This window comes from Enterobacter sp. PL1 (assembly GCF_945957325.1).
In the GTDB taxonomy this organism is placed as follows: Bacteria; Pseudomonadota; Gammaproteobacteria; order Enterobacterales; family Enterobacteriaceae; genus Enterobacter; species Enterobacter roggenkampii.
This window is the reverse complement of the sequence record NZ_CAMFKT010000021.1, coordinates 1-57,671: the sequence shown is the minus strand read 5'-3', so window position 1 is coordinate 57,671 and position 57,671 is coordinate 1. Positions and strand designations below refer to the sequence as shown.

The 57,671-nt window shown below is 56.5% G+C and carries 49 protein-coding genes and 1 tRNA gene (1 of these 50 running past the window's edge); 22 read left to right on the top strand and 28 right to left on the bottom strand.

Going from position 1 to position 57,671, the window contains the following annotated elements:
* Positions 1-1,136, top strand: partial view of a glutamine synthetase family protein gene (locus N6P30_RS18060; RefSeq protein ID WP_032663190.1) — the 3' portion only. It extends 253 nt beyond the left edge of the window; only the last 1,136 of its 1,389 coding nucleotides appear in the window; its start codon lies beyond the left edge, outside the window; it ends in the stop codon at positions 1,134-1,136.
* Between the two features lie 49 nt (positions 1,137-1,185).
* On the opposite strand, the gene mglC is transcribed toward N6P30_RS18060, so the two are convergent.
* From mglC to N6P30_RS18025, 7 genes are all read right to left on the bottom strand, one after another.
* Complete coding sequence (gene mglC / locus N6P30_RS18055; protein WP_008500921.1) at positions 1,186-2,196, bottom strand: galactose/methyl galactoside ABC transporter permease MglC; 1,011 nt, start codon at positions 2,194-2,196, stop codon at positions 1,186-1,188.
* Positions 2,197-2,211: 15 nt separating this feature from the next.
* Positions 2,212-3,732: a galactose/methyl galactoside ABC transporter ATP-binding protein MglA gene (mglA, locus tag N6P30_RS18050; RefSeq protein WP_008500922.1), complete on the bottom strand. Its 1,521-nt coding sequence runs from the start codon at positions 3,730-3,732 to the stop codon at positions 2,212-2,214.
* A gap of 79 nt (positions 3,733-3,811) precedes the next feature.
* Positions 3,812-4,810, bottom strand: coding sequence for a galactose/glucose ABC transporter substrate-binding protein MglB (gene mglB, locus N6P30_RS18045; RefSeq protein ID WP_008500923.1), 999 nt, complete (start codon positions 4,808-4,810; stop codon positions 3,812-3,814).
* 295 nt (positions 4,811-5,105) lie between these two features.
* Positions 5,106-6,128, bottom strand: coding sequence for an HTH-type transcriptional regulator GalS (gene galS, locus N6P30_RS18040; protein WP_021241505.1), 1,023 nt, complete (start codon positions 6,126-6,128; stop codon positions 5,106-5,108).
* 155 nt (positions 6,129-6,283) lie between these two features.
* On the bottom strand, positions 6,284-7,441 hold the full coding sequence (gene yeiB / locus N6P30_RS18035) for a DUF418 domain-containing protein YeiB (protein ID WP_032663189.1): 1,158 nt from the start codon (positions 7,439-7,441) through the stop codon (positions 6,284-6,286).
* A 19-nt stretch (positions 7,442-7,460) separates the two neighbouring features.
* Positions 7,461-8,129 carry a GTP cyclohydrolase I FolE gene (gene folE / locus N6P30_RS18030; RefSeq protein ID WP_008500927.1) on the bottom strand — a complete coding sequence of 223 codons (669 nt, stop codon included), beginning with the start codon at positions 8,127-8,129 and terminating at the stop codon, positions 7,461-7,463.
* Positions 8,130-8,231: 102 nt separating this feature from the next.
* Positions 8,232-9,380 carry a YbfB/YjiJ family MFS transporter gene (locus N6P30_RS18025; RefSeq protein WP_032652753.1) on the bottom strand — a complete coding sequence of 383 codons (1,149 nt, stop codon included), beginning with the start codon at positions 9,378-9,380 and terminating at the stop codon, positions 8,232-8,234.
* A 138-nt stretch (positions 9,381-9,518) separates the two neighbouring features.
* Here N6P30_RS18025 and fghA point away from each other — a divergent pair, with 138 nt between their 5' ends.
* Positions 9,519-10,346 carry an S-formylglutathione hydrolase gene (gene fghA / locus N6P30_RS18020; RefSeq protein ID WP_021241508.1) on the top strand — a complete coding sequence of 276 codons (828 nt, stop codon included), beginning with the start codon at positions 9,519-9,521 and terminating at the stop codon, positions 10,344-10,346.
* Between the two features lie 104 nt (positions 10,347-10,450).
* Here the strand turns inward: fghA and cirA are convergent, their stop codons facing one another.
* The 3 genes from cirA to yieE form a co-directional block, all read right to left on the bottom strand.
* A complete protein-coding gene (gene cirA, locus N6P30_RS18015) occupies positions 10,451-12,421 on the bottom strand; it encodes a catecholate siderophore receptor CirA (protein WP_023344552.1) in 1,971 nt (656 codons plus the stop codon).
* Between the two features lie 224 nt (positions 12,422-12,645).
* On the bottom strand, positions 12,646-14,115 hold the full coding sequence (locus N6P30_RS18010) for an amino acid permease (protein ID WP_008500931.1): 1,470 nt from the start codon (positions 14,113-14,115) through the stop codon (positions 12,646-12,648).
* Between the two features lie 158 nt (positions 14,116-14,273).
* Positions 14,274-15,140 carry a DNA-binding transcriptional regulator YeiE gene (yieE, locus tag N6P30_RS18005; protein ID WP_008500932.1) on the bottom strand — a complete coding sequence of 289 codons (867 nt, stop codon included), beginning with the start codon at positions 15,138-15,140 and terminating at the stop codon, positions 14,274-14,276.
* 97 nt (positions 15,141-15,237) lie between these two features.
* Here yieE and N6P30_RS18000 point away from each other — a divergent pair, with 97 nt between their 5' ends.
* Positions 15,238-16,284: a YeiH family protein gene (locus tag N6P30_RS18000; RefSeq protein ID WP_023294037.1), complete on the top strand. Its 1,047-nt coding sequence runs from the start codon at positions 15,238-15,240 to the stop codon at positions 16,282-16,284.
* Positions 16,285-16,348: 64 nt separating this feature from the next.
* Complete coding sequence (gene nfo, locus N6P30_RS17995) at positions 16,349-17,206, top strand: deoxyribonuclease IV (protein WP_023294038.1); 858 nt, start codon at positions 16,349-16,351, stop codon at positions 17,204-17,206.
* Positions 17,207-17,252: 46 nt separating this feature from the next.
* On the opposite strand, the gene fruA is transcribed toward nfo, so the two are convergent.
* From fruA to fruB, 3 genes are read right to left on the bottom strand one after another with little or no spacing between them, the layout of a single operon-like run.
* Positions 17,253-18,938: a PTS fructose transporter subunit IIBC gene (gene fruA, locus N6P30_RS17990; RefSeq protein WP_008500935.1), complete on the bottom strand. Its 1,686-nt coding sequence runs from the start codon at positions 18,936-18,938 to the stop codon at positions 17,253-17,255.
* Between the two features lie 16 nt (positions 18,939-18,954).
* Entirely contained in the window at positions 18,955-19,893 is a 939-nt protein-coding gene (gene fruK, locus N6P30_RS17985) for a 1-phosphofructokinase (protein WP_008500936.1), read from the bottom strand.
* Complete coding sequence (fruB, locus tag N6P30_RS17980) at positions 19,893-21,023, bottom strand: fused PTS fructose transporter subunit IIA/HPr protein (protein ID WP_039025028.1); 1,131 nt, start codon at positions 21,021-21,023, stop codon at positions 19,893-19,895. Before fruB ends, fruK begins: the two co-directional genes overlap by 1 nt.
* Before the next feature lie 361 nt (positions 21,024-21,384).
* Between fruB and setB the strand changes: the two genes are divergently transcribed.
* A complete protein-coding gene (gene setB, locus N6P30_RS17975; RefSeq protein ID WP_032663187.1) occupies positions 21,385-22,566 on the top strand; it encodes a sugar efflux transporter SetB in 1,182 nt (393 codons plus the stop codon).
* On the opposite strand, the gene N6P30_RS17970 is transcribed toward setB, so the two are convergent.
* Positions 22,563-22,817 carry a YkgJ family cysteine cluster protein gene (locus tag N6P30_RS17970; protein ID WP_021241515.1) on the bottom strand — a complete coding sequence of 85 codons (255 nt, stop codon included), beginning with the start codon at positions 22,815-22,817 and terminating at the stop codon, positions 22,563-22,565. The genes setB and N6P30_RS17970 overlap by 4 nt on opposite strands.
* 164 nt (positions 22,818-22,981) lie before the next feature.
* Between N6P30_RS17970 and yeiP the strand changes: the two genes are divergently transcribed.
* Positions 22,982-23,554: an elongation factor P-like protein YeiP gene (gene yeiP, locus N6P30_RS17965; RefSeq protein ID WP_008500940.1), complete on the top strand. Its 573-nt coding sequence runs from the start codon at positions 22,982-22,984 to the stop codon at positions 23,552-23,554.
* Between the two features lie 117 nt (positions 23,555-23,671).
* Here yeiP and uxuA read toward each other — a convergent pair whose 3' ends face one another.
* Positions 23,672-24,862, bottom strand: coding sequence for a mannonate dehydratase (gene uxuA / locus N6P30_RS17960; RefSeq protein WP_044597895.1), 1,191 nt, complete (start codon positions 24,860-24,862; stop codon positions 23,672-23,674).
* 203 nt (positions 24,863-25,065) lie between these two features.
* Between uxuA and N6P30_RS17955 the strand changes: the two genes are divergently transcribed.
* From N6P30_RS17955 to yejF, 9 genes are all read left to right on the top strand, one after another.
* Complete coding sequence (locus tag N6P30_RS17955; RefSeq protein WP_047748457.1) at positions 25,066-26,532, top strand: mannitol dehydrogenase family protein; 1,467 nt, start codon at positions 25,066-25,068, stop codon at positions 26,530-26,532.
* A gap of 122 nt (positions 26,533-26,654) precedes the next feature.
* Complete coding sequence (locus N6P30_RS17950; RefSeq protein ID WP_008500943.1) at positions 26,655-27,641, top strand: CobW family GTP-binding protein; 987 nt, start codon at positions 26,655-26,657, stop codon at positions 27,639-27,641.
* 33 nt (positions 27,642-27,674) lie between these two features.
* Positions 27,675-28,388 carry a phosphatase PAP2 family protein gene (locus tag N6P30_RS17945; protein WP_023618663.1) on the top strand — a complete coding sequence of 238 codons (714 nt, stop codon included), beginning with the start codon at positions 27,675-27,677 and terminating at the stop codon, positions 28,386-28,388.
* 415 nt (positions 28,389-28,803) lie between these two features.
* A complete protein-coding gene (mepS, locus tag N6P30_RS17940; protein WP_008500946.1) occupies positions 28,804-29,373 on the top strand; it encodes a bifunctional murein DD-endopeptidase/murein LD-carboxypeptidase in 570 nt (189 codons plus the stop codon).
* A gap of 127 nt (positions 29,374-29,500) precedes the next feature.
* Positions 29,501-31,057 (top strand): cyclic di-GMP phosphodiesterase, encoded by a 1,557-nt coding sequence (locus N6P30_RS17935; protein ID WP_032663184.1) that lies wholly within the window; start codon positions 29,501-29,503, stop codon positions 31,055-31,057.
* A 73-nt stretch (positions 31,058-31,130) separates the two neighbouring features.
* Positions 31,131-32,936, top strand: a complete 1,806-nt coding sequence (locus N6P30_RS17930) for an extracellular solute-binding protein (protein WP_032663183.1) — start codon at positions 31,131-31,133, stop codon at positions 32,934-32,936.
* A 9-nt stretch (positions 32,937-32,945) separates the two neighbouring features.
* The gene (locus tag N6P30_RS17925; protein WP_032663182.1) at positions 32,946-34,040 is read left to right on the top strand and encodes a microcin C ABC transporter permease YejB; all 1,095 of its coding nucleotides are present in this window, start codon (positions 32,946-32,948) and stop codon (positions 34,038-34,040) included.
* Complete coding sequence (locus tag N6P30_RS17920) at positions 34,040-35,065, top strand: ABC transporter permease (RefSeq protein ID WP_032663181.1); 1,026 nt, start codon at positions 34,040-34,042, stop codon at positions 35,063-35,065. Before N6P30_RS17925 ends, N6P30_RS17920 begins: the two co-directional genes overlap by 1 nt.
* Position 35,066: 1 nt before the next feature.
* A complete protein-coding gene (gene yejF / locus N6P30_RS17915) occupies positions 35,067-36,656 on the top strand; it encodes a microcin C ABC transporter ATP-binding protein YejF (RefSeq protein ID WP_058673305.1) in 1,590 nt (529 codons plus the stop codon).
* A gap of 3 nt (positions 36,657-36,659) precedes the next feature.
* On the opposite strand, the gene N6P30_RS17910 is transcribed toward yejF, so the two are convergent.
* The 3 genes from N6P30_RS17910 to rsuA form a co-directional block, all read right to left on the bottom strand.
* Complete coding sequence (locus N6P30_RS17910) at positions 36,660-37,004, bottom strand: YejG family protein (protein ID WP_008500952.1); 345 nt, start codon at positions 37,002-37,004, stop codon at positions 36,660-36,662.
* Between the two features lie 279 nt (positions 37,005-37,283).
* On the bottom strand, positions 37,284-38,480 hold the full coding sequence (locus N6P30_RS17905; protein WP_032663179.1) for a Bcr/CflA family multidrug efflux MFS transporter: 1,197 nt from the start codon (positions 38,478-38,480) through the stop codon (positions 37,284-37,286).
* Between the two features lie 15 nt (positions 38,481-38,495).
* Complete coding sequence (rsuA, locus tag N6P30_RS17900) at positions 38,496-39,203, bottom strand: 16S rRNA pseudouridine(516) synthase RsuA (RefSeq protein WP_154827303.1); 708 nt, start codon at positions 39,201-39,203, stop codon at positions 38,496-38,498.
* Between the two features lie 152 nt (positions 39,204-39,355).
* Between rsuA and N6P30_RS17895 the strand changes: the two genes are divergently transcribed.
* On the top strand, positions 39,356-41,116 hold the full coding sequence (locus tag N6P30_RS17895) for a DEAD/DEAH box helicase (protein WP_032663178.1): 1,761 nt from the start codon (positions 39,356-39,358) through the stop codon (positions 41,114-41,116).
* Between the two features lie 125 nt (positions 41,117-41,241).
* Complete coding sequence (rplY, locus tag N6P30_RS17890; RefSeq protein WP_008500956.1) at positions 41,242-41,526, top strand: 50S ribosomal protein L25; 285 nt, start codon at positions 41,242-41,244, stop codon at positions 41,524-41,526.
* A gap of 50 nt (positions 41,527-41,576) precedes the next feature.
* Here the strand turns inward: rplY and yejK are convergent, their stop codons facing one another.
* Complete coding sequence (gene yejK / locus N6P30_RS17885) at positions 41,577-42,584, bottom strand: nucleoid-associated protein YejK (protein WP_008500957.1); 1,008 nt, start codon at positions 42,582-42,584, stop codon at positions 41,577-41,579.
* Positions 42,585-42,718: 134 nt separating this feature from the next.
* On the opposite strand from yejK, the gene N6P30_RS17880 reads away from it, so the two are divergent.
* From N6P30_RS17880 to N6P30_RS17870, 3 genes are all read left to right on the top strand, one after another.
* Positions 42,719-42,946 (top strand): YejL family protein, encoded by a 228-nt coding sequence (locus N6P30_RS17880; protein WP_008500958.1) that lies wholly within the window; start codon positions 42,719-42,721, stop codon positions 42,944-42,946.
* Positions 42,947-42,965: 19 nt separating this feature from the next.
* Positions 42,966-44,726 (top strand): LPS biosynthesis-modulating metalloenzyme YejM, encoded by a 1,761-nt coding sequence (gene yejM, locus N6P30_RS17875; protein ID WP_032663177.1) that lies wholly within the window; start codon positions 42,966-42,968, stop codon positions 44,724-44,726.
* 72 nt (positions 44,727-44,798) lie between these two features.
* A tRNA-Pro gene (locus N6P30_RS17870) sits at positions 44,799-44,875 on the top strand.
* Positions 44,876-44,912: 37 nt separating this feature from the next.
* Here N6P30_RS17870 and N6P30_RS17865 read toward each other — a convergent pair.
* Together N6P30_RS17865 and N6P30_RS17860 are read right to left on the bottom strand one after the other, a co-directional pair.
* Positions 44,913-46,100, bottom strand: a complete 1,188-nt coding sequence (locus N6P30_RS17865) for an MFS transporter (protein ID WP_023294093.1) — start codon at positions 46,098-46,100, stop codon at positions 44,913-44,915.
* A 124-nt stretch (positions 46,101-46,224) separates the two neighbouring features.
* A complete protein-coding gene (locus tag N6P30_RS17860) occupies positions 46,225-46,485 on the bottom strand; it encodes a DUF2534 family protein (protein WP_008500962.1) in 261 nt (86 codons plus the stop codon).
* A gap of 209 nt (positions 46,486-46,694) precedes the next feature.
* On the opposite strand from N6P30_RS17860, the gene eco reads away from it, so the two are divergent.
* A complete protein-coding gene (eco, locus tag N6P30_RS17855) occupies positions 46,695-47,198 on the top strand; it encodes a serine protease inhibitor ecotin (protein ID WP_032652775.1) in 504 nt (167 codons plus the stop codon).
* A gap of 93 nt (positions 47,199-47,291) precedes the next feature.
* On the opposite strand, the gene mqo is transcribed toward eco, so the two are convergent.
* Entirely contained in the window at positions 47,292-48,941 is a 1,650-nt protein-coding gene (gene mqo / locus N6P30_RS17850) for a malate dehydrogenase (quinone) (protein WP_023325740.1), read from the bottom strand.
* A gap of 187 nt (positions 48,942-49,128) precedes the next feature.
* On the opposite strand from mqo, the gene N6P30_RS17845 reads away from it, so the two are divergent.
* The gene (locus N6P30_RS17845) at positions 49,129-50,418 is read left to right on the top strand and encodes a SulP family inorganic anion transporter (RefSeq protein ID WP_050488731.1); all 1,290 of its coding nucleotides are present in this window, start codon (positions 49,129-49,131) and stop codon (positions 50,416-50,418) included.
* Here the strand turns inward: N6P30_RS17845 and mgtE are convergent.
* The 6 genes from mgtE to N6P30_RS17815 form a co-directional block, all read right to left on the bottom strand.
* Positions 50,381-51,817 carry a magnesium transporter gene (gene mgtE, locus N6P30_RS17840; RefSeq protein ID WP_021241530.1) on the bottom strand — a complete coding sequence of 479 codons (1,437 nt, stop codon included), beginning with the start codon at positions 51,815-51,817 and terminating at the stop codon, positions 50,381-50,383. The two genes, N6P30_RS17845 and mgtE, sit on opposite strands and share 38 nt — an antisense overlap.
* Before the next feature lie 191 nt (positions 51,818-52,008).
* On the bottom strand, positions 52,009-53,652 hold the full coding sequence (locus tag N6P30_RS17835) for a multidrug ABC transporter permease/ATP-binding protein (RefSeq protein ID WP_058673330.1): 1,644 nt from the start codon (positions 53,650-53,652) through the stop codon (positions 52,009-52,011).
* Positions 53,653-53,721: 69 nt separating this feature from the next.
* On the bottom strand, positions 53,722-54,378 hold the full coding sequence (gene alkB, locus N6P30_RS17830) for a DNA oxidative demethylase AlkB (protein WP_032663176.1): 657 nt from the start codon (positions 54,376-54,378) through the stop codon (positions 53,722-53,724).
* Positions 54,378-55,436, bottom strand: coding sequence for a bifunctional DNA-binding transcriptional regulator/O6-methylguanine-DNA methyltransferase Ada (gene ada, locus N6P30_RS17825; protein WP_032663175.1), 1,059 nt, complete (start codon positions 55,434-55,436; stop codon positions 54,378-54,380). Before ada ends, alkB begins: the two co-directional genes overlap by 1 nt.
* 72 nt (positions 55,437-55,508) lie before the next feature.
* Positions 55,509-56,564, bottom strand: coding sequence for an FAD:protein FMN transferase ApbE (gene apbE, locus N6P30_RS17820; protein WP_032663174.1), 1,056 nt, complete (start codon positions 56,562-56,564; stop codon positions 55,509-55,511).
* 117 nt (positions 56,565-56,681) lie between these two features.
* On the bottom strand, positions 56,682-57,671 hold a 990-nt coding region (locus tag N6P30_RS17815; RefSeq protein WP_260629962.1), incomplete at its 5' end, for a porin OmpC.

Here is a 57,671-nt window from a genome sequence, read left to right as displayed (position 1 = left end):
GCTGTTATTTTCCGCTTTCCGTCTACTCAATGGACCAGAAGGGAAACATCGCCGCCCCGCTTTATGATGAACCCGATCGGCTGTGCGTCCCGGTCGCCGGTTCTCTACGCCCCTGTCCGCAGGATCCAGAGCACACCGCGCAGATCCTGCTGACGATGAAGGACAGCGACGGTAACCCCTGCCCGCTTGAGCCGCGCGCGATACTGCAGAACGTCGTGGCCCGCTTCCACCAGCACGGCCTCTTCCCGGTTATTGCCCCGGAAATCGAGTTCTATCTGACGGGACAAGGCGATCGCGATCCGCAAAATCAGGGCTGTTTTCACATGGATACCTCGTCGGCGCATACGGCGCTGTTTGACGAGCTGGAACAGCTGGCGCACCTGCAGCGCATCCCGCTGTCAGGGGTGGTAGCGGAAGCCGAGTCCGGACAGTACGAATTAAACCTGAAGCACAGCCAGCGCGTCGTAGAGGTCTGTGATAACGTGCTGGCCCTCCGCCGCCTGACCCGCTATGTCGCTGAAAAGCACGGTCTTCAGGCCAACTTTATGGCTAAGCCGTTCAGCCAGCTCTCCGGCAGCGGTTTGCACATCCATTTCAGCCTGAACGATAGCCGTGGCGAGAACGTTTTTGCCTCGCCGGTGAACGCGCTGAGCAGCATGATGCGCTTGTGCATCGCGGGCCAGCTGGCGCTGATGCCCGCCTCCGTCGCCATTCTCGCGCCGGGGGTCAACGCGTTTCGTCGCCTGCGTAAAAACCTGACGGAACCCGTCTTTAACTCCTGGGGCTATAACACCCGCTCCGCCGCCTTGCGTATTCCCTGCTCGGATGAGAGCAACCGTCGCATTGAGTACCGGCTGGCCGGGGCCGATGCGAATCCGTATTTGGTCACAGCCACTATCCTGACAGGCATGCTGTACGGGCTGGAACATATCGACGAGGGGGATCTCCCTGAGCCGCAGCACGACCAACCCGAACTGCCGCTGTTCCAGCAGGAGGCGATTGAGGCCTTTGCCTGCTGTCAGTATCTCACCGACAGCCTGGGCGACGCCTTTTCCGAACAGTGGGTCGCCTGCAAGCTTTCTGAACTCGACTGGTTTGAGCGGATTGTGACGCAGGAGGAGTCCCATCTGGCATAGGGCATAAAAAAGCCCGCTCGGTGAGCGGGCCGGGTATGGCGAGAAACGATTACTTCTTACGGGCGTACTTCAGTGAATCCAGCGCAACCGCGAAGATAATGATGGCGCCCTTGATGATGTACTGCCAGTACGGGTTCACGCCGATGTAGGTCAACCCGTAGTTGATGACGGTGAAGATGATCACACCGGTCACCACGCCGAGTACGGTACCCACGCCGCCGCTGAAGGAGACGCCGCCCACCACGCAGGCTGCGATCGCATCCAGCTCGTACATGAAGCCAAGGTTGTTCGTTGCAGAGCCGATGCGGCCCGCTTCCAGCATCCCGCCGAAGGCGTAGAACACCCCGGACAGGGCATAGATGATGAGCAGGTTCAGGGCAACGTTTACGCCGGAGACTTTCGCCGCTTCCGGGTTACCGCCGATAGCGAAGATGTTTTTGCCAAAGCGCGTTTTGTTCCACAGGATCCAGACAAAGGCGACCGCAATCAGCGCATAGAAGGTGATATACGACAGGCGGAAGCTGCCCAGCGCGATAAACCCTTGCGTAAAGGTCGAGAAGCCGCTGTCAAAGCCCGAGATGGGCGAAGCACCGACGAAGTCGTAGTACAGGGAGTTGATACCGTAAACGATGATCATCGTGCCCAGGGTGGTGATGAATGGCGTCACGTTCAGGTAGGCGATGATAATACCGTTGATCAGACCAATCACCGCACCAATGGCGCAGACAATCAGGATCACCACGAAAATCGGCATGGTGGCCATTTCCGGGAAGACCTTGTTGGCGTTTTCCATCGACTGCAGCAGGGTTGCCGCGATAACCGCCGCCAGACCTACCTGGCGACCGGCAGAAAGGTCCGTCCCCTGGGTCACGATCAGGCCCGCCACGCCCAGCGCAATGATAATACGCACGGAGGACTGGGTCAGAATGTTACTCAGGTTCAGCAGGCTTAAGAACGTAGGGTCCTGGAAAATGATGATTGCCAGCAAGACTAAAAGAACAACGTAAATACCGCCTTCTTTCAGGTAAGTGAGAAAACTTTTTTTATTTAACGCACTCATGAGGAGCCCCTGATCTTAAAGGTGCAAAGACGCAAGACGCAAAATTTCGTTTTGCGTTGTCGTTTTGGTGTCAACAATACCGGCGACGAGACCATTGCTCATAACCAGAATACGGTCCGTGATCCCTAACAATTCCGGCATTTCGGAAGAAATAATAATGATCCCTTTATTCTTTTTCGCCAGCTCGGCAATCAGCTGATAAATTTCAAACTTCGCGCCGACGTCAATACCGCGGGTCGGTTCATCCAGCATCAGGATTTCGGGCTGCGTTAATAACCAGCGGCCGATAATGACTTTCTGCTGGTTACCGCCTGACAGCGAACCAATCTGGGTGCGGTGGCCTGGCGTTTTTACGCGCATGGAGTCAATCACCCATTGGGTATCGCTCTTCATGCGGGAGTTATCCAACAGCCCAACTTTGTTTTTGTAATTGCGAATGTTAGAAATTAACGAGTTAAAGTTAATATCCAGATAAGCATAAATACCGGTCGAACGACGCTCTTCCGTCACCAGCGCAAAACCATTATTAATGGCTTCGTTGGCGTTGTGGTTATTGATTTTCTTACCGTGCAGCGTAATGGTGCCTTCGGCTTTCTCACGAATGCCAAACAGGGTTTCCACGATATCGGTACGCTTTGCCCCCACCAGGCCGGCAATCCCCAGGATTTCACCCTTGTGCAGGTCGAAGGAGACATCGCGAATAGACGGCTGACGCAATGAGGTCAGATTGCGCACTTCCAGAATCACTTCACCCGGCTTGTTTTCTTTGTCCGGGAAGCGCTGGTTCAGGGAACGGCCGACCATCATGGCGATGATCTTGTCCATGTCCAGCCCTTCCAGCGGCTGCGTGGCAATCCACTGGCCGTCGCGCAGGATGGTGATCTCATCGCACAGCTGGAAGATCTCTTCCATTTTGTGGGAAATGTACACAATGCCGCAGCCGCGATCTTTCAGCTTACGAATAATGGTAAAAAGGTGGTTAACCTCTTTTTCCGTTAATGAGGATGTCGGTTCGTCCATGATGACAATTTTCGCATCATAGGAGAACGCTTTGGCAATTTCGATCATCTGCATCTGGGAGACGGATAATGTTCCCACGCGGGCGCGCGGATCGATATCAATATCCAGCTCGTCGAAAATCGCCTTGGTGTCGCGATACATTTTGTCCTGATCGACAAAAACACCTTTGGTGGGATAGCGCCCCAACCACATGTTATCCATGACTGAACGCTGCAGCACCAGGTTTAATTCCTGGTGAACCATCGAGATACCGTTTTCCAGTGCTTCTTTCGCTGAATGGAAATCGATCTCTTTCCCCTGAAAAAGAATGCTGCCAGAATCTTTTTGATAGATCCCAAAAAGACATTTTAATAATGTTGATTTACCCGCACCGTTCTCCCCCATTAAGGCATGAATAGAGTGAGGACGCACTTTTAAATTAACATTATCGAGTGCCTTAACGCCGGGAAATGACTTGTTGATACCGCTCATTTCCAACAGGTATTCACCGGATGACTGAGTTGTTGTGCTGACCATAATTATACCTTGTTGGCCTCGCATATCGCGTTATAAAAGGGCGCAACTCGTTGCGCCCAGTGAAGACAAGTTAACTCTTTTATTTACCGATAAACTCAGCCAGGTTGGACTGGTCTACGCCCACGTAAGGTACGCGAACGATTTTGTTGTCAATTTTCCAGTTGGTGCCATCTGCCGCACCTTTGCCATCGGCCAGGTTTTTCGCCAGGTCGAAGGTGGCTTTCGCCTGGTTGTTGGCATCGTTCAGCACGGTACCGGCCATCGCACCGGATTTAACCAGCGCCAGCGCTTCTGGCAGCGCATCTACGCCGAATACCGGGATAGAGGATTTGTTGTGTGCCTTCAGCGCTTCTACCGCACCCATTGCCATCGCATCGTTGTTGGCGATAACCACTTCGATTTTGTTGGCGTTAGGGCCGGACAGCCACGCGTCCATCTTATCTTTCGCCTGAGCGGTATCCCACATCGCGGTATCTAACGCCAGCTGCTGGGTTTTCAGGCCCTTGTCGTTCAGCTCTTTGATAACGTAGGTGGTACGCGCTTCAGCATCCGGGTGGCCAGGTTCGCCTTTCAGCAGCACGAACTGAATCTGACCGTCTTTGTTCAGGTCCCAGTTCGGGTTCGCCGCCCAGTGTTTCGCGATCAGATCGCCCTGAATAATACCGGACTCTTTGGAGTCGGTACCGACGTAATACGCTTTGTCGTAGCTATCCAGCGCCTTACGGGAAGGTTCTTTGTTGAAGAAGACGATCGGCACGTTCTGGCCGCGCGCTTTTTCAATAACCGTGCCTGCTGCAGCCGGGTCAACCAGGTTGATGGCCAGGGCTTTCACGCCTTTCGCCAGCAGAACGTCGATCTGGTCGTTCTGTTTGGACTGGTCATTCTGGGAGTCGTTCATCAGCAGCTGAACGTCTGGCGCTGCTTTCGCATCTTTCTCAATCGCTTTACGCACAACAGACATGAAGTTGTCGTCGTATTTATAGATGGTCACACCAATACGGGTATCCGCAGCGTGCGCTGCTGCACCAAAAAGCATGCTTGCCATTACAGCAGACAGGGTCAACACCTTCTTATTCATGGTATCTCCGGTTTTTTTTATGCAGGGTAGTTCTTGTGAATAACGAGCGGCGGGCAGATGTTAATAAAACGTTACTGACAGCCGAGGTTCACTTATAAAATTTCTCTCTTCCGTGTTCGGTAACGCTCCAGAAATGCGTTTTATTCGTTGTTTGCGGCACATTGGCTATAGTGAAAGTGAATAATCACTGTTACATAGCGTTTCAGCCCCTAAAACGCTGACATCATAGTCAGCGCCTTGTTAAGATACTGTGAATTTACTCACAGATTGAAAACGGTTACATCACCACATGTAATCAGTTAGTGATCGGAACCACAATTTGCCGGGCCGCGACGGAGTGGCGACGCACTAAAGTCGGCATGAAACAGTGTGTTGCCCCCGGATCCAGCACGCCTGCTGCCCCCTGTAACGCCAGCTCAGTCGCCAGTTTCGCCATAGAGGCAATCGGGTAACGCACGGTTGTCAGCTGCGGGTCGGTGTAACGGGCAATCGGGATATCATCGAAACCAATGAGTGATAAATGCTGTGGCACCGCAATGCCGTTATCCTTCAGCGCCGTCAGGGCGCCTGCCGCCATGCTGTCGTTATAGGCAAACACCGCAGACAATTGCAGATTGCGGCCCAGCAGCTCTACCATCGCCGCTTCACCGCCCTGCATGTCCGGCGTGCCGGTTCCCACCCAGCTCTCGGATGGCGTAATGCCATGCTCTTTCAGGGCGTTTTGCCACCCCTCGCGCCGCAGTTCGTCATCTTCAATCGCGTGGCTGGAGGCCAGATAACCGATCCGCTGATGCCCGTTATTGATGAGCATTTTCGTGGCCATCATGGCGCCGCTGACGTTATCCAGCCCGACGCAGCGGTGGGCATAGCCGGGGACGATGCGGTTGATCAGCACCATGCCCGGGATCTGCTCCATCAATCCGGTTAGCTCTTCATCGCTTAAGGCTTTTGAGTGGACAATCAAGGCGTTACAGCGCTGGCGGATCAGCACTTCAATGGCATGGCGTTCTTTTTCCGCCTCATGATAGCTATTGCCGATCAGGACATATTTCTCATGCTGCTGGGCGACCATATCGACCGCTTTCACCAGTGCGCCGAAAAAGGCATCCGAGACATCCATTACCACCACGCCGATGGTGTCGCTGACCTGCGTCGCAAGCGCCTGGGCATTGGCATTTGGCCGGTACCCGAGCTGGGTCACGGCTTTCATTACGGTTTCTCGGGTTTCAGGGCTGACCAGCGCGCTATTGTTCAGCACGCGTGAGACGGTAGCCACAGAAACGCCCGCCTGACGGGCGACGTCACGAATGGTGATCATATTCACCATCCTTCAAAGGATTGCAGCAACTCACAGACACCCCCTGTGTTTAGCAAGGTGGCTATTTTGGCAGCGAGAGAAAGGGGACTACGTGAAGAAGCTCACAGTCATGAAAACGCTTACATCCGTTTTGTTAATGATTGTGATCCAGATCGTTATCTGGATGTATTTTTCAATGATATCCCTGAAGCACGTGCGGTTAACTGACGCCATACCCACTCCAGCGGTCCCTGGCGGAAATAGCGTAGCCAGAGAACAGAAAACGCCAGGTTTACTGCCCAGACCGGAATAACAAACGCCAGCAGCGTAAGTCGGTCGAATTTCATAAACAGGCCAAAGCGATAGAAAAGCGTGGTGCAGATCAGCGTTTGCAGGAGGTAATTGCTTAACGCCATGCGTCCCACGCAGGCGATAGCGCTGACCATCCACAGACGAGAAAGCGAGGGCCAGAAGCCGTAGATCAGCGCCGCGTAGCCGATGGTCTGGAACGGTGCGCTCAGTTCACGCGGCACCTGGAGCAGGAACGCGCACCAGCGGTAATCCCAGTGGATATGCCACTGCGCTATCACCGCCGGGAGGTTAATCAGCACGCCGAGCAGCACCAGACCGGCGCCTGTGCGACGATAGTGACGCAGGCTGAATTCCCCTTTCAGCCAGCCGGTGCGCATCAGTGACGCGCCCATCAGCATCATGCCCGCCAGCTGCCAGCCGTATTGCGCGCCCAGCGCGAGGAGGTTATCCCCCAGCATATCCGCGCGGTTGCTTATCGCTTCCGTACCGCCCTTCAGCTTCCAGAACTGTTCGTACTGCAGGTTAGCGGCATCCGGGATCCAGGCACGATTCGTCGTCTCCCCGGAGATCATCCCCAGCAGCAGCAGTACCCCAAGCCCCATGACATAGAGCATCACGCCGGTGTTGAACAGGCTTTTAACGCTGTGCGCATCGCGAATGAGGCGCCAGCAGATGAGCCCGACTAACCCATACGCGAGAAGAATATCGCCGTCCCAGAAGAACAGGCCATGGATAAAACCGAGGATAACCATCAGCGTCAGGCGCGACTGGATCCAGCGCGTACCACGTTTGAGGAGAAGCTGCAGGCCTGCGCCAAACAGCAGGGCGAAGAGCGTAAGGAATTTGACCTGCGCAAAGAGATCGAGGATTGCCCAGGTCCAGGCATCACTGCGGGTAATGTCGCCATACCACGCGGGATTGAGATACGCCGCCTTCGGCAAACCGAAGGCGGTAATATTAAGCAGCAGGATACCGAGAATGGCGACGCCGCGAACAAAATCGAGCGTGACGTTTCGCTCCATGGTCCCTGCCCTGTCAGACTTAGTTGTGGTGACGTACGGCGCGCAGGAACTCCTGGCGGGTATTCTGGCTCGATTTAAACAGACCGCCCAGCGAGGTTGTGGTGGTCGCACTGGTTGCATCGCGCACGCCGCGCGCTTTCACGCAGTAGTGAACCGCGTCGATAGAGACGGCTACGTTATTGGTGCCCAGCAGCGTTTGCAGCGCGGTCAGGATCTGCTGGGTCAGGCGCTCCTGCACCTGCGGACGCTGAGCGAAGAACTGCACGATGCGGTTGATCTTCGACAGGCCAATCACCGTGTCTTTAGGGATATACGCCACGGTCGCTTTACCGTCGATGGTCACGAAATGGTGTTCGCAGGTGCTGGTCAGCGTGATATCGCGGACCGTTACCATCTCATCCACTTTCATCTTGTTTTCAATGACGGTGATTTTCGGGAAGTTGGCGTAATCCAGGCCGGAGAAAATTTCGTCGACGTACATTTTCGCGATGCGGTGCGGCGTCTCCATCAGACTGTCGTCACTCAGATCGAGATTCAGCAGCTCCATGATGTCGGTCATGTGACCGGCAATCAGACGCTTGCGGGTTTCATTGTCCAAATCCTGTACGGGCGGACGCAGTGGCGTTTCAAGACCGCGCGCAACCAGGGCTTCGTGGACCAGGGCAGCTTCTTTACTGAGTGATGACATTTTGTTCTCCTGCAGGTGTGGCGTCTTTCGCCCTCGTTGTGGCAAAAGTATGCGTTCATTGTGCGTGAGGCGGCGCACATAATCCAGTATTCACGACGATAATTATTGCGATTGCTGTTGCCTTTCAGCGTGACGATTCCAGACAAGCGCTCCTCCAACGAACAGCGCAATGCCCGCCAGCCCCAGCGCGGGCTCCAGCCGGTGGGTGAGCCAGGTTGATAACGCCGAGGTGACCGGACCAATCAACTGCCCAATCGCATACCCGGTGGTGAGCAGGCCTGCCATATAACGCGTGTGGTTTGGCGCCAGCTCGCGGCCGTATAAAAGAGAGAGCTGCACGGCACACAAAAAGCCGCCGCCCACCAGCAGCCCGCCCGTCAGCAAACCGCCAATCCCCGGCAGCAGCCAGGCCGCCAGCACGCCTGCGCCCTGTAACCACAGTACGATCGCCAGCCTGCGATTAGCCGTTGAGGTATGGCGTAACAGAATACTGAGCGCAATCCCCACCACGGCGGCGAGACCAAAAATCGGCCAGACAAACTGGGCAAACAGGCTGCCGGGAAAACGTACGGCCGCCATTTGCGACAGGAAGGTCGCCGGGAGGATATAGCCAAACCCGGCCAGGCTGTAGCTCCAGACCAGACGCGTTAAATCCGCCGTCAGCACCAGCGGCTCCGGCGCGGTGCCGGGTCGATGGAGCTGCCCGGATCGCGGCAGGTAGCGCGCCACCAGGGCAATCAGCACCAGCGCCAGCACGCCGTAGATTTGCCATGCCGCCCCGGCCGACAGGGACTTCGCCTGAATATAGACGGCGAGCAGGCCGCTCAGGGCGATACCTGCCCCGGGCCCGGCAAAGACAGCCGCACTGAGCCCCGGTTTACCCAGCTGTCCCAGCCGCTCGTTGGTCCAGGCAGCAATCAGCACCATTGACCAGCCGCTCATGCAGCCAATCACAAAGCGCAGCAGGCCGTGCACGACGGCGTTCTCCGCCGCCGCGGAGAGCAGCGTCAGCGCCACCGCGCCGGTGATGCCCAGCCAGAGGCGCGTTTCAACGAAGCGGTGCGCACGCATCGCATCCCACGCTCCCACCAGATAGCCCAGATAATTCATCGCCGCCACCAGACCCGCGCTGGTCAGCGTAAGCTGTCCGGCAGCAATCATTAGCGGTACCTGAGGCGTAAAGGCAAAGCGCCCTATCCCCATCGCCACCACCAGAACGACAAACCCACTGAGCGCAATACGCAGCGCCATGACCGCTCCAATTGTTAAAGAAAAGTAAATTTATGATGCAGCATCTCGCCGCCTGGCGAAAGTGAAAGTTACTCACAGGTCAATGAAAAGGCTGTATTATGGGTTTTATGAATACGCATTCTCATTAAGGAGCCCTGCATGGAACTGCTCGAAGAGCACCGTTGTTTTGAAGGTCGACAGCAGCGCTGGCGGCACGACTCCACCTCTCTGAACTGTGCAATGACGTTCAGCATTTTCCTGCCGCCGACGGAAAACCCGCCGGTTTTGTTCTGGCTTTCCGGCCTGACCTGTAACGACGAAAACTTCACCACCAAAGCGGGCGCGCAGCGTATTGCCGCCGAGCTGGGCATTGCGCTGGTGATGCCAGACACCAGCCCGCGTGGCGACGATGTGGCCGACGATGCCGGATACGACCTGGGCAAAGGCGCCGGATTTTATCTCAATGCGACCGAGCAGCCCTGGGCGCGCCACTACCGCATGTATGATTACCTTCGCGATGAACTTCCTGCGCTGGTGCAGTCGCAGTTTGCGGTTGGCGAGCGCTGCGCGATCAGCGGCCACTCAATGGGCGGACACGGGGCGCTCATCATGGCGCTGAAAAATCCGGGGAAATACGTCAGCGTGTCGGCATTTGCACCAATTGTGAACCCAACGCAGGTGCCGTGGGGGCAGAAAGCCTTCACACACTATCTGGGTGAGGATGCGGAAAAATGGCAGGCATGGGACAGCTGCGCGCTGATGCTGGCCAGCAAAGCTGAAGAAGCCATTCCCACCCTTATCGATCAGGGTGATGCGGACCAGTTCCTCGCCGGTCAGCTGCAACCTGCGGTGCTGGCAGAAGCGGCACGGCAGAAAGACTGGCCGCTGACGCTGCGCATTCAGCCGGGATACGATCACAGCTATTACTTCATCGCGTCATTTATTGAGGATCATCTCCGCTTCCATGCGGAGCATTTATTTGCATAAGCACCGCCTGTTTTGCCCGGTGGCGCTTCGCTTACCGGGCCTACGGGCCTGTGCCCTTATGTAGGCCGGGTAAGGCGCAGCCCGCCACCCGGCACATGGCTGAATCAGAACTTATAATCCACGCCGACAAAGTAGCGACGGCCATCTTCCGTGTAGCTGTAATCGTCGCGGCTCAGATCTTTGTCCAGCAGGTTCTGCACGCCCGCACGCAGCTTCACGCTTTTCGTCGCCTGCCACGCGGCGCCGGTATTCCAGATAACATAGCCACCCGGCGTTGGGTCGCTGCTGGTCAGCGCGCGTTTCTCACCGGTGTAGTTGCCCTGAACATAGAACGACCAGTCCTGCGTCGCCTTCCAGTCAACGGTCCCGTTGGCGGTGTGGAACGGCAGATCGGACAGCGGTTTGTTGCCGCCGTTGCTGATATCACGACCGTCGTTGTAGGTGTAGTTCAGCGTCACTTTCCAGTCGTCCGCCAGCGGGAATTTCAGCTCGGTCTCCACCCCGCGGATGCGCGCCTTGTTGACGTTGTAGTAGCGGAATATCGGCTCACCGTCCGCATTCAGGCCAACGTAGTTAGGGTAGCTCTGCGCCTGCTTCGCATTGGCCGTACGGCTGATGCTGATGCGGTCATCGACGTTATTCTGGAAGGTGGTCACGCTGGCCTGCACGCCCTCTAACCAGCCCTCTTCCCCGCTGTAGTACAGGCCGAATTCGAAGCTCTCGCTGGTTTCCGGCTTCAGATCCGGGTTACCGACAATCTCACAGGCACCGCGGCACGAGCCGGTGACCCAGTCCGGGCTCAACTGCAGCAGTGACGGCGCTTTAAACGCGGTCGCCCAGCCCCCTTTCACCGTGACGGTATCGGTCGCGTTGTAGACCAGATAGGCGCGCGGGCTCCAGTGGTCGCCGTAGGTATCATGGTCGTCCATACGGATGCCGGTGGTCAGCGCCAGAGGTTCAAAAATACGCCACTCGTCCTCCAGGAACAGGGCATACTGGCTTGTCGACGTACTGCTGCCGGAGCCGCCCGTCAGGTTGACCGGATCCTTCAGCTTATCGTGACGCCATTCGCCACCGAAGGTCATCAGCTGGTTGATGTCGCCCAGCGGCAGCACGTATTTCCCGTCCACCGCGTTGCTCTCGGAGGTGATCGGATTGCTGTTGCCCGGGTTTTTGTTATCCACCTTCTCGCCGTAAACCTTCAGCTCGCTGTTGCCGATGCCCCAGCGGCCGTTGTGGCTGAGAGAGTAGTTCTGACGCTCAAGGCGGTTTTTGTCGAGGGAATCCGAGTCACGATCCTGACGGTCGAAACCGTAGCCCGCCGTAAAGTCGTGATTTTCAGACGGCGTCCAGGCGAATTCCACATTCGCATCGCGGCTGGTGAAGCCTTCAATGCGCGGTGTTTCACCGCTCGCCGTGGTAGAGGACTTCTGCTGACCGTCTTTCTCACGCTTCGCGAGGCTACCGTAGGCTTTCAGCCCTAGCAGGCCGTCCACCAGCGGACCGCTGGTATAGAACTGGCCGTCGTACGTATCACCACGATCGCGATGTTCCTGAATTGTGGAATCGGCGCTCAGGGTGCCCGTCCATTTCTGGCCGATTTTTTTGGTGATAATGTTCACCACGCCGCCCAGCGCATCGGAGCCATAAAGCGAGGACATCGGCCCACGCACCACTTCAATTCGTTCGATGGCGTCAACCGGCACCCAGTTGAGGTCGAAATCATTATGGCGGAACACTGCGTTACGGGAATTGACGCGCTTGCCGTCGATCAGGATCAGCGTGTAGCTGCTGTCCAGCCCGCGAATACTTACCCCTTTACGGTTGTCCCCTTCGCTCGTGAGCTGCACGCCCGGCACATCCCGTAACACATCTTTCAGATTTTGAACGGGTTTGCGCTGCAAATCTTCCTGGGTAATCACGCTGATGCTTGCCGGTGCGTCTTTCAGGTTTTGCTCGGTCGCGGAAGCCGTGACAACCATTGTGTCGCCGGATTCCGCTGCGATAACAGGCAGGGCCAGGGACATTGCGGACGCGCAAAGTCCTCCCCTGACGAAGGGATTCAACCTAAACATTCCATATCTCCATGAGGTAAATACAACTCAATCAAATCATCATTGCTCACAGCGTCTTCCTTGCCGCCCACATCTCCGGTGGGTCGGTGACACGCTTATTTTTGATAACGATAAAGCAAACGATAATTATTATCAATTAAATTGTTAAGAAATATATCTTTGTTACAGGAGGAGGAAATAAAAAACCCGCTCAAACGAGCGGGCTAAAGAGAGAGGAAGTGCGATTATTGTTTAAATCGTTCCGGGAATTCCATTTCACTGTAGCGAACGAAGTGTGTTCCTTTCGTCAGCTTGTAGCCAAACCAGATGACGAGGAACAGCGGAATACCAATGTAGGTTGCCGTGACGGCGCCCCAGTCAATGGTGTCCGCCAGGAACGCTTCATAGTTCTGTCCCAGCGTAATAATCAGGCACAGAATGAAGGCGAAAATGGGACCCAGCGGGAAGAACCCTGAGCGATACGGCAGCTGGTTAACGTCATAACCCTGTTTAACGTAGCCACGGCGGAAACGATAGTGGCTAATGGCAATCCCCAGCCAGGCAATAAAGCCCGTCATCCCGGAGGTGTTAAGCAGCCACAGGTACACCGTCTGGTTGCCAAACATAGAGGTCAGGAAGCACAGGCCGGCAATCACCGTTGTGGCGTACAGCGCGTTGCGCGGTACGCCGCCACGGGACAGCTTCGCGAAAATACGCGGTGCTTTTCCGTCGCATGCCAGCGTGTAGAGCATACGGGTGGACGCGTACATCCCGGAGTTACCGGCAGAAAGTACGGCGGTCAGGATAACGGCGTTCATCACTGCCGCGGCAGAAAGCAGGCCGGCATGCTGGAAGACCAGCGTGAACGGGCTAACGCTAATGTCTTTCACGTCATTACGCAGCAGGCTTGGATCGGTGTACGGAATGATCAGGCTGATAATCAGGATCGCGAACACATAGAACAGCAGGATACGCCAGAAGACCTGACGAACCGCGCGCGGAATATTCTTCTCCGGGTTCTCTGACTCACCGGCAGCAATGCCAATCAGCTCGGTTCCCTGGAAGGAGAAGCCGACAATCATTGCCACGCCAATCATTGCCGACAGTCCACCGGCAAACGGCGCATCGCCTATTGTCCAGTTACTCCAGCCCGCAGGTTCAGCGCCTTTGAAAATACCAACGATCATCGCCACACCGACGACGATAAAGATGATGACGGTTGCCACTTTGATCAAAGAGAACCAGTATTCCGCTTCGCCGAAACCGCGCACGGAGATGTAGTTCAGCAGGAAGATGACGGCCAGGAACAGGGCGCTCCAGATCCAGCCCGGCGTATCCGGGAACCACCAGTTCATCACCAGCTGTGCGGCGACAAGGTCAACGGCGATGGTGACCGCCCAGTTGTACCAGTAGTTCCAGCCCAGCGCGAAGCCGAAGCCTTCTTCAACGTATTTTTGACCGTAGGTCGAGAACGAACCGGATACCGGCATGTACGCGGCCAGTTCGCCGAGACTGGTCATCAGGAAGTACACCATCAGGCCAATCAGGATATAAGAGAAAAGTGCCCCACCCGGGCCGGCTGCCGAAATCGTTGCGCCAGAGGCAACGAAAAGACCTGTACCGATGGAGCCGCCAATGGCGATCATCGTCAGGTGACGCGCCTTGAGTTCACGACGTAGCGTGGGCGCTTCTGTGGTTTTAATTTCTGAAACCATATGAAAATGCTGTCCATTTAATAAATGAGGCGCGATTGTAGCAGACGATCCGCGTTCCTTCCGGCAGAAATACTCAGTTATAAGAGAGCTTCATGACGCGGCCAGGATTATAAGTAAAGCATAATTTTTCCCTCTCCCCTTTGGGGTGAGGGACGCTGTCAGATTTCGCAATAGCGCAGAAAACGCTGCAGGGAGCTGGAAAGGTGTTTCTGGCGATGATGAATGCACCACAGCGTGCGCACCAGTTTCGGAAGCGGAACGGGAATCTCCACCAGCGATCCGGTTTCCAGCTGTTCGGCAATAACGCGCCGGGAAAGACAGCTGATACCCAATCCGTGGCGCACCGCGTGCTTAATCGCCTCTGAGTTCCCCAATTCCATCCCCAGCTGGAAATGCGGCAGATGGGACAGCAGCAGGTAATCGACAATTTCACGCGTGCCGGAGCCCTGCTCGCGCAGGATCCACTGCGCCTGCGCCAGCCGCTCCAGCGTCACCTCGCCCTGCAATAATGACGAGGCCGGGGACGCAAACACCACCAGCTCGTCTTCCAGCCAGGGCTCGGCAATGATATCGACGTTGTGGCAGGGCCCCTCGATGAGGCCGATATCCACGCGGAAGTCGATCACCGCGTTGATGACGTCCTGGCTATTGCCCACGCTCATCTCCAGCGGCAGGGTCGGGAAATCCCGACGATAGCGGGCGATCACCTCCGGCAGGATGTAATTGCCGATGGTGCTGCTGGCGTAGACGCGGATCGCGCCGTTATCTTCGCGGAACAGCTGTTCGATTTCGATAGCCTGCTCCAGCAGCGCCAGCGCGCGTGGATAAAGAAGACGACCGTGTTCGTTGACCACCAGACGCTTCCCTACCCTGTCGAAAAGCTGAACGCCCAGTTGTCCTTCAAGATCGGTCAACGCCGCGCTGACCGCAGACTGAGAGAGCGCCAGCATTTGTGACGCCTGGGTCGTCGAGCCGCTTTTCAGCACCTCGGCAAACACTTCCAGCTGACGCAAAGTAATGTGCATGGTTGCTTACCACTTATATAGATTGATTATAAGTATATAATCAATTTTATTTTTAAGCCAGACCGCCGTAACCTTTAGCCAGACAAAGGAGAAGGTTATGTCAGAAATCACCTTACAACATCATCGTACAGTGTGGCACTTCGTGCCGGGTCTTGCGCTCAGCGCCGCAGTGACCGCCGTCGCGCTATGGGGCGGCAGCATCCCGGCCATCGCAGGCGCAGGTTTCAGCGCGCTGACGCTCGCCATTTTGCTCGGCATGGTCGTGGGTAACACCGTTTATCCACATATCTGGAAATCCTGCGACGGCGGCGTGATCTTTGCCAAGCAGCATCTGCTGCGTCTTGGGATCATTCTTTATGGCTTTCGTCTCACCTTTTCGCAGATTGCGGATGTGGGTGCGAGCGGGATCGCCATCGACGTTCTGACCCTGACCAGCACCTTTTTACTGGCCTGCTTTATCGGTCAGAAAGTGTTTGGACTGGACAGGCAAACCAGCTGGCTGATCGGTGCCGGGAGCAGTATCTGTGGCGCAGCGGCGGTGCTGGCAACGGAGCCGGTCGTGAAAGCCGAAGCCAGCAAGGTAACGGTTGCCGTCGCGACGGTGGTGATCTTCGGGACGCTGGCGATTTTCCTCTACCCGGCCATGTATCCGCTGGTCGCCCACTGGTTTAGCCCGGAAACCTACGGCATCTATATCGGCTCGACCATGCACGAAGTGGCCCAGGTGGTCGCAGCAGGACATGCCATTAACCCGGACGCCGAAAACGCGGCGGTGATTGCCAAAATGCTGCGCGTGATGATGCTGGCGCCGTTCCTGATTTTCCTGGCCGCACGGGTTAAACAGCTGGCTCCGGCGGGCGGCAGCGAGAAGAGCAAAATCACCATTCCGTGGTTTGCGATCCTGTTCATCGTGGTCGCTATCTTTAACTCCTTCCACCTGCTGCCGAAAGCGGTGGTGGATATGCTGGTGACGCTGGATACCGTACTGCTGGCGATGGCCATGGCGGCGCTGGGGGTGACCACACACGTCAGCGCGCTGAAAAAAGCCGGTGCGAAACCGCTGCTGATGGCGCTGGTGCTCTTCATCTGGCTGATTGTCGGCGGTGGCGCAATTAACCTCGCGGTCCATAGCCTGATGGCATAAACCACTACATCCTTCTCCTGTTAACCCGCTATCATAGGCATTTCGGGTTAACAGGAGTCCCTTTATGAAATATGTTGGAGCGCACGTCAGCGCTGCAGGTGGCCTTGCGAATGCCGCCATTCGTGCCGCCGAAATTGAGGCGACCGCTTTCGCCCTGTTCACCAAAAATCAGCGCCAGTGGCGCGCCGCACCGCTCACCGCTGAGGTGATTGATGATTTCAAAGCCGCCTGTGAGAAATACCGCTACGGGCCCGGCCAGATCCTCCCCCACGACAGCTACCTGATCAACCTCGGTCACCCGGTTGAAGAAGCGCTGGAAAAATCCCGAGAGGCGTTTCTGGATGAAGTGCAACGCTGCGAACAGCTGGGGCTGACGCTGCTGAACTTCCATCCGGGCAGCCATCTGATGCAGATCGACGAAGATGCCTGCCTGGCGCGCATTGCAGAGTCCATTAACATCACGCTGGATAAAACCAAAGGCGTGACGGCGGTGATTGAGAACACCGCCGGTCAGGGCAGCAACCTCGGCTTTAAGTTCGAACATCTGGCGGCGATTATCGACGGCGTGGAGGACAAATCCCGCGTCGGCGTGTGCATTGATACCTGCCACGCCTTTGCCGCCGGTTATGACCTGCGCACCACCGAGGCAACAAAAAACACGTTTGATGAGTTCGAGCGCATTGTGGGCTTTAAATACCTGCGTGGAATGCACTTAAACGATGCGAAAAGCGCCTTTGGTAGCCGCGTTGACCGCCATCACAGCCTGGGCGAAGGCAACATTGGCCACGATGCGTTTCGCTTTATCATGCAGGACGCTCGCTTCGACGGTATTCCGATGGTGCTTGAAACCATCAATCCGGACATCTGGGCAGAAGAGATTGCCTGGCTGAAGGCACAGCAAACCGCTGAACAGGCGGCATAAAAAAAGCCGGGTTGCATTAGCACCCGGCTTTTTTATTGCTTACCGCTTACGCTGCTTTCGCCACAACTTCCGCTTCCGGACGTTTCAGCACCGCGTAAGAGAGGCCCGCCACCAGCGTACCGGCAACAATCGCCAGCAGGTAGCCCAGTACCGGGGTGATGGCGCCAGGGATCAGCAGCACGAACAGACCGCCGTGTGGTGCCATCAGTTTTGCGCCAATCGCCATGGAGATTGCACCCGTTACCGCACCACCTGCGATACAGCACGGCAGCACACGCATTGGGTCACGCGCCGCGAACGGAATCGCGCCTTCGGTGATGAAGCACAGACCCAGCACCAGCGCGGCTTTACCGCCTTCCTGCTGCGCTTTATCGAACTTACGACGGGCAATAATCGTCGCCAGGCCGAGCGCCAGCGGAGGCACCATGCCTGCCGCCATGATGGCTGCCATTGGCGCGTAGGTCTGGGTACTCAGCAGGCCCACACCAAAGGCGTACGCCGCTTTGTTCACCGGACCACCCATGTCGGTACACATCATGCCGCCGAGGATTGCCCCCAGCAGAACCGCGTTCGCGGTGCCCATGGTCTGCAGCCAGTGGGTCAGACCCGCCAGGATGCCCGCAACCGGCTTACCAATCAGGTAAATCATCGCCAGGCCGACCACCAGGCTGGAAATCAGCGGAATGATCAGGATCGGCTTCAGCGCTTCCATACTCTGCGGCAGCTTCAGCTTCGAGCTAATCAGCTTCGCGACGTAACCGGCGAGGAAGCCCGCGATGATACCGCCGATAAAGCCAGAACCGGTGCTCACGGCCAGCATACCGCCGATAAGCCCCGGGGTCAGACCCGGGCGGTCAGCAATGGAGAAGGCAATAAAGCCCGCCAGTACCGGCACCATCAGGGCGAAGGCTGAGCCCCCGCCGATCTGCATCAGCGCTGCCGCCAGCGTTCCTTCTTCTTTAAACGCCGTGATACCAAACGCGAACGAGAGCGCGATACACAGACCGCCCGCGACCACCATCGGCAGCATGTAAGACACGCCGGTCAGCAGGTGACGATAGGCGCCTGCGGACTCTTTCTTCCCTTCCGTCGCGGTCTGGCGCGCGCCGGTTGCCTGATACGGCTTCGCTTCCACCAGCGCTTTATCAAACTCCTGCGCGGTCTTTTTCAGCGCCAGGCCTGTAGAGGTACGGTACATTGGCTTACCGGCAAATTTCGCCAGGTCCACTTCGATATCCGCCGCCACAATCACCAGATCGGCCTCCGCCACTTCCTCTGGGGTGATGGCATTGCCGGCACCGACGGAGCCGCGCGTTTCAACTTTTACCCACCAGCCGCGTTTTTTCGCTTCGGTTTCAATGGCTTCAGCCGCCATAAAGGTGTGAGCCACCCCCGTCGGACAGGCCGTCACCGCCACAATGCGTTTCGGGCCCGTGGCCGCAGCCGGTGCCGTCGCGACAGGCGCGCTGTAGACAGACGCGTGACCTTTCGCTTCGCTCAGGAACAGTTCCGGATGTGCCACCGCGCGATTAATATCGCCCAGCCACACTTTTTTGCCGTTCAGCGCACTGTCAGCCGGGATGTTGTCGCCCAGGACAATGGCCAGTTCGGCATCGCCCGGGTTATCAGTCATCTCGAGATGTGCTTTGTTCGCCGCCGCTCCCAGCAAGGTCTTCGCCATATAGGCGCGTGCCTGTCCGAGACCGGAGTCAATGATCAGCAGCGTTTTCATTATTCCTCTCCTGCTGTTAGTTAAAAGGTTTTAAGTCAACGCGCGCCATCATCGCGGCTAACTGGGTACGATCGGTAATACCGACATTGCTCTGGCTGACGGCCAGGGCAGCAACGGCAGTGGCAAGACGTAAGGTATGTTCACTGGATTCCCGCATCAGCAGACCATAAATCAGTCCGCCAACCATGGAATCCCCTGCGCCAACGGTACTCACAACCTCCATTGACGGCGGTTTGGCGATCCATTCGCCAGACGCGTTAACCCACAACGCGCCTTCTGCACCAAGAGAGATCACCACGTGAGCGATACCCTGCTCGCGCAGCGCATGGGCAGCGTCAATCACATCTTTTAATTCTGGCAGCTTACGGCCCGCCCAGATCTCCAGTTCGCGGCGATTTGGCTTCACCAGCCACGGAGAGGCTTTCAGGCCCGCGACCAGCGCGTCACGGCTGCTGTCAAAAATAATGCATGGGCACTGGCTGCGCAGGCGCGTCATCCAGTCGGTAAACGCTTCCGGGCTGACGCCGGATGGCAGGCTGCCGCTGACGCACACCATGTCAAACTGCCCCAGCCAGGTCAGCGAGTCGTTGACAAAGCGTTCCCAGTCTGACGGCGTCACTTCGAAGCCAGAGAAGTTCAGATCGGTCACTTCACCGTCTTTCTCCGTCAGCTTAACGTTGATACGGGTACGGCCCTGAACAACCTGGAAACGGTTGGCAATGCCCAGCTCGCTGAACAGCTGCTGGAAACCATCCTGGTTGTCTTTGCCGAGGAATCCGCCCACGGTGACATCGATACCGAGATCCTTGAGCACTTTCGCGACGTTAATCCCTTTGCCCGCAGCATGCAGGCCGGTGGTACGCACGAGGTTAACTTCGCCGCGCTCAATTTCCGGGCAAAACCCCACCAGGTCATAAGCCGGGTTCAGCGTAATAGTCGCAACACGTCTGCTCATTATGCGCCCTCCCCCAGACCCGCCGCGATGGCATCGCCAATCGCTTTCAGCGCCTGTTCAGCATCGGCACCCTGCGCGGTGAAACGCAGACGGTGGCCTTTCTTCACGCCCAGCGCGACCACTTTCATCAGACTACGGCCGTTGGCCGGTTTGCCCGTGCCATCAAGATTCGCCACGGTAATCTCACTCTCAAATTGTTTAATGGTATTCACCAGCATGGTGCCCGGACGGGCATGCAGGCCGTGCTCGTTACGCACCACGAACTCCGCGGTTAGCACGTCATCCGTCAGCGCATCATCACTGGTCAGCAGTGCCAGCACGGTGGATGCATCAGCGTTCAGCAGTTTTTCAGCTTTGTTGTTCAGCAGCAGATCGCCAAGACGCTTCAGCACGGAAACCGGCTGTTCATCAGCCATCGCGACGGTCACCAGCATGGCTGCGCGCTCGCCTTCTACCTCAAACGCCGTGGCAGCACGGCTCACGGCAATCGCACTGCGCAGGTTGCCTTCAGCACTGTCGTTCAGCCAGATGCCCTGACCCAGATTCAACGGCTTATCGTTAATCACGCGCGTCACAAAGGTGGCATCCGCCGCGCCGGCTTCTTTCAGACGACCCGCGTTCAGCGCCTGCAGCGTCACCAGATCGGAAGCAACCACATCCAGCGTCAGCGTTTCATTATCCAGTTTCAGCGCTTCACTCTGTTTTTCGCCCATCAGCAAGGCGCGCAGCTCTTCCGCGGTGGTGGCGGATTTAAGCTGTTCAGCCACCGCGTCATCGCTCAGGACATGCGTCAGCTGACGCAGCAGACCTAAATGTTCATCGCTGCTGGCCGCGATACCGATGGCCACATAGGCCACCTGACCGTCGCCCCAGAGCACGCCCTGCGGGAACTGATACACCTTAACGCCGGTTTTCAGCACCTGATCGCGGGTGTCGGTGGTACCGTGCGGAATGGCAATGCCATTGCCGAGGAAGGTTGAAGTCTGCTGCTCGCGGGCCAGCATGCCGTTGACATAGCCGTCCGCGACGTTACCCGCCTGCACAAGCGCAGCGGCAACCTGGCGAATAGCCTCTTCTTTATCCCCGGCCTGAGCGCCCGGGTGGATATCCTGAACAGATAACTGGAACATGGTTCTCCACTCCTGCTGAACTTGAATCGTTTCAGCTTTAATGAGAAAAAATGCGCTAGCCTGCTCCGTTTGTTAAAACAAGATAGCGCTGAAACGTTTCAAAAAGTCTTGCGCTTTCTGCTGTACCTTGCAAGTAAACTCGTCTTTCTGATATCAGAATTTAGAGATACAGCACATTTCTTCTTCATTGAGCTGAATTTTGCTGAAGTTCAGCAAGTCAGTTTCAGCTAAGGTCAGCAGCGTGAGAGACAAGTTGAAATGCCATTTTGATTTTTCGTGGCATCATTGACCGCACCCACTGTTTATTTTTTAGCTGACGGCGTACACTCCGCCCCTCTCTGCTACTCGCTAATTATAAAACATGCATAACACCCCTGCGGCTGCCTCGCCAAAGCCCTTTGACTTGACCTCAGCGGCCTTCCTGATTGTTGCCTTTTTCACGGGCATTGCCGGTGCGTTACAGACGCCGACGCTGAGCTTATTTCTGACCAATGAGGTTCATGTTCGTCCGGCGCTGGTTGGCTTCTTTTTTACCGGAAGCGCCATCATCGGCATCCTGGTCAGTCAGTTTCTGGCGGGGCGCTCCGACAGAAAAGGCGATCGTAAAAGCCTGATCGTTTTCTGCTGCCTGCTGGGGGTCATGGCCTGCGTTCTTTTTGCCTGGAACCGCAACTACTTCATTCTGCTTTTCGTCGGGGTATTCCTGAGCAGCTTTGGCTCGACGGCTAACCCACAGCTGTTTGCGCTTGCCCGCGAACACGCCGACCATACCGGACGTGAAGCGGTGATGTTCAGCTCTGTCCTGCGTGCGCAGGTGTCGCTGGCGTGGGTGATTGGCCCGCCGCTGGCCTACGCGCTGGCGATGGGTTTTGGCTTTACGGTGATGTACCTGAGCGCGGCAGTCGCGTTTGTGGCGTGCGGCGCGCTGGTGTGGTTCTTCCTGCCGTCCATGCGCAAAGAGCCCAAGGTGGCAACGGGCGTGCTGGAAGCGCCGCGCCGTAACCGCCGCGATGCCCTGCTCCTGTTCGCGATCTGCACGCTGATGTGGGGCACCAATAGCCTGTATATCATCAATATGCCGCTGTTTATCATTAATGAACTGCACCTGCCGGAGAAGCTGGCGGGCATCATGATGGGCACCGCAGCCGGGCTTGAGATCCCGACCATGCTGATCGCAGGCTATTACGCAAAGCGCTTCGGGAAACGTTTTTTAATGCGCATCGCCGCCGTCGCCGGTCTGCTGTTTTATATCGGTATGCTGACGGTACATACGCCGGGGCTGTTGCTGGCGTTACAGCTGCTGAACGCTATCTATATTGGTATTCTCGCCGGGATAGGCATGCTTTATTTCCAGGATCTGATGCCGGGCCAGGCAGGCTCCGCCACCACCCTTTATACTAATACCACCCGCGTGGGCTGGATTATTGCCGGTTCAATGGCCGGTGTCGTGGCCGAAATCTGGAACTATCACACGGTGTTCTGGATTGCGCTGGTGATGTGTACGCTGACGATTGGCTGCCTGGCGAGGATTAAAGACGTTTAAGGCGCGGTGAGCGCTTCCAGCTCAAGAAGGTACGTTATCGCCTGCTCTCGCGTGCTGCCGCACATTTCAGCCGTGGGCTGAAGCCCGGAGCAGACCTTCGGGCGCAACGGTGAGCCAAAGATCATGCACAGGTTCGTTTCCGAGAGCTGAACGCAGCGGGTATTGGCAGGTTTGCCCTCGGGCATTCCTGGAATGGGGCTTGAAATGGACGGTGCAGTACAGCACGCGCCACAATCGGGACGACAATCCATAAATGCTCTCTTTCGCTGGCGAATGCCCGTACGGTCGGGCATCGCGCGCACAGTAACACCTTTTGTGTATTGATAGCAAAAGCCACGAATTCCTCTTGCCTGAAAGGCCGCGCGCGAGTAATTTGGCGCGATATTTTTTACCTCCCGTAAACAGGATTACTGCAATGCCAAGAGCGAACGAAATTAAGAAAGGTATGGTACTGAATTACAACGGCAAATTGCTGATTGTGAAAGATATCGATATTCAGGCACCAAGCGCCCGTGGTGCAGCTACGCTGTACAAAATGCGTTTCGCCGATGTGCGTACCGGCCTGAAGGTGGAAGAGCGCTTTAAAGGGGACGATATCGTCGATACCGTGACCCTGACCCGTCGCTATGTTGATTTCTCCTACATCGACGGCAACGAATATGTGTTCATGGACAAAGAAGATTACACCCCGTATATCTTCACCAAAGACCAGATTGAAGAAGAGCTGCTGTTCATCCCGGAAGGCGGTATGCCTGATATGCAGGTTCTGACCTGGGACGGCGTGCTGTTGGCGCTGGAACTGCCTCAGACCGTCGATCTGGAAATCGTTGAAACGGCACCAGGCATCAAAGGCGCATCCGCCAGTGCCCGCAACAAACCGGCTACCCTGACCACCGGCCTGGTTGTGCAGGTGCCGGAATACCTCTCTGCTGGCGAGAAAATCCGCATCCATATCGAAGAAAAACGCTATATGGGTCGCGCTGACTGATTGCGGCGTTTGTCGGGTGGCGCTACGCTTACCCGACCTACGAAAAAACCGGCCCTGAAGCCGGTTTTTGTGTTTTTGTAGGCTGGGTAAGGCGAAGCCGCCAACCGGCAATTCCGGTTACAGCAGCTCCGGATACTTCGTCATCTTCAGCGCCAGCTCAACGCCGCGCACTTCCGCCATCCCTTTAAGACGGCCAATCGCCGAATAGCCCGGGTTGGTTTTCTTACGCAGATCGTCCAGCATCTGGTGTCCGTGATCCGGACGGAACGGGATGGGACGCACATCGCCAGCCTGCTTGCGACGCGCCTCTTCCGCCAGAATGGCGTCTACCACCGCCACCATATTCACATCGCCGCCCAGGTGCGCCGCCTCGTGGAAGGTTTTTGGGTTCTCTTCACGGCAGGTCGCACGCAGATGCGTAAAGTGAATACGATCGCCGAAGGTTTCAATCATCCGCACCAGATCGTTATCGGCCCGCACGCCGTAGGAGCCGGTACACATGGTAAAGCCGTTGTGGATGCTGTCGACCGTCTCTTTCAGCCACTGCATATCTTCAATCGTAGACACGATACGCGGCAGGCCGAGGATAGGACGCGGTGGATCGTCCGGATGTACCGCCAGGCGAACCCCCACCTCTTCCGCGACCGGCACAATTGCGCGCAGGAAATACGCCATGTTTTCACGCAGCTGGTGCTTATCAATATCGCCGTATTCCGCCAGGCGGGCGCGGAACTGATCCAGCGTATACCCCTCTTCGGCACCCGGCAGGCCCGCAATAATATTACGGGTCAGCTTTTCGATATCCGCGTCGCTGGCGGCATTGAACCATTGGAGCGCCTGCTGCTGCTCTTCAGCGGTGTAATCCGCTTCTGCGCCAGGGCGTTTCAGAATGTGCAGTTCGAATGCCGCAAAGGCAATCTGATCGAAACGCAGCGCTTTTGAGCCGTCCGGCATTTGATATTCGAGGTCTGTACGCGTCCAGTCCAGAATGGGCATGAAGTTGTAGCAAACGGTATCAATACCGCAGGCCGCGAGGTTACGGATGCTCTGCTGATAGTTGGCAATCCAGGTCTGATACTCGCCGGAATGGGTTTTGATGTCTTCGTGAACCGGAATGCTTTCTACCACAGACCAGGTTAATCCCTTCTCCGCCAGCAGCGCCTGACGCGTCTGTATTTCCTCTACCGGCCAGACCTGACCGTTAGGAATATGATGCAGCGCCGTGACGACACCCGTTGCGCCAGCCTGACGCACATCATCAAGAGAAACCGGATCGTTCGGCCCGTACCAACGCCAGGTTTGTTCCATTGCCTCACCCTCTTAAGTTGTTATACCAATATGCGTTACTACAATGACGACTACCATACATGTTTACCGCGAAGGGTCAATACACCGCCACACATTGATTGATCAAACTCACATAACGGGGATATTTACGGCTCACCAATTTTATTTGCTGTCATATAACTTTACACTGGCATTGTTAATTAATGGTTAATCAGGTGTATCTCATGAAGACAATTGCCTCCACCACCCTTCCTGCCCGGGTTCAGCAACCGCGCTACGATCGTCAGCAACTGCGCTCCCGCATCGTCCACTTTGGCTTTGGCGCGTTTCACCGTGCGCACCAGGCCTTGTTAACAAATCGGGTGCTGAATGAAAAAGGCGGCGACTGGGGGATTTGTGAGATTAGCCTCTTCAGCGGCGACGTGCTGATGAGCCAGCTGCGCGCGCAGGATCATCTGTTCACCGTGCTGGAAAAAGGGGCTGAAGGAAATGAGGCGATTATCGTCGGTGCCGTCCATGAATGCCTGAACGCAAAGCTGGACTCCCTGCCCGCCATTATTGAGAAATTTTGCGAGCCTCAGGTCGCGATTGTCTCGCTCACCATCACAGAGAAAGGCTATTGCATCGATCCCGCGACCGGGAAACTCGATCTGAATAACCCCCGGATCGTCCACGACCTTGAAAACCCCTCAGATCCACATTCCGCCCCTGGGATCCTGGTCGAAGCGCTCCACCGCCGCCGCGAGCGCGGCCTGCCCGCCTTTACCGTGCTCTCCTGCGACAATATCCCGGACAACGGGCACGTGGTGAAAAACGCCGTGCTGGGCATGGCGCAAAAACGTTCCGCAGGGTTATCTGAATGGATCGATAGCCACGTAAGCTTCCCCGGAACGATGGTCGACAGGATTGTTCCCGCCGCGACGGAGGCCTCGCTGGCGGAAATCACCGACGCGCTCGGCGTGGAAGATCCGTGCGCCATCAGCTGCGAGCCGTTCATTCAGTGGGTAATAGAAGATAATTTTGTCGCCGGCCGTCCCGAGTGGGAAGTGGCGGGTGTCCAGATGGTGCAGGATGTTCTGCCGTGGGAGCAGATGAAATTACGCATGCTCAACGGCAGCCACTCTTTCCTGGCGTATCTCGGGTATCTTGCCGGCTACGCGCATATTAATGAATGCATGGAGGACACAGCGTTCCGGGAAGCCGCCCGTCGGCTGATGCTGAACGAGCAGGCCCCCACGTTACGGATTAAGGATGTCGACCTCACCGCGTATGCCGATAGCCTAATCGAACGCTTTGCCAACCCGGCCCTCCAGCATCGGACCTGGCAAATCGCGATGGACGGTAGCCAGAAGCTTCCGCAAAGAATGCTGGATGGGATCCGCGTTCATCTTGAGCGAAACACGCCGTGGTCGCTGCTGGCCCTGGGCGTGGCAGGCTGGATACGCTACGTCAGCGGCACCGACGAGCGCGGTAACGCGATTGACGTTCGCGATCCCCTCAGCGATAAAATCCGCACGATCGTCAACGCCAGCAGCGACATCGACCGCGTCCCCGCGCTGCTGGGGCTGAGCGAAGTGTTTGGTCACGATCTCGCGCACAATCGTATTTTTGTTGAGGCTGTTAGCCAGGCCTATCAGCGTATCACCCGTCACGGCGCACGTCAGGCTGTTATCGAAACGTTAAATATTTAACGATTGTTGCGCTTAACGCGAACGGATAAAGCCTCCGTTCGCCCTTCCCCTTCTCACAGGTCACGTTTTTCGCCAGTATAGAGAACAGTGTTATCGCATCATCATTCTCATCCGGAGCGCACGTGACCAAAACCAACCTCATCACCGGTTTTCTCGGCAGCGGTAAAACCACCTCAATTCTCCACCTGCTGGCGAATAAAGATCCGGCCGAGAAGTGGGCCGTGCTGGTCAATGAATTTGGCGAGGTGGGCATTGACGGCGCGTTACTGTCATCCAGCGGCGCGATGATTAAAGAGATCCCCGGCGGATGCATGTGCTGCGTCAATGGCCTGCCGATGCAGGTGGGGCTCAATACCCTGCTGCGTCAGGGCAAACCCGACCGCCTGCTGATTGAGCCCACCGGGCTGGGCCACCCGAAGCAGATCCTCGATTTACTGACCGCCCCGGTTTACGAGCCGTGGATCGATCTGCGCGCCACACTGTGCCTGCTCGATCCGCGTCAGCTTCTGGATGACAAGGCGGTGGCCAACGAGAACTTCCGCGATCAGCTCGCCTCGGCGGACGTTATCGTCGCCAACAAGGAAGATCGCGCCACGCCTGAAAGCCAGGCCGCGCTGGAGGCGTGGTGGCAACATTTTGGCGGCAATCGCACGCGGGTGCAGACCACCCAGGGGAATATTGATAGCACCCTGCTTGACCTGCCTCGTCTGAACCTCACCGAGCTGCCTGCCAGCGCGGATCATGCGCACAGCCATCCGGTTAAGCAGGGTCTGGCAGCCCTGAGCCTGCCGGAGCACCAGCGCTGGCGTCGTAACCTGAACAGCGGCCAGGGATACCAGGCCTGCGGATGGATTTTCGATGCTGAGACCGTTTTCGATACTATCGGGATTCTGGAGTGGGCCCGCCTTGCGCCCGTCGATCGCGTGAAAGGGATCATGCGCACGCCGGACGGACTGGTGCGGATCAACCGCCAGGGCGACGATTTCTTCATTGAAACGCAGAACGTGGCGCCGCCCGACAGCCGAATAGAGTTAATTAGTGCGGTTAACGCCGACTGGAATGCCCTCCAGTCCAGCCTGTTGAGGATTCGTTTAAGTTCGGGCGGCTAACGTTGCCCCAGTTTTCACTCTATGCAGAACGTTATGACAACTCGATTTCCCCTGATATTACTGCTTAATGTCGCCGGTCTGGCGCTTTTCTTCTCCTGGTATATCCCGGCGAATCATGGTTTCTGGTTCCCCCTGGATTCTGGCATCTTTCACTTCTTCAACCAGGCGCTGGTGAAGAGCGACGCATTCCTGTGGCTGGTGGCCATCACCAACAACCGCGCCTTCGACGGCTTCTCGCTGCTGGCCATGGGCTGCCTGATGCTCTCTTTCTGGCTGAAAGAGGATAAAGCGGGACGTCGGCGTATTCTGATTATCGGTCTGGTAATGCTGTTGTTTGCTGTCGTCATTAATCAGCTGGCTACCGCGATTATTCCGGTTAAGCGTTCCAGCCCTACGCTCTTTTTCACCGATATTTATCGCGTCAGTGAGCTGCTGCATATTCCAACAAAAGATGCGTCGAAGGACAGTTTCCCCGGCGATCACGGCATGATGCTGCTCATTTTTTCCGCAGTCATGCTTCGCTATTTCGGCCGAAAAGCGTTTGCCATAGCCCTGATTATTTTTGTGGTTTTTGCCTTCCCGCGCGTAATGATTGGCGCTCACTGGTTCACCGATATTGCTGTCGGTTCGCTCTCCGTTGCGCTGATTGCGCTGCCGTGGTGTTTAATGACCCCGCTGAGCGACAGGATAATAGCGTTGTTCGATCGCTATCTTCCCGGTAGAGCGCAACAACAATTAAACAAATAACTAACCTAAATTAACGTGAGCTATCAGGGATCGACATGATCCCCGATAGCCTTCCCGCCACGATCTTTTCCCTCTGTCATATTCTTGTCATCACATTCATGATAAAAATGAAGCAATTGCGCGATCACGCGTCGGATCTGACCGCATTTTAAGCAATTACGGATTTTTACTTTCTGTATCACATTTTCTTATAAAAAAAAGGCTTTTTTTACTCGCAATACCCCTGGCAATCGGTTAATCTCGAACTCGTTTTGCCCCATAGGGATAATTATTTCGATGGTGAATAATTTTGTGCGCTATGCCACAAATGTGACCAGAAAGAATTGTCTCGATGTGAACAGATAATTAGTCTCGTCACGTTTGGCATTTTTATAACGATATTTGTCGTTAAGGACTTCAAGGGAAAATAAACAAAATGGTCAAATCTCAACCGTTTCTGAGATATATCTTGCGGGGGATCCCGGCGATAGCAGTCGCGGTACTGTTATCTGCATGTAGTACATCGAACACCGCGAAGAATATGCATCCTGAGACGCGTGTTGTGGGAATGGAAGATTCCTCTTCACTGCAAGCCTCTCAGGATGAATTTGAAAATATGGTACGTAATCTGGACGTGAAGTCCCGCATTATGGACCAGTATGCTGACTGGAAAGGCGTGCGTTATCGTCTTGGTGGCAGCACGAAAACAGGTATTGATTGTTCCGGTTTTGTACAGCGTACGTTCCGCGAGCAATTTGGGTTAGATCTTCCGCGTTCAACCTATGAACAACAGGAGATGGGCAAGTCGATTTCACGTACCAAACTGCGCACCGGCGATTTAGTTCTGTTCCGCGCGGGGTCTACAGGTCGACATGTTGGCATCTACATTGGTAATGACCAGTTCGTACATGCCTCCACCAGTAGCGGTGTGACCATTTCCAGCATGAACGAACCGTACTGGAAGAAGCGTTATAACGAAGCGCGCCGCGTACTGACCCGCAGTTAATATAACTATTGTATCGTTGGTTATCCCTTGGCTGGCGATATGATGAAAAAAAGCACTGCTTCGGCAGTGTTTTTTTTTGCCCGTTACACTGAATACATCAAGCGGCTTTTCAGGAATCACGACGTCTATGCTCACCCGCTACTTCTCCAGTAATCGTAAAATACTGATCCTCAGTATTATCACGGGTCTCATCACCGCCCTGCTCCTGGGTTCCCTGCAATTTTCGTGGAGTTACCACAAGCGGGAAGTCAAATTCGACACCCTGGTGAATGATGTGAGCGCCTACATGGGGAGCTATTTCGAAGACCTTAAAAAAGCGGTCAATGTCCTCCAGCCTCTCACGCTGAACACGTGCCAGGACGTCAACCAGGAACTCACCTCACGCGCGGCCTTCAGCATTAACGTTCGCGCCTTCCTGCTGGTCCGGGACAAGATGGCATTCTGCTCCTCGGCAACAGGCCCGATGAATGCCCCGATGGAGACGCTCATTCCTGAGCTGAACATCAATAAACAGATCGATATGGCGTTGCTTCCGGGTACCCCCATGCTGCCTGATGAACCTGCGATTGCGATCTGGTACCGCAACCCATTAGTGAAGGACGGCGGGGTGTTCACTTCTGTGAATATTAATCTAACGCCTTACCTGCTCTATACTGAGCGCCAGGACGAGTTCGCGGGTATCGCTATCATTATCGGCGATAACGCCTTGTCGACGCGGTCCAGCACGCTGGTTCATACCCGCGACTTGCATGACATCCCGGTCCGCACGGCGACGCTGAAAGACCTCCCCCTGACCATCAACCTGTATGCGGACGCATGGACCAGCGATGAAATTCTCTATGCGCTGTTCTTCGGGCTGGTGTGCGGTATTTGTGCCGGATCGCTTAACTACTACATCCTCAGCATTCGGCTCAACCCGGGTAAAGAAATTTTAAGCGCTATCAAGCGCGGTCAGTTTTATGTGGTTTATCAGCCCGTCGTCGATGCCAAATCGCTCAGGATGACCGGGCTTGAAGTCCTGATGCGCTGGAAACACCCGACAATGGGGGAAATTCCGCCGGACGCGTTTATCAATTTTGCCGAAGCACAGAAGCTGATTGTCCCGCTGACGCTGCATCTCTTTGACCTTATCATTCATGATGCTCTCGTGTTACAAACGCTGTTACCTCCGGGCGCAAAGGTGGGTATTAACATTGCACCGGGGCATCTGCATGCGGAAAGCTTCAAGGACGATATGCGCACCTTCAAAGCCCTGCTGCCGCCGGATTACTTCCAGATCGTGCTGGAAATTACCGAGCGCGATATGCTCAACCATCGGGAAGCCAACACCCTTTTCGAATGGCTGCATAACGAAGGGTTTGAAATCGCCATTGATGATTTTGGTACCGGCCACAGCGCGCTGATTTACCTTGAGCATTTCACTATGGACTACCTCAAAATCGACCGTGGTTTTGTTAATGCGATCGGTACTGAGACCGTGACGTCACCGGTGCTGGATGCCGTTCTGACGCTGGCAAGACGACTGAATATGTCGACCGTCGCCGAAGGGGTAGAGACGCCGGAACAGGCGGCCTGGCTGCGCGAACACGGCGTTAACTTCCTGCAGGGATACTGGATTAGCCGCCCGATGCCGCTGGCGCAGTTCCGCGAATGGCGGCCTGATATTTCGCCCGAAGGCGATTAATTTCACATTGCCCGTGACGTCACTTATTATTCAGCTTAACCGAGCCGGTCTGTAGAGAGGGAGCTGCCGCGAGATGCTTATGCGCTTTATGTTGCTGATGTTGGCATTCACGAGCCTGTCCAGCCAGGCGCAAACCATCAAAGAGAATATCGCCTTCGCGGTGATTGGCGAGCCGAAATACGCGGTCAATTTTACGCACTTCGATTACGTCAACCCTGCCGCGCCAAAAGGCGGTAAGGTCACGCTTTCCGCCACGGGAACCTTCGACAACTTCAACCGCTACGCCCTGCGCGGCGTGGCGGCCGCGCGAACGGAATCGCTTTATGATACGCTTTTTGTCACGTCTGATGACGAGCCCGGCAGCTACTATCCGCTGATTGCCGAGAACGTACGTTACGCCGATAACTTCGCCTGGGCGGAAATCTCGCTGAACCCGCGGGCACGTTTTCACGATGGCACACCAGTGAAGGCCAGCGACGTTGCGTTCACCTTCCATAAATTCATGACCGAAGGCGTCCCCCAGTTCCGCATCGTATATAAAGGCGCGTCGGTCAGAGCCATCGCGCCGCTCACTGTGCGCATTGAGCTGAGCGAACCGAACAAAGAGAATATGCTCAGCCTGTTCTCGCTGCCGGTGATGCCGGAATCGTTCTGGAAAAATCATAAGCTGAGCGACCCGCTTTCAACGCCTCCGCTGGCTGGCGGCCCCTACCGCATTACCGACTGGCGAATGGGGCAATATGTCGTTTATTCCCGCGTCAAAGACTATTGGGCGGCCAATTTGCCGGTCAACCGCGGACGCTGGAACTTCGACACCCTTCGTTATGATTACTACCTCGACGATAACGTGGCGTTTGAAGCGTTCAAAGCCGGGGCATTCGATTTGCGCGTCGAGAGCAGCGCCAAAAACTGGGCGACCCGCTATATCGGCAAAAATTTCGCCAAAGGCTATATCGTCAAAGACGAACACAAAAATGAATCTGCCCAGGACACCCGCTGGCTGGCGTTTAATATTCAGCGTCCGGTATTTAATGACCGCCGGGTGCGGGAAGCCATCTCCCTGGCCTTTGATTTTGAGTGGATGAACAAAGCGCTGTTTTACGGGGCTTATAGCCGCGCCAACAGCTATTTTCAGAATACCGAATACGCCGCGCGTGATTATCCGAAAGCCGACGAACTGGTTCTGCTGGCCCCCCTTAAAGCAGAGGTACCGCAAGAGGTGTTTACAACGGTGTTTCAGCCGCCCGCATCGAAGGGTGACGGTTACGACCGCGACAACCTGCTCAAAGCCAGCAAGCTGCTGGATGACGCAGGCTGGCACCTGAAGAATCAAAAACGTGTGGATGCCAAAACGGGCAAGCCACTCAGCTTTGAACTGCTGCTCTCGTCCGGGGGCAACGACCAGTGGGTGCTGCCGTTTAAGCACAACCTTGAGCGGCTGGGCGTGACCATGAACATTCGCCAGGTTGATAACGCGCAGATCACCAGCCGCATGCGCAGCCGTGATTACGACATGATGCAGCGCCTGTGGCCCGCGCAGCCGTGGCCTAGCTCGGACCTGCAAATCTCCTGGGCCTCCAGCTACATCGACTCCTCGTACAATGCGCCGGGGGTAAAAAGCCCGGCGATTGATGCGCTCATTGCGAAAATCGTGGCGGCGCAGGGGGATAAAGACAAGCTCGTGCCGCTCGGGCGCGCCCTCGACAGGGTCTTAACCTGGAACTACTACATGCTGCCGATGTGGTATATGGGCGAAGATCGCCTTGCGCGCTGGGATAAGTTCTCCGTGCCTGCCGTGCGCCCGGTCTATTCTCTGGGCTTTGACACCTGGTGGTATGACGTTAACAAAGCCGCCAGACTTCCCGCTGAGCGGCGATAAGGAATTATCATGGGTGCCTATCTTCTCCGCCGTCTGCTGCTGGTCATCCCCACCCTGTGGGCCATCATCACGATTAACTTTTTCATCGTGCAAATCGCTCCCGGTGGGCCGGTCGATCAGGCCATTGCCGCCATTGAATTTGGCAACAGCGGCGGCATGCCGGGCGGCGGCGGTGAAGGGATGGGCGCCAGCCATGCGCGAACTGGCGTAGGGAATATCAGCGAAAGCCATTACCGCGGGGGACGCGGGCTGGATCCGGAAGTGATCGCCGAGATCACCCACCGCTACGGCTTTGATAAACCGATTCACGAGCGCTATTTCAAAATGCTCTGGGATTACATCCGCTTTGATTTTGGCGATAGCCTGTTCCGCAGTGCGTCAGTGCTGATGCTGATCAAGCAAAGCCTGCCGGTTTCGATCACGCTCGGGCTGTGGGGTACGCTGATCATCTATCTGGTCTCTATACCGCTTGGGATCCGCAAAGCGGTGTACAACGGCAGCCGGTTCGATATCTGGAGCAGCACGTTCATCATTATCGGCTATGCCATCCCGGCGTTTCTGTTCGCCGTTCTGCTGATCGTCTTTTTTGCCGGGGGCAGTTATTTTGATCTCTTCCCGCTGCGGGGGCTCGTCTCCGCCGATTTCAGCTCCCTGCCGTGGTACCAGAAAATCACCGACTACTTCTGGCATATCACGCTGCCGGTTCTGGCCACGGTCATTGGCGGGTTTGCGGCCCTGACCATGTTGACCAAAAACGCCTTTCTCGATGAAATTCGTAAACAGTACGTCGTTACGGCCCGCGCTAAAGGCGTGAGCGAGAAGCAGATCATGTGGAAGCACGTGTTCCGCAACGCCATGCTGCTGGTGATCGCCGGATTTCCGGCCACGTTCATCAGTATGTTTTTTACCGGCTCGCTGCTGATAGAGGTGATGTTCTCGCTTAACGGTCTGGGCCTGCTGGGCTATGAGGCCACCGTGTCGCGTGATTATCCGGTAATGTTCGGCACGCTCTATATTTTCACCCTGATTGGCCTGCTGCTGAATATCATCAGCGATATCAGCTATACGCTGGTCGATCCCCGAATCGATTTTGAGGGCCGATGATGCCGCGTTTAAGCCCCGTCAACCAGGCCCGCTGGGCCCGCTTTCGCCACAACCGCCGCGGCTACTGGTCGCTGTGGATTTTTGCCGTGCTGTTTGTCTTAAGCCTGTTTTCAGAACTGATCGCTAACGATAAACCGCTGCTGGTGCATTTTAACGACCGCTGGTACGTGCCGGTCATCGCCAATTACAACGAAAGCGACTTTGGCGGCCCGTTTGCGACGCCGGCGGAGTATCAGGATCCGTGGCTTCGCCAGCAGATTGATCAGCACGGCTGGGCGCTCTGGGCGCCGGTGCGTTTTGGCGCAAACAGCATTAACTTCGCCACCACGACCCCCTTCCCTTCCCCGCCCTCCGCGCAAAACTGGCTGGGAACGGATGCTAACGGCGGCGACGTGCTGGCGCGCATCCTGTATGGCACGCGTATTTCGCTTCTCTTTGGGCTGATGCTGACGATCTTCTCCAGCGTGATGGGCGTCGTGGCGGGCGCCATTCAGGGCTACTACGGCGGGAAAATTGACCTCTGGGGCCAGCGGGTGATTGAGGTCTGGTCAGGCATGCCGACGCTCTTTCTGATCATCCTGCTTTCCAGCGTCGTACAGCCCAACTTCTGGTGGTTATTAGGCATTACCGTCCTGTTCGGCTGGATGGCGCTGGTCGGTGTGGTCAGGGCCGAGTTTCTGCGCACCCGTAATTTCGACTATATTCGCGCCGCGCAGGCGCTTGGCGTGAGCGACCGCGGGATCATCTTCCGCCATATGCTGCCCAACGCCGTGGTGGCTACGCTCACCTTCCTGCCGTTTATTCTGTGCAGCTCCATCACCACCCTCACCTCACTGGATTTTCTCGGTTTCGGGCTACCGTTGGGTTCCCCGTCGCTCGGCGAACTGCTGCTGCAGGGCAAGAACAACCTGCAGGCGCCGTGGTTAGGCATCGCCGCCTTTCTTTCCGTGGCCGTGCTGCTGTCGCTGCTGATTTTTATTGGCGAAGCCGTGCGCGATGCCTTTGATCCGAACAAGGCGGTTTAAAATGACCCAGCCCCTGCTCCGTATTGATAACCTGTCGATTGCCTTTTCAAAACAGGACGAGACGCGCACCGTGGTCAGCGACCTGACGCTGCAGATCCAGCGCGGTGAAACGCTGGCCCTGGTGGGTGAGTCGGGTTCAGGCAAGAGCGTCTCGGCGCTCTCCATCCTGCGGCTGCTGCCTTCTCCGCCGGTAAGCTACCCGCAAGGGGATATCCTTTTTCACGGCCGTTCGCTGCTGCACGCCGACGAACAGACCCTGCGCGGCATTCGCGGCAACAAAATCGCGATGATCTTCCAGGAGCCGATGGTGTCGCTTAACCCTCTGCACAGCCTGGAAAAACAGCTCTATGAAGTGCTCTCCCTGCACCGTGGGATGCGCAAAGAGGCCGCGCGGGGAGAAATTCTGGATTGTCTTGAACGCACAGGCATACGCAATGCGGCCAAACGGCTGAATGATTTTCCGCATCAGCTCTCCGGCGGCGAACGCCAGCGCGTGATGATCGCCATGGCGCTGCTGACGCGCCCCGAGCTGTTGATTGCCGACGAGCCCACAACGGCGCTGGACGTGACGGTACAGGCGCAAATACTGACGCTGCTGCGGGACCTGCGTGACGAGCTAAACATGAGCCTGCTGTTTATCACGCACAACCTGAGCATTGTGAGAAAGCTGGCCTACAGCGTCGCGGTGATGCAAAACGGCCGCTGTGTTGAACAGAATGCGGCGTCCACGCTGCTGAGCGCGCCGCAACACCCCTATACGCAGCGCCTGCTCGACAGCGAACCCTCCGGCGACCCGGTTCCCCTCGACGCTGACAGCACGCCGCTGCTGCGCGTTGAGGATCTGTCCGTCTCGTTCCCGATCCGCAAAGGTATTCTGCGCCGCATTGTCGATCGCAACCCGGTGTTAAAAAATATCCGCTTCTCGCTGCGCCCGGGCGAATCCCTCGGGCTGGTGGGCGAATCCGGCTCGGGTAAAAGCACCACCGGTCTGGCGCTGCTGCGCTTAATTGCCTCACAGGGCGAAATCCTGTTTGACGGCATGCCGCTGCACCGCTGGAACCGCCGCCAGATGCTGCCCGTGCGGCCCCGCATGCAGGTGGTCTTTCAGGACCCCAACTCCTCGCTTAACCCGCGGCTCAGCGTGTTACAGATTGTCGAAGAGGGCCTGCGCGTCCATCAGCCCGGCCTGAGCGCGCAGCAGCGCGAGCAGGAGGTCATGCGGGTCATGGTTGAAGTGGGTTTAGATCCCGAGACGCGCCACCGCTATCCTGCGGAATTTTCCGGCGGGCAGCGCCAGCGTATCGCCATTGCCCGCGCGCTGATCCTGAAACCAGAGCTAATTATTCTGGATGAACCGACGTCGTCTCTGGACAGGACCGTACAGGCGCAGATCCTGGCGCTGCTGAAAGGGCTACAGGAAAAGCACCGGCTGGCCTATATCTTTATCAGCCATGATTTGCAGGTGGTGCGAGCGCTATGCCATCAGGTGATTGTGTTGCGACAGGGAGAGGTGGTCGAGCATGGAGAGTGCCAGCGCGTATTTAGCGCGCCAACGCAGCGCTACACGCGCCAGCTGTTGTCGTCAGACTAGCGCTCAGAATGGATACTGGCCGGAGAAAGGCTCTGCAATAGCAACGCCAAAATTTTTCAGGCGGCAGGTGGCAGCAAACTCGTCCTGGCTTTTCACAAACAGGCACGGCTCCCCTTCGCATTCCAGCACGGAGCTGTCCACTTCGATATCCGTCAGGGCCTGACTGAGACGCTCCATCACCCGCCATGCATTTTCATCGCTCGGGCTCAGCAGCTTGAGCGCCACCAGGCAGTTTTCACAGCCCGCGACGTTTTGCGGAATCGGTTCAACTTTCGAACCAGCAAAACCCGCCGACCAGCGATAGCTCTGGGGCAAGCGATGGACAATAGAAAGTTGTAATGTATTCACGTTCGTTCCCCGGAAGCAAAATTTACTTCACAATTTATTTACATTTATAGTAACACATCATCGCCAGCCTGCACTATTCAGCACTTTTTTATCGGTATTCAGGCTCGCGTCGGCGCTATATGTACCCGTTTCTGCGATCTAACTCAACCTTTTTGAATACAATGATGTGACTTTTTACACAAATAGATTTTACATAAAATAAACAAACACGGCATAAACGAACGGGGGTTTGGTTGATATGCATCAACAAAAAAGGCCCTGCCGGGCCTTCTCTGTGTTTTAGTGGGCCGCTTTTCGCGGTCGACTGGCGTAAAGATAGAAGAGTATCGAGCTGGTTGCGCAAAAAGCCATGGCCCACAGCATGGGCCATGCCGTCGTAAAGGTGGCCATAGAAAGCAACGCGCCAACGATAGCGCCGATGCCGAAGCGGAACGTCCCCGCCAGGGAAGAGGCGGTCCCCGCCATGTGCGGGAACTCATCCAGAATCACCGCCATCGCATTGGACGACACCATCGACACGCAGCCGACAAAGGCCGCTACGCCGACCACCAGCGCCCAGAAGCCCACGCCCAGAAACGCGCTCACCACCAGCAAGATCGCCATCACAAACTGGATCCACAGCCCCGCGCGAAACATGTTCAGCGCCCCCACCCGCCGGACAAAGCGGCTGTTGATGATGGTCATGATGAACAGGAAGACGATGTTAAGCGCAAAGTAATAGCCGAAGTGCTGCGGCGACACGTGGTTAAGCTCGATGTAGACAAACGGCCCGGCGCTCAGGAAAGAGAACATTCCGGCAAAGCTGAACCCGCTTGCCAGCATATAGCTGAGCACGCGCTTGTGGCGAAACAGCGAGGCAAAGTTGCCGATGGTGGTACGGATGTGAAACTTCTGGCGGCGCTCGACGGGAAGCGTTTCATCTATAAAGAAGAAGATCATTGCCGAGGCCAGCAGCGCGGCCAGGGCCAGGATCCAGAAAATCACATGCCAGCTGAACCACACCAGCACCGCACCACCCGCCATTGGCGCCACCAGCGGCGCAATCGTCGTCACCAGCATCACGAACGACATCATGCGGGAGAACTCTTCCTTCGGGTAGATATCGCGCATCAGGGCGTTAATCACCACGCTTGCCGCTGCCGCCGCCAGACCGTGGAAGAAACGCATGATGATCAAATGATCGATGGTCTGGGCCAGCGCACAGGCAACCGCTGCGGCCGCAAAGACCAGCGTCCCGCCCAGAATGACGGGCTTGCGTCCAAGGCTGTCCGCCATCGGGCCATAAAACAGCTGGCCGAGGGCAAAGCCGAGAATATAGGTGCTGAGCGTCATCTGCGCGCTGCCCGCCGGGACGCCAAACTGCGCGGAAATGACCGGCAGCGCAGGCAGGTACATATCAATAGACAGCGGCATCAGCATGGCCAGCAGGCCAAGAATGAAGACGATTTTGAACGACGAGTGTGGCCTGGTGGTCACAGGGTTCTCCTGAAATTAGTGCGAAGGCAGACCGACGCTGGCGATCTCTTCTTCCTTTAACGGACGGTATTCGCCTGGCGCAAGGTCGGGATCGAGTTCAATCGCACCAATCCGTTCGCGATGCAGGCCTACAACGTGGTTCCCCACCGCGGCAAACATACGTTTCACCTGATGGTAGCGCCCTTCGCTGATGGTCAGACGGACCTCCGTCGGGGTGATGACTTCAAGCACCGCCGGTTTGGTCAGATCTTTTTCATTATGCAGCTGCACGCCTTTCGCGAAGTGCTCAGCCGTGTCATCCGACACCGGTGACTCCAGCGTCACGAAATAGGTTTTCTCGCAGTGGTGGCGTGGAGAGGTGATGCGATGCGACCACTGACCGTCGTCGGTCATCAGCACCAGACCGGTGGTGTCGATATCGAGGCGGCCTGCGGCATGCAGCTTGTGCGCCACCGGTTCGTCGAGGAAATAGAGCACCGTCGGGTGATCCGGATCGTCCGTTGAGCAGACGTAGCCTTCCGGCTTATTGAGCATGAAGTAGCGAGGACCGTGCTGCTGGGTCAGCGGATTGCCGTCATACTCCACCTGATGGTCAGGTTGCAGTTTGAACGCGCTGTCTCTCACAATGTCGCCATCCACGGTAACGCGGCTGGCGCGAATTTCGCGCCCGGCAATAGCGCGGCTTACGCCGAGTTGCTGAGCGATAAACTTATCAAGTCGCATGAAATCTTTTTAGCCTTAATGGTGCAGGAAGTCGGACAACAGGTCCGAAAATAGAAGCAGTCTGGAACGGTTCAGTATAATGGTCTGGTTGCGCCACTCAAGGGAAAAAGTTTCGTGGCATACTATGTGCGGAATAACGAAACCGAGACCCCATGACTTTTACACTTCGTCCCTATCAGCAGGAAGCCGTTGACGCCACCCTCGCCTGGTTCCGTAAACATCGCGAGCCGGCGGCGATTGTGCTCCCGACCGGTGCAGGCAAAAGCCTGGTCATTGCCGAACTGGCGCGTCTGGCCCGCGGCCGCGTGCTGGTGCTGGCGCACGTTAAAGAGCTCGTCGCGCAAAACCATGCCAAGTATTGTGCACTTGGACTGGAAGCCGACATTTTCGCCGCCGGTCTAAAGCGTAAAGAGAGCCACGGCAAGGTGGTGTTTGGCAGCGTGCAGTCGGTGGCCCGCAATCTGGATCTGTTTCGCAGCGAATTTTCGCTGCTGATTGTCGACGAGTGTCACCGCATCAGCGATGACGACGACAGCCAGTATCAGCAAATCCTGACGCACCTGAAAGACGTGAACCCTCACCTGCGCCTGCTGGGCCTGACGGCGACCCCGTTTCGTCTGGGTAAAGGCTGGATCTATCGTTACCATTATCACGGCATGGTGCGCGGCGATGACAAGGCCCTGTTTAGCGACTGCATCTACGAGCTTCCGCTGCGCTACATGATTAAACATGGCTACCTGACGCCACCTGAACGGCTGGATATGCCGGTGGTGCAGTACGATTTCAGCCGCCTGCAGGCGCAGAGCAACGGGTTATTCAGCGAAGCGGATCTTAACCAGGAGCTGAAAAAGCAAAAGCGCATTACGCCGCATATCATCAGCCAGATTGAGGAGTTCGCCGCGACGCGCAAAGGGGTGATGATCTTTGCCGCCACCGTTGAGCACGCGCGCGAAATCACCGGGTTACTGCCCTCCGGCGACGCGGCGCTCATCACCGGCGAGACGCCCGGCCCGGAGCGCGACCGCCTGATTGAAGCCTTTAAAGCCCAGCAGTTCCGCTATCTGGTTAACGTGTCGGTGTTGACCACCGGCTTTGACGCCCCGCACGTTGACCTGATCGCTATTTTGCGCCCGACCGAATCGGTCAGTCTGTATCAGCAAATTGTTGGCCGCGGCCTGCGTCTGGCGCCGGGGAAAACCGACTGCCTGATTCTGGATTATGCCGGTAACCCGCACGATCTCTATACGCCTGAGGTCGGCGCGCCAAAAGGGAAAAGCGACAACGTGCCCGTGCAGGTCTTTTGCCCTGCCTGCGGGTTTGCCAACACCTTCTGGGGCAAAACCACCGCCGACGGCACGCTGATCGAACATTTTGGCCGCCGCTGTCAGGGCTGGTTTGAAGATGATGACGGGCATCGCGAGCAGTGCGATTTTCGTTTCCGCTTTAAAAACTGCCCGCAGTGCAACGCCGAAAATGACATTGCCGCTCGCCGCTGTCGGGAGTGCGACACGGTGCTGGTTGACCCGGACGACATGCTGAAAGCGGCGCTAAAGCTGAAAGATGCGCTGGTGCTGCGCTGTTCCGGCATGGCGCTGCAGCCCGGCGCGGATGAAAAAGGCGAATGGCTGAAAATCACCTATTACGACGAGGACGGGGCGGACGTCAGCGAGCGCTTCCGGGTCCAGACGCCTGCCCAGCGAACGGCCTTCGAACAGCTGTTTATTCGCCCGCACACCCGCACCCCGGGCGTGCCCCTGCGCTGGATCACCGTGGCCGATATCGTGCGCCAGCAGGTGCTGTTGCGCCATCCGGATTTTGTCGTCGCCCGTAAGAAAGGCCAGTACTGGCAGGTGCGCGAGAAGCTCTTTGACTACGAAGGTCGCTTCCGTCGCGCCAACGAATTGCGCGGTTAGCGGGACTTTTCATTGATGTGAGGGACATTTGAGTATAAAATGCCGCCCGCTTCACATCCGTGAGGCAGAACACTCACCTGCTGCTGGGTCGCCTGTAGTAGGGTTTTAAATACAGAGAGAAATCAATGTTCACTATCGAAGCAGAAGTACGTAACGTGCAGGGTAAGGGTGCGAGCCGCCGCCTGCGTACCGCTAACAAGTTCCCGGCTATCGTTTACGGTGGCGAAGCTGCTCCAGTTGCAATCGAACTGGATCACGACAAACTGTGGAACCTGCAGACCAAAGCTGAATTCTACAGCGAAGTTCTGACCATCGTTGTTGGCGGTAAAGAAGAAAAAGTGAAAGTTCAGGCTGTTCAGCGTCACGCGTTCAAGCCAAAACTGACTCACATCGACTTCGTTCGCGCGTAATCGCAAACCTGTCGAAAAAAACCCCGCTTCTGCGGGGTTTTTTGTGCCTGTTATTTACCGCCCGAGGTGCGGCGCTGAAGCTGATCGCGCAGATTCGGCGGCGTACCTTTAATGGTCAGCGTATCGGTGGCCGGATCCCAGAAGATTCGTTCCCCCAGCAGCATCGCATCAAAGTTGATGGTTAACCCGCCGCCGCTGCCGGCAAACTTGGTTAACTGACGCAGCGTGCTGCGATCCGCCGGGAAGCTCTCTTCAAGCTCATAGCCCTTCTCTGCGGTAAATTCCTGGAAGCTGACTTCGCTGACGCCCGCCAACTCTTTTGACAGCGACTCCAGCTCAATCTCTTCCCCAGCCTGCAGCTGTTCGTTGCAGTAGCTGTAAACCTGCTGGCGCACCGTCTGGCGCTCAGATTTATCAAGCTGCGCTTCGGCTGTGAAATCGTCAACCGCCTGGAGCAGCCCTTTGTTCTGCGCTTTGGCGTTAAGCCCTTCACTGGCACCGAGGAAGTCCATGAAGAAATCCGCCACTTTGCGGCCCACGCGTCCCTTCAGGAAAGTCAGGTAGCGGGTCGACTCCGGGTTGGTTTCCCACTCGGTCAAATCTATACGCGCCACGATATCCGCATGGTTTATGTCCAGATAGTGCGTTGAGCTGATATCCAACTGCTCGTTCACGCGCATGCTGCTTAAGTTGTTCAGCACGGTAACCAGCAGATACTCGACCGCCAGGTAGCGGTAGTGGCAGAACAGCACGATCCCGCCGTCGGCGAACGGGTATTTCGCCAGCTCGTCGCGCAGACGCCCGGTTGCCGCACGGCTAAACGCCAGGAAATCCTCTTCACCCTGGCGCTGCAGGCGCAGGCTATCGGCCAGTTCACTCTCTTCGCTGAACAGCCCATAGGCTTTATTTTTGGCGCTGTAGACGCGATGCAGCTCTGCCATCATCTCCACAACGGTCGCCGTAGGTTCCAGTAACGAATCGCGTAGCACCACTTCAAGGGTTTGCTCATCGCGCTTGATAAGCTGGTGCAGGGCAATCTGGTTGATTTCCAGACTCATGATAAACTCTCCTTTTAGACCGGGCGGTATTCAACCACCACCAGGACATGTGTGCAACAACAGATAAAAAAGGGGAAAAAAAGCTGTTGCTACGGTAATATGTTGCCCTTTCATCAACAAACTGATTTTGATTTATGCCACAACATTCCCGCTACAGTGATGAACACGTTGAACAACTGCTCAGTGAGCTGGTCAACGTACTGGAAAAACATAAAACGCCGACCGATCTCTCCCTGATGGTTTTGGGAAATATGGTCACCAACCTGATTAACACCAGCGTTGCTCCGGCTCAGCGTCAGGCGATCGCAAAATCTTTCGCCCAGGCTTTACAGTCGTCCGTCAGCAACGACCCGGCCCATTAAGGGATACGAACAACAGTTTATGGTGACGAATCGTCAGCGCTACCGTGAAAAAGTCTCCCAGATGGTCAGCTGGGGGCACTGGTTTGCCCTGTTCAACATTCTGCTGGCGACGGTCATTGGCTGTCGTTATCTGTTTGTCGCAGACTGGCCAACAACGCTCACCGGGCGTATCTACTCCTGGATAAGCGTTGTCGGTCACTTTAGCTTTTTGGTTTTCGCCACCTATCTGCTGATCCTGTTCCCCCTGACGTTTATCGTCATGTCGCAGCGCCTGATGCGATTCTTGTCCGCCATCCTTGCGACGGTGGGGATGACGCTGCTGCTTATCGACAGTGAAGTGTTCACCCGCTTCCACCTGCATCTCAACCCCATCGTCTGGGAGCTGGTGATTAACCCCGACCAGAACGAAACGGCCCGCGACTGGCAGCTGATGTTTATCAGCGTCCCGGTGATCCTGTTGATTGAGATGCTGTTTGCCACCTGGAGCTGGCAAAAACTGCGTAGCCTGACCCGCCGACGCCATTACGCGAAGCCCGTCGCCGCGCTCTTCTTCGTCTCCTTTATCAGTTCGCACATCATGTATATCTGGGCGGATGCGAACTTCTATCGTCCTATTACCATGCAGCGCGCGAACCTGCCGCTCTCGTACCCGATGACGGCCCGTCGCTTCCTCGAGAAACATGGCCTGCTTGATGCGCAGGAGTACCAGCGCCGCCTTATCGAGCAGGGTAACCCGGAAGCCGTCAGCGTGCAGTATCCGCTGAGCGACCTGCGCTATCGCGATATGGGCCGCGGGCAAAACGTCCTGCTCATCACCGTCGACGGCCTGAACTATTCCCGTTATGAGAAGCAGATGCCAGCCCTGGCCGATTTCGCGAGTCAAAACGTCACGTTTACTCAGCACATGAGCTCCGGTAACACAACCGACGCGGGCATCTTTGGCCTCTTCTATGGCATTTCAGCCGGATACATGGACGGCGTACTCTCTACCCGCACGCCTGCGGCGCTGATCACCGGGCTGAATCAGCAGGGCTATCAGTTAGGGTTGTTCTCATCCGATGGCTTTAACAGCCCGCTCTACCGCCAGGCGCTGCTGTCTGATTTCTCACTGCCGGCGGCACAGAATCAGTCCGATGCGCAGACCGCCAGCCAATGGATAAACTGGCTGCAGCGCTATGCCCAGGAAGATAACCGCTGGTTCTCATGGGTTGCCTTTAACGGCACAACGCTTGCTAACAGCAACAAGAGTGATTTCGCGCGCCGCTACGGCCGCGCGGCGGGTGATGTTGATGCGCAGATTGCCCGCGTGCTTGACGCGCTACGTGAGTCCGGCAAGCTGGACAACACCGTGGTGATCGTGACGGCAGGCCATGGCGTCCCGTTAGGTGACGAGGCGAAGAGCATGAGCTGGTCACGCCCTAACCTGCAGGTTCCGCTGGTCATCCACTGGCCGGGCACCCCGGCGCAGCGCATCACTATGCTTACCGAGCATAAAGATGTGATGACCACCCTGATGCAACGCCTGCTGCACGTCAGCACGCCGGCAAACGAGTATTCGCAGGGCCAGGATCTCTTCAGCGCCGCGCGCCGCCATAACTGGGTTACGGCAGCAGGGAATAATACGCTGGTGGTGACCACGCCGAAGCTGACGCTGGTGCTGAACAGCAACGGGAATTATCAGACGTATAACCTGCAGGGTGAGCGGCTAAAAGACCAGAAACCGCAGCTGAGCCTGCTGCTGCAGGTCCTGACGGATGAGAAGCGTTTTGTCGCTAACTGATTAATAATAAACCAGTTAGCGACGGATTTCCTTGCATTCAAAACGGAATCGAGTAGTATTCTTTCTATGCGTCGGCACGTAGCGCAGCCTGGTAGCGCACCGTCATGGGGTGTCGGGGGTCGGAGGTTCAAATCCTCTCGTGCCGACCAAAAATACATTGAAAACCAGCCTCTTATGGCTGGTTTTTTATTTCGCCTCGTCCGGCGTTTTGCGCAGGTACACAAGCGTTACCAGACAAATCACCGCCCCGGCATAAAACGTATATTCCGCCCCAAACGTTTCCCAGATTGCCCCGGCGCCCAGGCTGGCGACTAACAATCCCACGCCGCTGACCAGACTAAAAATGCCGTAGGCGGTACCGCGCAGATCCGCAGGCGCCGTTTTTGCGATCATTGCCGCCAGCAGCCCCTGCGTCATCCCCATATGCACTCCCCAAAGCGCAACGCCCAGAAGCATTCCAGCCCAGTGGGTGCTCAGCGCCAGCACAATATCTGCTCCAATCAGCATCACCAGACCCCACTGCAGTAGCCGGGTGTGGCTCATCCGGTCCGATAACTTGCCAAACGGATAGGCTGAGAGGAAATAGAGCAGATTCATGGCCACCATCACCAGCGGGATCAGCGCCAGCGGCACCCCCGACTGCTGTGCGCGCAGGACAAGAAAGGCTTCACTGAAGCGTGCGAGCGTGAAGATGGCCCCCAGACCAATCACCCACCAGCAGCCTTTCCCGAGACGCCTGAGGTTCTCTTTTTTGATGGGGTTCGTGCGTTTATGTTCGACGGGCGTTTTCGGCTCATGCAGGCCGAAGAAAAGCAGCGCCACGGCGAGCACGCCGGGGATCACCGCGATCCAGAAAATCGTGCGGAAATCATCGTTCCACAGCAGCATCAATCCTACGGCCAGCAGCGGCCCGAGAAATGCGCCGATGGTGTCCATCGACTGACGCAGCCCAAAGGCCGCGCCGCGAAGTTCCGGCGGCGTAACGTCAGCAACCAGCGCATCGCGCGGCGCTCCCCGGATCCCCTTCCCGACCCGGTCGATTAAGCGTGCCCCCAGAATCATGCCGGAAGATGAGGCGATAGCGAACAACGGTTTACTCAACGCGCCAAGACCGTAGCCCAGAACCGCCAGTCCTTTACGCTTGCCCAGATAGTCACTGATGGCGCCGGAAAACACCTTGATAAACAGCGCAGTGGCCTCAGCCAGGCCTTCGATCAAACCAATGAAAATGACGCTGGCGCCCAGCGTCGTGACCATAAACAATGGCAGCAGGCTGTGAATGATCTCCGAAGAAATATCCATCAACATACTTACTCCACCGACCACCCAGACACCTTTTGGGATCTGGCGGAGCGTGGCAAACCGGGATTGCATTAAGCCTCTCCTGCTTTCTGTAAACAAAGGTGCTCTCAACAGAATATCCTGGAAAGGCGAATAAAAATTATCAGGCATAAAAAAAGCCACCCCGCAGGATGGCTTAGTTATCGCAAATCGGTGCTTAGTGCTTCTCACGTCCGCCCAGGAAAAAAATACCCAGCGGTATAGCCAACAGAACGGTGAATACCAGACTGTAGACAAAGATCATCGCCGATTGCAGGACATACATGCTGGTTGTCCAGGCAGAGAGAGGAATGTTGTACTGTTCGATGACGCCAACAATCGTGGCACGCCCCACGCACGCGGCAGCAATCATAAACACGACCAGCAGCGCCAGGAGGAACTTGCGGCCTTCAGGCGTTTTCAGTTTTGCACGAACCATCTCTCTTCCCTTTTACAGATGAATAACATTATAGAGGGTCTAAAATAACACAAACGCCTGCCGGACTCCACGCCAGTACAAATCTCTACTTAAATGGCAAATATGTGGTTTATTACGCTATTCATATTGAAAATGTAAGTAAATAACACCAATCATTCATAGTTGATATGTTAACCTGTGCAGGATCGTTTTGACATAAAGGAATGACAATGAAAAACGCACCTAAATTTGCCATCGCACTCATCGCCGCCGCGTGCGTCAGCACCAGCGCTTTCGCCAGCGAAACACCTAAAGCGCAGCCGCTGGAAAAAGTCGCCCCGTATCCGAAAGCGGATAAAGGGATGACGCGTCAGGTGATTCAGCTTCCGGTTCAGCAGGATGAAGCGAACTACAAAGTGGAGCTGTTAATTGGCAAGACGCTGGAAGTGGACTGCAACCAGCATCGTCTGGGTGGTCAGCTGGAAAGCAAAACGCTGGAAGGCTGGGGTTACGACTACTACGTCTTTGATAAAGTCACCTCTCCGGTCTCCACCATGATGGCCTGCCCGGATGGCAAGAAAGAGAAGAAATTTGTGACCGCCTATCTGGGCGACAACAGCCTGCTGCGCTACAACAGCAAGTTGCCGATCGTGGTTTATACGCCTGAAAATGTGGAAGTGAAGTATCGCGTGTGGAAGGCTGAAGAGAAGATTGAGCAGGCTGTCGTACGTTGAAATTAAGTCGGGTGGCGGCTTCGCCTTACCCGACCTACAAAACAACACCGACCATAGGCCGGGTAGGCGTCAGTGCCACCCGGCTTTTTTACCTTACAGCGCGATATCCGCAACCGGTTTGTTTTCCGGCTGAGGCTTCAGCTCCGCTTTTGGCGCAGCATCCGCAGCCTGCGGTTTGATGTACTGCAGCTGCAGTACGCGGCTGGTGTATTCCAGCTCCTGCTCCGTCGCGCTCACGTTACCGTTCAGCTTCGTGCCGTAGGATGGAATAATGGTCTTCAGCTTCGCCTGCCATTCCGGACTGGCGACTTTATCTTTAAACACTTTTTCCATCAGGTGCAGCATGATTGGCGCAGCGGTAGACGCACCCGGTGACGCACCCAGCAGCGCGGCGATGGTGCCGTCCTTATCGCTCACCACTTCGGTGCCCAGACGCAGCACGCCACCCTCTTTCGGATCGCGCTTGATGATCTGCACGCGCTGACCCGCCTGCCACAGACGCCAGTCTTCTTTCTTCGCCTCAGGGTAGTACTCTTTCAGCGCTTCGAAACGGTCGTCGTCAGAGAGCATCACCTGGCTAATCAGGTATTTCACCAGATCGAAGTTATCCAGCCCCACGTCCATCATCGGCTTGACGTTAGAGGTGGTGGTTGCGCTCAGCAGATCCCACAGGGAGCCGTTTTTCAGGAATTTAGTGGAGAAGGTCGCGAACGGGCCAAACAGCACCACGCGTTTGCCGTCAAGCATACGGGTATCGATGTGCGGAACAGACATTGGCGGCGCGCCCACGGAAGCCTGACCGTACACTTTTGCCAGATGACGATTCACCACTTCCGGGTTATCGGACACCAGGAACTGACCGCCCACCGGGAAGCCCGCGTAGTCGTCCGCCTCCGGAATGCCGGACTCCTGCAGCAGCTTCAGCGCGGCACCGCCCGCACCGATAAAGACAAACTTCGCCTTGATGACGTGCTCGGCTTCGTTGTTTTTCAGATCGGCAACGGTCACGCTCCAGCTGTTATCCGCGTTGCGCTTGAAACCGCGCACTTCGGTGCTGAGCTGCAGGTTGAAGTTCTCTTTTTTCTTCAGGGACGTCACCAGCTGACGGGTAATTTCACCGTAGTTGACGTCGGTACCAATTTCGGTACGGGTCGCCGCCACTTTCTGGTTCGGGTCACGACCTTCCATGACCAGCGGAGCCCACTCTTTAATCTGCGCGTGGTCTTCAGAGTATTTCATCCCGCGGAACAGCGTGCTCTGCTGCAGTGCGGCGTAGCGCGCGCGCAGGAAGTTGACGTTCTGCTCGCCCCACACAAAGCTCATGTGCGGTACGGTGTTGATGAAAGAGTGCGGGTCGTGCAATACGCCGCTGTTGACCTGGTGAGACCAGAACTGACGAGATACCTGGAACGCCTCGTTGATCTCTACCGCCTTCTCGATACTAATGGAACCGTCCTTTTTCTGCGGCGTATAGTTCAGTTCCATGAGTGCCGAATGGCCGGTACCGGCGTTGTTCCAGCCGTTCGAACTCTCCTGCGCCACGCCATCAAGGCGCTCGACCATGGTCATTGACCAGTCCGGCTGCAGTTCTTGCAGATAGGTTCCCAGCGTGGCGCTCATGATACCGCCACCGATTAAAAGGACGTCCGTTTCCTGCTCTTTTGGTGCGTCAGCTTTCGCCGCCATAGAGACGGTGTTAAGCCCCACGGCCAGAGAAAAGAGCATGGCAGTCATTTTTTTCATAATTTATGCCTTAGTGTAAAAGTGCTTGATGCGTGGAAATTGCAGGTGAAACAAGCTGCGGGGGCACGGTAACAACTTTTAAATATTGTTTAAAGGTTACGAAATTATTGTAATTGTGAAATTTAATGATGGATTGTTTGTGAGGAATTATCGAAGCGTCTGGTAAAGCGCGGTTTAACTGGCTAGTATGTTGCGTTTTGTGATCGCGCGCACGGAAGCCTGCCCTAACCAGCGAAACGTTATGTCCCTACCCCATTCTGCTGTCTCTCCCGAAAACCGTGTCGCCAGCGTGCTGCGTTCCCCTAAACAGCTGACGCGTGAAACGCTGGCTGGCGTGATTACCGCCCTGGCGCTGATCCCCGAGGTCATCTCATTTTCCGTCGTGGCGGGCGTTGACCCGAAGGTCAGCCTGATCGCTTCCGTGGTGCTGTGTCTTGCCCTGTCCGTGCTGGGTGGTCGCCCGGCGATGGTCACGGCCGCGGCCGGTTCCGTGGCGCTGGTTATTGGACCCATGGTGCATCAGCACGGCGTACAGTACATTCTTCCCGCCGTGCTCATGGCTGGCGTAATTCAGATTCTGTTTGGCGTGCTGGGCATGGCAAGGCTGATGCGCTTTATTCCCCAGTCGGTCATGACCGGGTTTGTTAACGCCCTCGGCATTTTGATCTTCATAGCTCAGGTTCCGCATTTCTGGAGCCGAAGCCCGCTGATTGTGGGCCTGTTCGTGCTGACGGTGCTGATCGTGCTGTGGGTGCCGCGCTATTTCAAAAGCATCCCTTCCCCGCTGATTGCGATTGTGCTGTTAACCTTGTTTACGGTTTCGACCGGGCAAAGCCTGCCGACCGTGGGCGATGAAGGCGCCATGAGAGGCGGCTTGCCGGGTCTTAGCGAACTTCTGGTCCCCCTCAATCTACAGACGCTGAGCATAATCTGGCCGTGCGCGTTGAGCATCGCGTTTGTCGGCCTGCTGGAATCCCTGCTGACCGCAAAGCTGGTGGATGAGCTGACCGCGACGCCGTCAAGTAAACGCCGCGAAAGCATTGGATTAGGCGTCGGCAATATCCTGGCCGGATTTTACGGTGGTATTGCGGGCTGCGCGATGATCGGACAAACCATCGTTAACGTGGAGATGGGGAAAGGCCGAAGCCGCATTTCAACCTTCGCTGCGGGCATCGTGCTGCTGATCCTGGTGACGGCGCTCAGCGACGTGATGGCCAACATCCCGATGGCGGTGCTGGCGGGCATTATGGCGATCGTCGCCGTTAAAACCTTCAGCTGGCACAGCCTTCAGCCGGCCACGCTGAAAACGGCCCCGATTGCAGAAACGGTCGTCATGCTGGTCACCGTTGCCGCCACGGTATCAACCGGCAATCTGGCGATTGGCGTGCTGGGCGGGATTATCGTCATGGTGCTGCTTCCCGCCCGCATTAAGCGTCGGCTTAAAGCAGAAAAATCGTCGCCAGCCCAAGAAAAATAAAGAAACCGCCGGTATCGGTGATGGCGGTGATCATCACGCTCGACCCCACCGCGGGGTCGCGCCCCAGTTTGGTCATGGTCAACGGGATAATAACGCCCATCATCGATGCCACGAGCAGATTCAGCACCATCGCCAGCATCATCACGCCGCCTAGCGCCATATCGTCATACAGCCACCAGGTGATGCCGCCCATAATGCCGCCCCACACCAGGCCGTTGATCAGCGCCACGCCCATCTCTCTGAAGATCAGAAAGGCGAAGTTGCCGGGCTGAATATTTTCCAGCGCCAGCGCGCGGACGATCATGGTAATGGTCTGGTTTCCGGTGTTGCCGCCAATCCCGGCCACAATCGGCATCAGCGAGGCCAGCGCCACCAGCTGCGAAATGGTGTGTTCAAAGCCGTCAATCACGCGGGAGGCGATAAACGCGGTACACAGGTTAATGGCCAGCCACGCCCAGCGCGTTTTCACCGCCTTGCCGACGGAGGCATGGACGTCATCTTCCGCGCTGATCCCCCCCAGCGCACGCAGATCGTTATCGGTTTCTTCATAAACGACGTCAACGATCTCGTCGATGGTCAGACGCCCCATCAGTTTGCCGACGGAGTCCACGACGGCGGCACTCACGAGGTCATCACGTTCGAAGGTACGCGCCGCTTTTTCCGCATCGTCCTCCGGGGAGAAGACCATCGGCTCGTTTTCCATCACCTCGCTCACCTTCCGCTGGGTGCTGTTGAGCAGGATGGTTTTCAGCTCCAGCTCGCCAAGCAGGGTTTTATCCCGGGAGGTGACAAACAGCTTATCGGTGTTATCCGGCATTTTGCCCAGGCGGCGCAGATAGCGCTGCACGGTGCCGAGCGTCACGTCCGGGCGCACCGTGATCACGCCGAACTCCATAATCGCGCCGACGCTGTTTTTCTCGTAATGCATCACCTGACGCACGCGCGCGCGTTCATCGGCAGGCAGTGACGCCAGCAGGCGGCCGGTCAGGTTTCGCGGCAGGTGTTGAACCAGGTAAATCTGTTCGTCGATATCCAGGGTTTGCAGAGCGTCGAGAATATCCCGGTCGCTCATCTCGTCGATCAGGTCGTCCCAGACGTTTTCGGAGGCCTCAAGCAGCACCTGCCCGCGCTCGTGATCCTGCACCAGCCGCCACAGGGCGTGACGTTCTTCCGAGGGAAGCGCTTCCAGAGTATCCGCCAGATCCGGCGGCGGGAGATGAGCAACCAGCGCACCTACCTCAGCAATATCGTCGGCTAACGTGCCGACATCATATTGCTCAGCCAGGGTCAGTTTGCCTAATAGCGTAGACGTGACCGCTTTATCGGTCGTGAGAAGCCAGATCAGTCGCGCACGTTCCTGGTCACGCTGCCTGGCGCTGTTTTTCTTTAATACCGACATCAATCATAAATCCATGAAATAAGTTGGTATTAAGCATAGCGCGAGGATATGTAAATAAGAATAAACAACGGGCCGGGATGGAGAAAAAAGCGACATATCGTGCAAATCATTGTGCCCGGCAGCGCTACGCTTGCACGGGCCTACAAAATCCCAGGCCGGGTAAGGCGAAGCCGCCACCCGGCACACGGGCATCAGGCCGTGCGCGCCACCGCGTCACGCGAGGCCGCATCGCGCGCTTCACCGGTCAGCTCGCTCAGCCTGCCGTCGCGCATCTCCAGCAAGCGGTCAGCGTGAATAAAGTAATGATCGTCGTGGCTGATGGCGAAAATGGTTTTGCCCATCTCCTGCATCAGCGGCAGCAGCACCTGATAAAACTCGCGGCGGAAGTGCGGGTCCTGATCCGCCGCCCACTCGTCGAGCAGAATGATGTCACGCTCTTCCGCCAGCGCCAGCAGCAGCGCCACGCGTTTTTTCTGCCCTTTGGAGAGTTTGAGGTTAAGGATCTTGCCGTCCTGAAGTTCCAGCTTGTGCGACATCTGCAGGTGCGCCAGCCATTTTTCCACCAGCGCAGGATTGGCCTGCTGCCCTTCCGGCCCCAGCAGCCGATCAAACAGCCAGACGTCGGTGAACACCGCCGAGAAAAGCTTGCGGTAATCCTCGGGCTTCTCCGCACTCAGCGCCGTGCCATCCAGTAAAATCTCGCCCGACTGCGGCTGATAAAGCCCGGTGAGCAGCATCGCCAGCGTCGATTTACCGCTGCCGTTGCCGCCAATCAGGAACAGCAGCTCGCCGCGGCGGATCGTCAGATTGAGCGGCCCCACGGAGAAGGCGCTGTCCTGATAGCGGAACGTGACGTTACGCAGCTCGAGCGTCTGCCAGTTCGGGAAGGCCTGCGGGCGAGGGAATTCGGGCTTAAACGGCGCGAGATCGAATTTTTTGAGTTTATTAAAGGCCACCTGCGCACTCAGCAAGGTGGGCAATGCGCCGACCGCCGAGAGCAGCGGCGTGCGCAAAAACAGCAGCGTCAGTGAGTAGGTTGCCGCGACGGCGGTGTCCGCCCAGCCCAGGCTGTTCGCCATCCAGAATACCAGGCCAATGGCGCCCAGCATCATAATGTTTGACCAGTTCACCGCGCTCAGGTGGAAGGTATCGGCGCGAATGATGTGATGCCGGTACTCGCGCGCGTCCGGAATATAGAGATGGTTAAAGATGTACTCGGCGCGCTCGCGGTTCAGGGTGAGCTCTTTGCGCCCTTCCAGTACCGTCTGGTAGTCGTTATAGAGCTTATCTTCGGTTTCGCGCAGCACCGCCATGTGTTTATAGACGCGGGACACCAGCACAAAACCGCCCCAGATGGTGATGGCAATCCACAGCGCAGTCACCGCCAGCATTTTGCTGGAGAGCCAGGCGAGATAGGCCGCCGAGCCGAAGGTCAGAATGATCCCCTGCACCAGCTCCGGCAGACGAACGAACGCGATAGTAATGGCGCGAACGTCGCTGGTCAGCCCCGCCAGCAGGGAGGCGCTGCCGAGCTGCTCGACGCGCTCGACCTGAGTGTCCAGGATGCGCTTGATAAACTCGCTGCGCAAACGGAAAACGAAATGGTGGCCGAGCGCAGTCAGCGCCAGCTGGGAGCCGAGCGTAACCGCCATCAACAGCAGCAGCAGGCCGAGAAACTCCGGCAATACGGAGAGCGAGGTGTCGACCATCTCAATCAACCGCACGTTAATAAACGCGATCAGGCCAATACCCAGCGCGGCGCTGGCCAGGCTTAACGCCATGACGGCGACGAAGGGCCAGCGGTACTGACGCCAGACAAGGAGAAGTAGTTGCATGCAGGCAATCCGGACAATAAAAATCAGCGAGCAGTGTAAACTGCCCTGCGCGGACATCAAGAATAATTCTTATTTTAGTTTACGCATCCCCGCCTGACGGAAGGTCAGATTAAAGCGGTACTCGCCCGTGAGGGGGTGAACGCCGGGTTTCAGCGGCTGAATGCCGTGATAGTAAAGCCGCGATTCCCTGCCCCACACCACCACATCGCCATGTTCCAGCATGATGCGTTTGAGCGGATCGTTGCGGCGTAATCCCCCAAACTGAAAGACGACGGGCAGGCCTAACGATACCGAAACGATAGGCGCGCGCAGATCGGGCTCATCCTTGTCCTGATGCAGCGAGAGCTTCGCCCCGACGGCGTAGCGGTTGATCAGACAGGCGTCAGGACGGAAGTCAGGATAATCCGCCGCCACGGCAGCCTCGTGACAAAGTGCCTGGAAAACCGCAGGCATGGGAGGCCACGGCCGACCTGTCGTGGGATCGTTCGGAGCATACACATACCCACGTTCGTTTGTCGCCCAGCCCAGTTCGCCGCAGTTGGTCATGGCCACCGACATGGTGTAGCCGCCCGGCGTCACCATATGGCGAAACGGTGAAACCGCCGTCACCTCTTCAATACCGGCAAGCAATGCCTCCGCACGGGAGAGAGCAAAGCGGCGCAGGATCACCGCCCCTGGCGCAAGCGGTTCCTGCCAGGGTTCAGCATCCGCAAAAAGATCGAGCATTATTCCTCCCGGCATTTCGCCTCACGTTTCAGTAATAGCGCTTTTCGCGCCGTCCCCCAGCGATAGCCCGACAGCGCACCGTCGTTGCGAACCACCCGATGACAGGGGATCACAATCGCCAGCGTGTTTGCCGCACAGGCGCCTGCTACGGCGCGTACCGCACCGGGTTGACCAATCGCCTGCGCCACCTGCTGGTAACTTGCCGTTTCACCGCAGGGAATTGCGCGAAGGGCCTGCCAGACGCGCTGCTGGAACGCGGTACCGCGAATATCCAGCGGCAGCGCAAGCGGTACGTCGCGGTTATCAATACTGGCAATGACCTGATGGATCCGCTGTACGAAGGCGTCGTCCCGCGGCGCGTGCGTTGCTTTTGGAAATTGCGTGGCAAGCTCTGCGGTTAATTCAGCATCGGTGTCACCCAGCAGAATCGCGCAGATCCCCCGCTCGCTTTCGGCGACCAGACAGCGTCCTAACGAACAGTCATCGATGGCATACCGAACGGCCACCTCTCCTTTACGGTACTGCTTCGCCGTCATGCCCAACGCATCGTTGGCTTTACGATAATAGCTGCTGCTGTCGGGAAATCCCGCTGCCAGCACGGCATCGGTAATTTTGTCTCCCTGCGCAAGCGCGGTGCGCAGACGCTGACCCCGCGCCGCCTGCTGCCAGGCTTTTGGCGTCATGCCGGTCACGGATTTAAACAGGCGGTGGAAATGGAAAGGACTCATGGCAACCTGCTCCGCCAGCCTCTCCAGAGTTAGCGCAGGATCCTGCTCCAGAAGCCGGCAGGCGTGTTCCACTTTTGCCAGCTTTTGCGCCTGCGGATCGCGCTTGTCCGGCATGCAGCGCTTGCACGGACGAAAGCCCGCCTGAGCGGCGTGCCGGGCATCGGGATAAAAGCGGACATTTTTACGCAGCGCGTGGCGGGCGCGGCATGACGGACGGCAGAAAATACCGGTCGTCTGCACGGCGAAGACAAACTGATCGTCAGCGAGCGGATCGCGGGCCAGCACGGCCTGCCAGCGATCCTCATCGGTAGTGAAGGTTGGGTTTTTCATGATCGGCTCCTCGTATAAGCATACATAGAGCGTGCCTGAGCGCCACCGATAAAAAACCCGCAACCTTGCTTTTTAATTTTTGTCGCTGACCAGGAAACTGTTGAACTGCGGCGAGCTCCAGGTTTTAAACCCGTCGCCCTCTTTGGTGATCATATAAACCGCCAGCCCTTCCTGACGGACCACCTCTTTGGCTTTTTCCGGGCCAAGAACCATTAATCCGGTATCCCAGGCATCCGCTTCGAGCGCGGTGGGGGCAATGACCGTCACCGAGACCAGGTTATGCGTGATGGGGCGACCGGTCTGCGGATCAATCACGTGCGAAATACGCTTCCCGTCAAGTTCATAATAGTTGCGATAGCTTCCGGAAGTGCTGATGCCATGTCCGTTGATATCCACTATCGCCTGCACGGCATTTTGCCGATCCGTCGGTTTTTGAATCGCCACGCGCCACGGTTTATCGCTGGCGTTCATGCCCCGACTGACCAACGCGCCGCCCACGGAGACCAGATAACGGGAAATCCCCTCCTGCGCCATCAGTGCAGCAAGATGATCCGCCGCATAGCCTTCCCCGACCGTCGACAGATCGACAAACAGATCGGGGATATCTTTTTGCAGGTACTGCTGCCCGTACTGGTTGATGACGGTCAGATGCTGTAGCCCGGTCCGGGCGCGGGCGTCATCAACGACCGCCTGTTCGGGCGTCTTCACCGGCTGTTTATTCGGGCCAAATCCCCAGAGGTTCACCAGAGGGCCGACGGTGACATCCATCGCACCGTTGGTTTTATAACCTACGCGCATTGCCTCGGTCACGATATCGGCCATCGCCTCGCTCACCGGCCACAGGGAGGTACTGGTGGAAAGATTGAAGCGCATCAGCGCCGAGTCATTTTTATAGGTCGACAGCAGCTGATCGTCGGCGTCCAGCTGTGCCTGGATTTTGCCGCGAAGCTCATCCGTGCGCGATTTATCGAGGTTCATCACGCTGACGCGCCAGAAGGTGCCCATCGTTTTGCCTTCGAGCACCGTCGCGGCAGGTGCGTCGGTTTTCGCCACGGGCGCGGGATCGTTACACGCGGTCAGGAAAAAAAGCATAGCCAGAAAGCTGGCGCGTAAAAAAGTCATGTCCATTCATTATTATCCTCATGCCAGGGCGGCAAGAGTACACCAAAACAGGCGCGTTGTGAGAATCTGAGAAGCACAAAAAAAGGGAGCCATCAGGCCCCCTTACGTCACACGATGGCACGATTAGAACTGGTAAACCAGGCCCAGCGCGACGATATCGTCAGTACCGATACCCGCCTGACGGGTGAAGTCATTTTCATCAACCAGGTTGATTTTGTAATCCACGTAGGTGGACATATTTTTGTTGAAGTAGTAAGTCGCCCCAACATCAACATATTTCAGCAGATCCTGATCGCCGTAACCTTCGATGTCTTTGCCTTTAGACTGCAGGTAAGCCACGGATGGACGCAGGCCGAAGTCAAACTGGTACTGAGCAACCACTTCGAAGTTCTGCGCTTTGTTAGCCCAACCCAGATCGCCTGCGCGAGTCGCGTTGTAGGTTTGGGTATACTGAGCAGCCAGGTAGATGTTGTTCGCGTCGTATTTCAAACCACCGGTGTAGGTTTCAGCACGGTCGCCAGTACCGAAGCCCATGTCGTTCTGGGAACTGGTGCGCTTAGAGCTGGACACGGCAGTACCAATACCGAAGCCTTCGCCCAGGTTATAAGTGATAGAACCGCCAACGCCATCACCGTTCTGACGCAGTGCTTCACGACCGTTGTTAGTCTGATCTTCACCGCTTACGCTACCGTTTTTACCTTGATACTGAACAGCGAAGTTCAGGCCATCAACCAGGCCGAAGAAATCGCTGTTACGGTAGGTCGCAAAGCCGTTACCACGCTGCTGCATGAAGTTGTCAGAACCGTAGGTGTCGCCGCCGAATTCTGGCAGAACGTCGGTCCAGGAAGTTACATCGTAAACCACACCGTAGTTACGACCGTAGTCGAAAGAACCCGCGTCACCAAATTTCAGACCGGCAAACGCCACACGGGTCCAGGCGTTGTTTTCGTTCTCACCTGAGTTACCCTGAATCTGGTATTCCCACTGGCCGTAACCGGTCAGCTGATCGTTAACCTGAGTTTCGCCTTTAAAGCCAAGACGCATGTAGGTCTGGTCGCCATCTGCGCTATCGTCATCGGAGAAATAGTGCAGACCATCGACTTTGCCGTACAG

Bases quoted from the DNA above. Each gene is read 5' to 3' on its own strand.
- mglC (WP_008500921.1), bottom strand. From the start codon at position 2,196: ATGAGTGCGTTAAATAAAAAAAGTTTTCTCACTTACCTGAAAGAAGGC.
- mglA (WP_008500922.1), bottom strand. From the start codon at position 3,732: ATGGTCAGCACAACAACTCAGTCATCCGGTGAATACCTGTTGGAAATG.
- mglB (WP_008500923.1), bottom strand. From the start codon at position 4,810: ATGAATAAGAAGGTGTTGACCCTGTCTGCTGTAATGGCAAGCATGCTT.
- galS (WP_021241505.1), bottom strand. From the start codon at position 6,128: ATGATCACCATTCGTGACGTCGCCCGTCAGGCGGGCGTTTCTGTGGCT.
- yeiB (WP_032663189.1), bottom strand. From the start codon at position 7,441: ATGGAGCGAAACGTCACGCTCGATTTTGTTCGCGGCGTCGCCATTCTC.
- folE (WP_008500927.1), bottom strand. From the start codon at position 8,129: ATGTCATCACTCAGTAAAGAAGCTGCCCTGGTCCACGAAGCCCTGGTT.
- N6P30_RS18025 (WP_032652753.1), bottom strand. From the start codon at position 9,380: ATGGCGCTGCGTATTGCGCTCAGTGGGTTTGTCGTTCTGGTGGTGGCG.
- fghA (WP_021241508.1), top strand. From the start codon at position 9,519: ATGGAACTGCTCGAAGAGCACCGTTGTTTTGAAGGTCGACAGCAGCGC.
- cirA (WP_023344552.1), bottom strand. From the start codon at position 12,421: ATGTTTAGGTTGAATCCCTTCGTCAGGGGAGGACTTTGCGCGTCCGCA.
- N6P30_RS18010 (WP_008500931.1), bottom strand. From the start codon at position 14,115: ATGGTTTCAGAAATTAAAACCACAGAAGCGCCCACGCTACGTCGTGAA.
- yieE (WP_008500932.1), bottom strand. From the start codon at position 15,140: ATGCACATTACTTTGCGTCAGCTGGAAGTGTTTGCCGAGGTGCTGAAA.
- N6P30_RS18000 (WP_023294037.1), top strand. From the start codon at position 15,238: ATGTCAGAAATCACCTTACAACATCATCGTACAGTGTGGCACTTCGTG.
- nfo (WP_023294038.1), top strand. From the start codon at position 16,349: ATGAAATATGTTGGAGCGCACGTCAGCGCTGCAGGTGGCCTTGCGAAT.
- fruA (WP_008500935.1), bottom strand. From the start codon at position 18,938: ATGAAAACGCTGCTGATCATTGACTCCGGTCTCGGACAGGCACGCGCC.
- fruK (WP_008500936.1), bottom strand. From the start codon at position 19,893: ATGAGCAGACGTGTTGCGACTATTACGCTGAACCCGGCTTATGACCTG.
- fruB (WP_039025028.1), bottom strand. From the start codon at position 21,023: ATGTTCCAGTTATCTGTTCAGGATATCCACCCGGGCGCTCAGGCCGGG.
- setB (WP_032663187.1), top strand. From the start codon at position 21,385: ATGCATAACACCCCTGCGGCTGCCTCGCCAAAGCCCTTTGACTTGACC.
- N6P30_RS17970 (WP_021241515.1), bottom strand. From the start codon at position 22,817: ATGGATTGTCGTCCCGATTGTGGCGCGTGCTGTACTGCACCGTCCATT.
- yeiP (WP_008500940.1), top strand. From the start codon at position 22,982: ATGCCAAGAGCGAACGAAATTAAGAAAGGTATGGTACTGAATTACAAC.
- uxuA (WP_044597895.1), bottom strand. From the start codon at position 24,862: ATGGAACAAACCTGGCGTTGGTACGGGCCGAACGATCCGGTTTCTCTT.
- N6P30_RS17955 (WP_047748457.1), top strand. From the start codon at position 25,066: ATGAAGACAATTGCCTCCACCACCCTTCCTGCCCGGGTTCAGCAACCG.
- N6P30_RS17945 (WP_023618663.1), top strand. From the start codon at position 27,675: ATGACAACTCGATTTCCCCTGATATTACTGCTTAATGTCGCCGGTCTG.
- mepS (WP_008500946.1), top strand. From the start codon at position 28,804: ATGGTCAAATCTCAACCGTTTCTGAGATATATCTTGCGGGGGATCCCG.
- N6P30_RS17935 (WP_032663184.1), top strand. From the start codon at position 29,501: ATGCTCACCCGCTACTTCTCCAGTAATCGTAAAATACTGATCCTCAGT.
- N6P30_RS17930 (WP_032663183.1), top strand. From the start codon at position 31,131: ATGCTTATGCGCTTTATGTTGCTGATGTTGGCATTCACGAGCCTGTCC.
- N6P30_RS17925 (WP_032663182.1), top strand. From the start codon at position 32,946: ATGGGTGCCTATCTTCTCCGCCGTCTGCTGCTGGTCATCCCCACCCTG.
- N6P30_RS17920 (WP_032663181.1), top strand. From the start codon at position 34,040: ATGCCGCGTTTAAGCCCCGTCAACCAGGCCCGCTGGGCCCGCTTTCGC.
- yejF (WP_058673305.1), top strand. From the start codon at position 35,067: ATGACCCAGCCCCTGCTCCGTATTGATAACCTGTCGATTGCCTTTTCA.
- rsuA (WP_154827303.1), bottom strand. From the start codon at position 39,203: ATGCGACTTGATAAGTTTATCGCTCAGCAACTCGGCGTAAGCCGCGCT.
- N6P30_RS17895 (WP_032663178.1), top strand. From the start codon at position 39,356: ATGACTTTTACACTTCGTCCCTATCAGCAGGAAGCCGTTGACGCCACC.
- rplY (WP_008500956.1), top strand. From the start codon at position 41,242: ATGTTCACTATCGAAGCAGAAGTACGTAACGTGCAGGGTAAGGGTGCG.
- yejK (WP_008500957.1), bottom strand. From the start codon at position 42,584: ATGAGTCTGGAAATCAACCAGATTGCCCTGCACCAGCTTATCAAGCGC.
- N6P30_RS17880 (WP_008500958.1), top strand. From the start codon at position 42,719: ATGCCACAACATTCCCGCTACAGTGATGAACACGTTGAACAACTGCTC.
- yejM (WP_032663177.1), top strand. From the start codon at position 42,966: ATGGTGACGAATCGTCAGCGCTACCGTGAAAAAGTCTCCCAGATGGTC.
- N6P30_RS17865 (WP_023294093.1), bottom strand. From the start codon at position 46,100: ATGCAATCCCGGTTTGCCACGCTCCGCCAGATCCCAAAAGGTGTCTGG.
- N6P30_RS17860 (WP_008500962.1), bottom strand. From the start codon at position 46,485: ATGGTTCGTGCAAAACTGAAAACGCCTGAAGGCCGCAAGTTCCTCCTG.
- eco (WP_032652775.1), top strand. From the start codon at position 46,695: ATGAAAAACGCACCTAAATTTGCCATCGCACTCATCGCCGCCGCGTGC.
- mqo (WP_023325740.1), bottom strand. From the start codon at position 48,941: ATGAAAAAAATGACTGCCATGCTCTTTTCTCTGGCCGTGGGGCTTAAC.
- N6P30_RS17845 (WP_050488731.1), top strand. From the start codon at position 49,129: ATGTTGCGTTTTGTGATCGCGCGCACGGAAGCCTGCCCTAACCAGCGA.
- mgtE (WP_021241530.1), bottom strand. From the start codon at position 51,817: ATGTCGGTATTAAAGAAAAACAGCGCCAGGCAGCGTGACCAGGAACGT.
- N6P30_RS17835 (WP_058673330.1), bottom strand. From the start codon at position 53,652: ATGCAACTACTTCTCCTTGTCTGGCGTCAGTACCGCTGGCCCTTCGTC.
- alkB (WP_032663176.1), bottom strand. From the start codon at position 54,378: ATGCTCGATCTTTTTGCGGATGCTGAACCCTGGCAGGAACCGCTTGCG.
- ada (WP_032663175.1), bottom strand. From the start codon at position 55,436: ATGAAAAACCCAACCTTCACTACCGATGAGGATCGCTGGCAGGCCGTG.
- apbE (WP_032663174.1), bottom strand. From the start codon at position 56,564: ATGGACATGACTTTTTTACGCGCCAGCTTTCTGGCTATGCTTTTTTTC.